The organism is Enterococcus sp. C74, from assembly GCF_040887125.1.
Classification (GTDB): Bacteria; Bacillota; Bacilli; order Lactobacillales; family Enterococcaceae; genus Enterococcus_B; species Enterococcus_B hirae.
Map to the genome: position 1 here is coordinate 1 of NZ_JBFOFA010000002.1, position 57671 is coordinate 57671.

48 protein-coding genes and 1 other RNA gene (1 of these 49 running past the window's edge) are annotated in these 57671 nt (G+C 36.8%); 39 read left to right on the forward strand and 10 right to left on the reverse strand.

Going from position 1 to position 57671, the window contains the following annotated elements; all coding sequences use genetic code 11:
- Window positions 1-155: 155 nt before the first annotated feature.
- The gene (locus AB3H93_RS02830) at window positions 156-800 is read left to right on the forward strand and encodes a hypothetical protein (protein WP_368020090.1); all 645 of its coding nucleotides are present in this window, start codon (window positions 156-158) and stop codon (window positions 798-800) included.
- A gap of 192 nt (window positions 801-992) precedes the next feature.
- On the opposite strand, the gene AB3H93_RS02835 is transcribed toward AB3H93_RS02830, so the two are convergent.
- Window positions 993-1544 carry a DUF6580 family putative transport protein gene (locus tag AB3H93_RS02835; protein WP_368020091.1) on the reverse strand — a complete coding sequence of 184 codons (552 nt, stop codon included), beginning with the start codon at window positions 1542-1544 and terminating at the stop codon, window positions 993-995.
- Window positions 1545-1687: 143 nt separating this feature from the next.
- Here AB3H93_RS02835 and AB3H93_RS02840 point away from each other — a divergent pair, with 143 nt between their 5' ends.
- The 9 genes from AB3H93_RS02840 (at window position 1688) to cbpB (ending at window position 18401) form a co-directional block, all read left to right on the forward strand.
- Window positions 1688-4186: a vitamin B12-dependent ribonucleotide reductase gene (locus AB3H93_RS02840; protein ID WP_096710394.1), complete on the forward strand. Its 2499-nt coding sequence runs from the start codon at window positions 1688-1690 to the stop codon at window positions 4184-4186.
- A gap of 22 nt (window positions 4187-4208) precedes the next feature.
- Window positions 4209-4772, forward strand: a complete 564-nt coding sequence (locus AB3H93_RS02845; protein WP_063627055.1) for a cob(I)yrinic acid a,c-diamide adenosyltransferase — start codon at window positions 4209-4211, stop codon at window positions 4770-4772.
- A 111-nt stretch (window positions 4773-4883) separates the two neighbouring features.
- Window positions 4884-5282, forward strand: coding sequence for a DUF4430 domain-containing protein (locus AB3H93_RS02850; protein WP_223603268.1), 399 nt, complete (start codon window positions 4884-4886; stop codon window positions 5280-5282).
- Between the two features lie 501 nt (window positions 5283-5783).
- Window positions 5784-8501: a hypothetical protein gene (locus AB3H93_RS02855; RefSeq protein WP_368020092.1), complete on the forward strand. Its 2718-nt coding sequence runs from the start codon at window positions 5784-5786 to the stop codon at window positions 8499-8501.
- Between the two features lie 561 nt (window positions 8502-9062).
- Window positions 9063-14840, forward strand: a complete 5778-nt coding sequence (locus AB3H93_RS02860; RefSeq protein WP_368020093.1) for a hypothetical protein — start codon at window positions 9063-9065, stop codon at window positions 14838-14840.
- 269 nt (window positions 14841-15109) lie between these two features.
- Window positions 15110-15931, forward strand: a complete 822-nt coding sequence (gene racE / locus AB3H93_RS02865; RefSeq protein WP_178306413.1) for a glutamate racemase — start codon at window positions 15110-15112, stop codon at window positions 15929-15931.
- 3 nt (window positions 15932-15934) lie between these two features.
- The gene (gene rph, locus AB3H93_RS02870; RefSeq protein WP_010737495.1) at window positions 15935-17284 is read left to right on the forward strand and encodes a ribonuclease PH; all 1350 of its coding nucleotides are present in this window, start codon (window positions 15935-15937) and stop codon (window positions 17282-17284) included.
- Complete coding sequence (locus AB3H93_RS02875) at window positions 17281-17793, forward strand: metallophosphoesterase (protein ID WP_368020094.1); 513 nt, start codon at window positions 17281-17283, stop codon at window positions 17791-17793. Before rph ends, AB3H93_RS02875 begins: the two co-directional genes overlap by 4 nt.
- A gap of 107 nt (window positions 17794-17900) precedes the next feature.
- On the forward strand, window positions 17901-18401 hold the full coding sequence (gene cbpB, locus AB3H93_RS02880; protein WP_010719279.1) for a cyclic-di-AMP-binding protein CbpB: 501 nt from the start codon (window positions 17901-17903) through the stop codon (window positions 18399-18401).
- A 90-nt stretch (window positions 18402-18491) separates the two neighbouring features.
- Here cbpB and AB3H93_RS02885 read toward each other — a convergent pair whose 3' ends face one another.
- Window positions 18492-19406, reverse strand: a complete 915-nt coding sequence (locus tag AB3H93_RS02885; protein ID WP_034697771.1) for a mechanosensitive ion channel family protein — start codon at window positions 19404-19406, stop codon at window positions 18492-18494.
- 168 nt (window positions 19407-19574) lie between these two features.
- On the opposite strand from AB3H93_RS02885, the gene AB3H93_RS02890 reads away from it, so the two are divergent.
- Entirely contained in the window at window positions 19575-20588 is a 1014-nt protein-coding gene (locus AB3H93_RS02890; protein ID WP_010719277.1) for a branched-chain amino acid aminotransferase, read from the forward strand.
- Window positions 20589-21040: 452 nt separating this feature from the next.
- Here the strand turns inward: AB3H93_RS02890 and fabI are convergent, their stop codons facing one another.
- Window positions 21041-21796 carry an enoyl-ACP reductase FabI gene (gene fabI / locus AB3H93_RS02895; RefSeq protein ID WP_368020095.1) on the reverse strand — a complete coding sequence of 252 codons (756 nt, stop codon included), beginning with the start codon at window positions 21794-21796 and terminating at the stop codon, window positions 21041-21043.
- A gap of 216 nt (window positions 21797-22012) precedes the next feature.
- On the opposite strand from fabI, the gene fabZ reads away from it, so the two are divergent.
- Window positions 22013-22453, forward strand: a complete 441-nt coding sequence (gene fabZ / locus AB3H93_RS02900) for a 3-hydroxyacyl-ACP dehydratase FabZ (protein ID WP_010719274.1) — start codon at window positions 22013-22015, stop codon at window positions 22451-22453.
- Between the two features lie 127 nt (window positions 22454-22580).
- Here fabZ and AB3H93_RS02905 read toward each other — a convergent pair whose 3' ends face one another.
- Window positions 22581-23339, reverse strand: coding sequence for a peptidylprolyl isomerase (locus AB3H93_RS02905; protein WP_368020096.1), 759 nt, complete (start codon window positions 23337-23339; stop codon window positions 22581-22583).
- Window positions 23340-23523: 184 nt separating this feature from the next.
- On the opposite strand from AB3H93_RS02905, the gene AB3H93_RS02910 reads away from it, so the two are divergent.
- The 3 genes from AB3H93_RS02910 to AB3H93_RS02920 all read left to right on the forward strand — a co-directional run bounded on the left by AB3H93_RS02910 (window position 23524) and on the right by AB3H93_RS02920 (window position 28252).
- A complete protein-coding gene (locus tag AB3H93_RS02910) occupies window positions 23524-24618 on the forward strand; it encodes a DUF871 domain-containing protein (RefSeq protein WP_010719272.1) in 1095 nt (364 codons plus the stop codon).
- Between the two features lie 342 nt (window positions 24619-24960).
- Window positions 24961-25896 (forward strand): alpha/beta hydrolase, encoded by a 936-nt coding sequence (locus AB3H93_RS02915; protein WP_368020097.1) that lies wholly within the window; start codon window positions 24961-24963, stop codon window positions 25894-25896.
- A gap of 355 nt (window positions 25897-26251) precedes the next feature.
- Window positions 26252-28252 (forward strand): hypothetical protein, encoded by a 2001-nt coding sequence (locus AB3H93_RS02920; protein ID WP_368020098.1) that lies wholly within the window; start codon window positions 26252-26254, stop codon window positions 28250-28252.
- Window positions 28253-28383: 131 nt separating this feature from the next.
- Here the strand turns inward: AB3H93_RS02920 and gap are convergent, their stop codons facing one another.
- Window positions 28384-29394 (reverse strand): type I glyceraldehyde-3-phosphate dehydrogenase, encoded by a 1011-nt coding sequence (gap, locus tag AB3H93_RS02925; protein WP_368020099.1) that lies wholly within the window; start codon window positions 29392-29394, stop codon window positions 28384-28386.
- A gap of 329 nt (window positions 29395-29723) precedes the next feature.
- Here gap and obgE point away from each other — a divergent pair, with 329 nt between their 5' ends.
- From obgE to AB3H93_RS02960, 7 genes are all read left to right on the forward strand, one after another.
- Window positions 29724-31037, forward strand: coding sequence for a GTPase ObgE (obgE, locus tag AB3H93_RS02930; RefSeq protein WP_010719267.1), 1314 nt, complete (start codon window positions 29724-29726; stop codon window positions 31035-31037).
- A gap of 267 nt (window positions 31038-31304) precedes the next feature.
- Window positions 31305-31856: a hypothetical protein gene (locus AB3H93_RS02935; protein WP_010737501.1), complete on the forward strand. Its 552-nt coding sequence runs from the start codon at window positions 31305-31307 to the stop codon at window positions 31854-31856.
- Window positions 31857-32020: 164 nt separating this feature from the next.
- Window positions 32021-32974 (forward strand): ribonuclease Z, encoded by a 954-nt coding sequence (rnz, locus tag AB3H93_RS02940; protein WP_010719265.1) that lies wholly within the window; start codon window positions 32021-32023, stop codon window positions 32972-32974.
- The gene (locus AB3H93_RS02945; protein WP_010737503.1) at window positions 32958-33746 is read left to right on the forward strand and encodes an SDR family oxidoreductase; all 789 of its coding nucleotides are present in this window, start codon (window positions 32958-32960) and stop codon (window positions 33744-33746) included. Before rnz ends, AB3H93_RS02945 begins: the two co-directional genes overlap by 17 nt.
- A 10-nt stretch (window positions 33747-33756) precedes the next feature.
- Complete coding sequence (locus AB3H93_RS02950; RefSeq protein ID WP_034697790.1) at window positions 33757-34194, forward strand: lipopolysaccharide assembly LapA domain-containing protein; 438 nt, start codon at window positions 33757-33759, stop codon at window positions 34192-34194.
- Window positions 34195-34401: 207 nt separating this feature from the next.
- Window positions 34402-36699, forward strand: a complete 2298-nt coding sequence (recJ, locus tag AB3H93_RS02955) for a single-stranded-DNA-specific exonuclease RecJ (protein WP_368020100.1) — start codon at window positions 34402-34404, stop codon at window positions 36697-36699.
- Window positions 36700-36712: 13 nt separating this feature from the next.
- Window positions 36713-37225 (forward strand): adenine phosphoribosyltransferase, encoded by a 513-nt coding sequence (locus AB3H93_RS02960; RefSeq protein ID WP_010719261.1) that lies wholly within the window; start codon window positions 36713-36715, stop codon window positions 37223-37225.
- 53 nt (window positions 37226-37278) lie between these two features.
- On the opposite strand, the gene AB3H93_RS02965 is transcribed toward AB3H93_RS02960, so the two are convergent.
- The 3 genes from AB3H93_RS02965 to lexA form a co-directional block, all read right to left on the reverse strand.
- A complete protein-coding gene (locus tag AB3H93_RS02965) occupies window positions 37279-37434 on the reverse strand; it encodes a hypothetical protein (protein WP_368020101.1) in 156 nt (51 codons plus the stop codon).
- A gap of 69 nt (window positions 37435-37503) precedes the next feature.
- On the reverse strand, window positions 37504-37722 hold the full coding sequence (locus AB3H93_RS02970) for a hypothetical protein (RefSeq protein ID WP_010719260.1): 219 nt from the start codon (window positions 37720-37722) through the stop codon (window positions 37504-37506).
- Window positions 37723-38229: 507 nt separating this feature from the next.
- A complete protein-coding gene (gene lexA / locus AB3H93_RS02975; protein ID WP_010719259.1) occupies window positions 38230-38853 on the reverse strand; it encodes a transcriptional repressor LexA in 624 nt (207 codons plus the stop codon).
- A gap of 148 nt (window positions 38854-39001) precedes the next feature.
- Between lexA and AB3H93_RS02980 the strand changes: the two genes are divergently transcribed.
- The 11 genes from AB3H93_RS02980 to nth all read left to right on the forward strand — a co-directional run bounded on the left by AB3H93_RS02980 (window position 39002) and on the right by nth (window position 49452).
- Window positions 39002-39256 (forward strand): DUF896 family protein, encoded by a 255-nt coding sequence (locus tag AB3H93_RS02980; RefSeq protein ID WP_010719258.1) that lies wholly within the window; start codon window positions 39002-39004, stop codon window positions 39254-39256.
- 98 nt (window positions 39257-39354) lie between these two features.
- Complete coding sequence (tkt, locus tag AB3H93_RS02985; protein WP_010737506.1) at window positions 39355-41349, forward strand: transketolase; 1995 nt, start codon at window positions 39355-39357, stop codon at window positions 41347-41349.
- Between the two features lie 274 nt (window positions 41350-41623).
- Complete coding sequence (locus tag AB3H93_RS02990) at window positions 41624-42484, forward strand: glucosaminidase domain-containing protein (RefSeq protein WP_034697803.1); 861 nt, start codon at window positions 41624-41626, stop codon at window positions 42482-42484.
- A gap of 136 nt (window positions 42485-42620) precedes the next feature.
- A complete protein-coding gene (gene cysK, locus AB3H93_RS02995; RefSeq protein WP_010719255.1) occupies window positions 42621-43547 on the forward strand; it encodes a cysteine synthase A in 927 nt (308 codons plus the stop codon).
- 164 nt (window positions 43548-43711) lie between these two features.
- Complete coding sequence (locus tag AB3H93_RS03000; RefSeq protein ID WP_010719254.1) at window positions 43712-44152, forward strand: Fur family transcriptional regulator; 441 nt, start codon at window positions 43712-43714, stop codon at window positions 44150-44152.
- A gap of 286 nt (window positions 44153-44438) precedes the next feature.
- Window positions 44439-45791: an NADH oxidase gene (locus AB3H93_RS03005; RefSeq protein WP_010737508.1), complete on the forward strand. Its 1353-nt coding sequence runs from the start codon at window positions 44439-44441 to the stop codon at window positions 45789-45791.
- 211 nt (window positions 45792-46002) lie between these two features.
- Entirely contained in the window at window positions 46003-46161 is a 159-nt protein-coding gene (locus tag AB3H93_RS03010) for a hypothetical protein (protein ID WP_010719252.1), read from the forward strand.
- Window positions 46162-46250: 89 nt separating this feature from the next.
- Window positions 46251-47258, forward strand: coding sequence for a hypothetical protein (locus tag AB3H93_RS03015; protein WP_368020102.1), 1008 nt, complete (start codon window positions 46251-46253; stop codon window positions 47256-47258).
- A gap of 314 nt (window positions 47259-47572) precedes the next feature.
- Window positions 47573-47860, forward strand: a complete 288-nt coding sequence (locus AB3H93_RS03020; RefSeq protein WP_014834686.1) for a DUF5960 family protein — start codon at window positions 47573-47575, stop codon at window positions 47858-47860.
- Window positions 47861-48086: 226 nt separating this feature from the next.
- Window positions 48087-48788: a DnaD domain protein gene (locus tag AB3H93_RS03025; protein ID WP_010737511.1), complete on the forward strand. Its 702-nt coding sequence runs from the start codon at window positions 48087-48089 to the stop codon at window positions 48786-48788.
- 1 nt (window position 48789) lies between these two features.
- Window positions 48790-49452, forward strand: coding sequence for an endonuclease III (gene nth / locus AB3H93_RS03030; RefSeq protein ID WP_010737512.1), 663 nt, complete (start codon window positions 48790-48792; stop codon window positions 49450-49452).
- A gap of 45 nt (window positions 49453-49497) precedes the next feature.
- Here the strand turns inward: nth and AB3H93_RS03035 are convergent, their stop codons facing one another.
- Together AB3H93_RS03035 and recU are read right to left on the reverse strand one after the other, a co-directional pair.
- Entirely contained in the window at window positions 49498-51879 is a 2382-nt protein-coding gene (locus AB3H93_RS03035; RefSeq protein WP_368020103.1) for a PBP1A family penicillin-binding protein, read from the reverse strand.
- Window positions 51869-52516: a Holliday junction resolvase RecU gene (recU, locus tag AB3H93_RS03040; protein WP_010719245.1), complete on the reverse strand. Its 648-nt coding sequence runs from the start codon at window positions 52514-52516 to the stop codon at window positions 51869-51871. The genes AB3H93_RS03035 and recU overlap by 11 nt, the downstream gene beginning before the upstream one ends.
- A 62-nt stretch (window positions 52517-52578) precedes the next feature.
- Between recU and AB3H93_RS03045 the strand changes: the two genes are divergently transcribed.
- From AB3H93_RS03045 to AB3H93_RS03070, 6 genes are all read left to right on the forward strand, one after another.
- The gene (locus AB3H93_RS03045; RefSeq protein ID WP_063627065.1) at window positions 52579-53118 is read left to right on the forward strand and encodes a DUF1273 domain-containing protein; all 540 of its coding nucleotides are present in this window, start codon (window positions 52579-52581) and stop codon (window positions 53116-53118) included.
- Window positions 53119-53208: 90 nt separating this feature from the next.
- On the forward strand, window positions 53209-53622 hold the full coding sequence (gene gpsB, locus AB3H93_RS03050) for a cell division regulator GpsB (protein ID WP_010719243.1): 414 nt from the start codon (window positions 53209-53211) through the stop codon (window positions 53620-53622).
- 18 nt (window positions 53623-53640) lie between these two features.
- Window positions 53641-54011: RNase P RNA component class B (gene rnpB / locus AB3H93_RS03055), an RNA gene on the forward strand.
- A gap of 238 nt (window positions 54012-54249) precedes the next feature.
- Complete coding sequence (locus AB3H93_RS03060) at window positions 54250-55464, forward strand: class I SAM-dependent RNA methyltransferase (protein WP_368020104.1); 1215 nt, start codon at window positions 54250-54252, stop codon at window positions 55462-55464.
- A gap of 30 nt (window positions 55465-55494) precedes the next feature.
- Window positions 55495-57018 (forward strand): carboxypeptidase M32, encoded by a 1524-nt coding sequence (locus AB3H93_RS03065; RefSeq protein WP_368020105.1) that lies wholly within the window; start codon window positions 55495-55497, stop codon window positions 57016-57018.
- On the forward strand, window positions 57019-57671 hold the 5' portion of the coding sequence (locus AB3H93_RS03070; RefSeq protein ID WP_368020106.1) for an HD domain-containing protein. The gene runs 31 nt beyond the window's last position; the window shows 653 of its 684 coding nt (coding positions 1-653); it begins with the start codon at window positions 57019-57021; its stop codon lies off the right edge, out of view. It begins immediately after the preceding gene.

Consider the following 57671-nt stretch of genomic DNA (forward strand, 5'->3'; position numbering starts at 1 on the left):
CTCTCAGAAACTAAAAGTAGTAACCTAGAATTTTAATCAATTAAATGGTATTAAATTACAAAAATTTCTTTTCTCGGAAATAAAAGTTTTTTATGTATTCTTTTTTTCTGATAAATTGATGAAGCAGTATATAAAATTTTAAAGGAGAAGATAATATGCCAAACAAGGAACAGGAAAAGACAAAAACTATTCAACAGGAACCAACTGAATTAAATCCGAGTACAACTAAAGAAAAAGAGAATAGTCCATTCATAAGTAAAAAGAGAGCAAAAGAATTGAAGAAGTTTGAGAGTAAAGTTAGGAAAAAAGAGGATAAAGCGGTTAAACAAGTGATAAAAACAGTTATGAAGGATGCAGACAGGATTCAAGATCATTCCCAAATATTTAAGTATCTCACATATGAATTTAAGAATAGTCCATTCATAAGTAAAGAGAGAGCAGAAGAAGAATTGAAGAAATTTAAGGGTAAAAATAGAAAAAAAGAGGATAAAGCGGTTGAGCGAGCGATAAAAACAGTTGTGAATAATAGAGACATTACTGGAAGTAGTGTATTGAGGTATCTTAAAAATGAGTTGACAAAAAGTCCATCCATAAGCCGACAGAGAGTAGAAGAAGAAATGGGGAAGTATGAGGGAGGAAATAATGTTAGAAATAGTTCTGAAGTTCCAGGGAACAAAGATAGAGGAGAAGATCTTAAAGAAAAATTAAATAGAGTATCTAAAGAAGAAAACTCATCCCCAGAAAGAGCAGCTGTATCTCAAGACCTACAGCATAAGCAGGATAACCCGTTACATAGATAATAATCAATAAACTCTAAAAATGATTACATAATAAATGAGTGTGGGATATTAATCAGAAAAAATTTGATTAATATCCCACTTTTTATGGCTAAATGAAAACTGGGACAGAAGAATCACTTCTGATTCTATCCCCCCAAAAAAAGTTAGACAAAAATAATCAGAGGGCTGATAAAATAAGAATTCTCACGTCATTTATTTTTTATATCTGTCATCAAGCGTCTTACTGTATAGCGGAAATAGTATCCGTTGAAATGCGGGAAAGAGAATCAAATAAAAAAAGAAATTACCTATACCATGGGCGAGATCAAAAGGAAGTCCTTGAAAATAGTAAGCCCAAAAAGAGGGAAGTTGATAGATGAAAGTTTCAATTCGTGAAACAATCAAACCGTAAATTAATCCACAAATAAAGCTCAAAATTGCTTGAATAGTCACATGCTTAGCGACTATAGGTAACTGATTCATCCAATGGAAAAACAAAACAATCCCGCTGAAGGCGAGCATTTGACTGATTGTCCAAGTCCCTAATCCTAAATATAGATTAGTGATGAATAAGCTCAATATGGAGACGATTAAAGCATCTGTTAAAGAACCAAATGCCGCAAGTAGTAAAAAAATTGCTGTCATAGGTTGAATATTTGGTAACCAAGCAAAAAAAATTCTGCCTACGACACAGGCAGCAATTAATAATGACAAATAAGCAAATTTGTGAATCGTAAAGTAAGGTTTTTGTTTAAATGTGTTCATCTTTTGAGGCTGCTCCTTCACTGATAATAGTTCTCATTATATCATAAATTTTTTTTATTACAAGATTGAAAAACACATGATGTAGTGTGATAATAATTAACAGACACTATATATAGTGTTTTTTATGATAAGGTGGCGATGGAATGGGAATTTATTCAAAAAAATATATAGAAAAACTTAATCAGGATATACGGAATTATCCAGAGGTCAAACCTATTGATCCACAAATGAAACTGACATTTGAAGGGATTTCACGCTTGGTCATGTTGGATCGATATACTTACAAAGATCCACATAATCAGACGTTAACCATAGGTGATCTAGTCGTCTTGACGGTACATGCGGATCCACAATACCCGGCTCGTGGAATTGGAACGATCATTCAGCACTCTGGAGACGATTTAACGATCGAAGTGGAAGAGGAATTTCGCTCCTCTTTGACTGATCCTGAAGAAATAGCTCGTGGATTCGTTAAAAGAAACAAAAGTGAAGTTGAAAAACCTTTAGAGCTGTATTATGAACAAATTGCTGCTCGAGTTGCTTTCGGAATTAGTCAAGTCGAGGGCGATAGAAAAGCTGAATTTTTTGAAGATTTTTACAAACAATTGACTGAACAAAATTTGATTCCTGCAGGAAGGGTGTTATATGGTGCTGGTACGCAATCAGAAGTCACATACTTTAATTGTTTTGTCATGCCATTTATTCAAGATTCTCGTTCTGGTTTAGCAAAACACCGAGAAGAAGTCATGGAAATCATGAGTCGTGGTGGTGGAGTAGGAACGAATGGCTCAACCTTGAGACCAAAATCAGCTGTCGTACATGGCGTAAATGGAAAATCTTCTGGTGCTGTTTCTTGGCTCAATGATTTAGCTAATCTCACTCATTTAGTCGAACAAGGAGGAAGTCGCAGAGGGGCGCAAATGATCATGCTCAATGATTGGCACCCAGATATTTTTGAATTTATTATTTCAAAAATCCAGAATCCATTGATCTTGCAACAGTTGATAACTACAAGTAAAAACCCGCTAATCAAACAGTTGGCAAGTGAGAAACTAGCTTTTTCTCCTTTAACTCAAGAAGAAAGGGAGCTATTTGAAGTCTTGCTTAAGGAAGAGGGGCTTTTGCAATTTGCAGAACAAACTTTCATCAAAGAGGCTAAGCAAAAATTAAAAATGGGTGGAAGTTATAGTGTCAAAGATCCTGACTTCTTAACAGGGGCGAATATTTCAATCTGTCTGACAAAGGAATTCATGGCAGCTGTCGCACAAGATAAGACCTATGATTTGCGTTTTCCTGCTATTGACGAGTATACAGAAATAGAAATGGCTGATTATGATCAACATTGGGCTGAAATCGGTGATGTTCGTGAGTGGGAAGCGACAGGACGTAAAGTGAAAGTTCATCAAACAATTCGAGCCAGAGAGCTTTGGGAATTGATCACTTACTGTGCTACTTATTCTGCGGAACCAGGGATCTTTTTTATTGATAACGCCAATGAGATGACTAATGCTGCTGCCTATGGACAAAAAGTCGTTGCAACAAATCCTTGTGGAGAACAGCCATTGACACCGTATGCGGTATGTAATCTTGCGGCTATCAATTTAGCGAATATGGTAGATGAGCACCAAGAAATCGATTTTCAAAAAGTTGCAGAAGTGGTTAGAACCAGTGTACGTTTCCAAGATAATGTTATTGATGCGACCCCTTATTTTTTTGACAAGAATGAGCAACAAGCAAAAGGGGAACGTCGTATTGGTTTAGGGGTGATGGGCTTAGCCGACTTATTGATCTATTGCGGCAAAACGTATGGCTCTAAAGAAGGAAATGCGTTAGTCGATCAATTGTTTGAAACGATTGCCGTTACAGCTTATCAAACGTCGATCGAATTGGCAAAAGAAAAAGGAAGTTTTCCTTATTTAGTTGGTAAGAACGAAGAAGAAACACGACAATTACGTGAGCGTTTTATCCATTCTGGGTATATGAAAAAGATGCCAGAACATATTAGGCAAGGTGTCTTAACTTATGGAATCCGTAATTCACACTTATTAACAGTTGCACCAACTGGCTCGACAGGTACGATGACTGGTGTTTCCACGGGTTTGGAACCTTATTTCTCTTTTTCCTACTTTAGAAGCGGTCGCTTAGGAAAATTCATTGAAGTACACGCTGAAATCGTTGACGAATATCTAGCGAAACATCCAGAGGCAGATGCCTCAGAGTTACCGGAATACTTTGTCTCAGCAATGGAACTTTCACCAGAAGCTCACGTGGATGTCCAATGTACGATCCAACGATGGGTTGATAGTTCCATTTCCAAAACAGTCAACGCACCTAAGGGATATCGTGTTAAAGAAGTAGCTGATATTTACGAACGACTTTATCAAGGTGGGGCAAAAGGCGGTACGGTATATGTTGACGGTAGCCGAGATTCACAAGTCCTGACTTTATCAGCGGAAGAAAATAGTTTTACCGATGAGCTAGTAACATCAGAGGTACACCCAGATGTTTTGCTAACAGAAGCTTCAAACGACTCAGCAACGAGTGAAGAGCGCTGTCCGATTTGTCATGAAGGTACAATTGAAGAAATCGGAGGTTGCAGTACTTGCACCCATTGTAAAGTACAACTAAAGTGTGGATTATAAGGTTAAAAAGGAGCATGGTACCATGAAAATCTATACTAAAAGTGGTGATGCTGGGATGACTAGTATTATCGGAGGGCAACGGCTAGCTAAGTCAGCTTCTCGTGTTAGAGCTTATGGAAGTGTGGATGAAATCAATTCTTGGGTAGGAACGATCGTTGCAGAATTAGATCCTGATAAATTTGCGCTTTTGATCGAACAATTAATCCAACTTCAACGATTACTATTTGATATCGGAACAGATTTTGCCACACCAACGGAAGTCAAAGAACGGATCGTGACTAAAAAAGATTTGGAGAAAATGGAAGAAATGATTGATTTTTATCAAGAAAAACTACCGGTGATCGACAAATTTATCTTGCCTGGTGGACATCCAGTAGCAGGGCATTTCCATCTTGCCCGAACAGTGACCCGAAGAGCGGAACGTGAAATCACTCAACTGATTTTGGAAGAAACAGAAACGAATCAAATGAGTTATAAACTGATTAATCGGTTATCGGATCTCTTTTTTGTCTTGGCACGTTATGTCAATGTGGTTTATCATATTAAAGAACCATTCTATGAGCGAGCTGGGAAAGTATTCCATTAATTATTTATCAGACCTTACTGTTTGGATTAAAATCTAACTGTCTAAGAATCATATCTATAATGTTTAAAGTGATAACTTAAGTAAATTCTTTTTACAAATTAATAAATAGGAGTGTTTTTTTTGAAGAAATTCATAGTATTATTAGCTGCTTTATCAAGTATGATCGTTATGACTGGTTGTCAATCACCTACCACGACAGAACAATCAAGCGCTCAATCACAAGCCACTACAAAAAAAGTGACCATCACTTTGCAAGAAGAGGGAAAAGAACTATCGGCAAAAAACGTTACTTACCAACCAAATCAGACCTTGTTGGAATTACTAAAAAAACAGTTTTCAGTGAAAGAAGACAATGGTTTTGTGACGGCAATTGATGGGCATGCACAAGACAAAGATAAAGGATTATATTGGACGTTCACAATCAACGGCAAAATGGCGGAAAAAGGAGCAAATGATATTAAATTATCACCTAACGATCAGATAGTGTTCAATTTAGCGACATTCAAGTAAGAGTGTAACAGTTCAAAAATTAACTTGAGCGTGCGGTCAAAGTATTCGTATGAACAAGCTGAAAAAACGAAAAGCAGTTATTCTGATTTTCGTTTTTTTTGATTAGTTTTAATATCTGTTAAAAAAAGGTTTTTGGTCAATAAGAACTGATAAGTTGCGCAAAATTAAATCTGGGTCAGAATGTACCTCATTCTATCTCAGCTTTTTGTTCTTTCACTTTGTCTCATAATTTGATCAAAAAGCTTCTAATTTTCATGTTGATATTGATTTAAATTTGCAGGCTACATGTTCTTCTGTTTTTATAAAGTAATACTATTTTTGCAAATCACCGCACGTGGATGCCAAATATTCCCAGAGATTAAAAAAGATAATCTAGATTTTGAATAAATGCAATAGTATTAAATCCCAAGAATTTCTTTGTTTAGAAATAAAAGTTTTTGATGTCCTTTTTTTTCTGATAAATTTATAAAGCGTATATAAAATCTCAAAGGAGAAAACAGCATGCCAAACAAGGAACAGAATATAAATAAAAACAATGAAGAGAAAGTTAGCATACAGTCCCAAGATCAGCGTGGTTTTTTTTATAGACTATTCAATAAGTATAAATTTACGAAAAAGAAACGTACTGATCTGGAAACATCAGCAGCATTGGATAAAGATCTTTCTAAAGATGATCAAGCTTCAACTGAAGAAATCCCCTCCTATGAAGAAATCTCCACCTATCTAAAATCTTTTCTAGAAGAGAAAAATCTGTTACAACAAAGAAATATAGAAATAAATAGTAATAATAGAACCTTTTTTATTAACTATCTTAATGAAAAACATAGACTTAATTCAAACATGCCTTTGTCGGAAGAAACGAAAGCTGCACTAATTGAAGACTTTGATAAATTCTATTATATTCCTTTAAAAACTAGTACGTGTCATAACTTTATTTTCGATCTGAATATAACTAGAAGGGAATTAACTAGGCTTAAAGATGATCAATTTCTAAAGGTGAATGAATTAATAGCGCAGCTAACAGATGATGCTACTATAGCTATTACAAATAAATACCAACTTTTAGAGAACCACACTGTCTCCGAAGAAAAGCTAGAGGCAATAGCAAATGAGGTCATGGATTTAAATCTTGATGAGGAAATGAAAAGGGCGGTTATAGCTAAACTTGAACTATTAAAAGAAGATCGAGCCACTCTTCGGAAAATATACAGAAAAAAACAAGACACATTGAAAACACAGGAAAGTAAGACAGATGCTAATTTAAAAGAGATTACAAAAGATGACGATGAAATATTATTTTATCAGCAAGTAGATGATGCAGCTATAGCTATCATAAATAAATATCAGCTATCTATCCCCGAAAATAAACTAAAGGCAATAGCAGATGAGATAATGGATTTAAATCTTAGTGGGGAACAAAAAGAGGAGGTTATTTTCCAACTTGGACTACAAACAGAAGATAGTGCCACTCTTTGGAAAATATACAAAATAAATTTGATGAAAGCAGAACAGTTATTTTATCAGCAAGCAAACAATGCTGCTATTCATGCTACTATAGCTATTATCAATAAATATCAGCTTTCAGAGAACCAATCTGTCCCTGAAGAGAAACTAAAGGCAATAGCAAAGGAAATTATGGATTTAAATCTTAGTGAAGAATACAAAAGAGAGGTTATTTTCGAGCTTAAAATATCAGAAGAAGATCGAGCCACTCTTCAAACAATATATAGAGAAAGACAAGACTTTTTAACAGCGCAAGAAAGTAAGACTGATGCTAAATTAGATGAGAACACAAAAGGTGAAGATAAAGTATCATTTTATCAGCAAATAGGTGATGCAGTTATAGGCATTATAAATAAATTTCAACTATTTGTCTCCGAAGAGGAGTTAAGGAAAATAGCAAAAGAGATTTTAAATTTAAAATTAAGCGAGGAACAGAAGAAAGAGGTTATTATCTATCTTGGAATACAAAGCGAATATAAAGATGTTCTTCTGGAAATATTTAAAGAATTACAGAGATGGCCAACACCACCCCAAAGTAAGTTAGAAGTTATAATAAGAGGGGCTAAAGCATTACAGTTATTTAATCAGCTAGTACATGATTCAGTTACTTATATTACAAATAAATATGAACTTTCAGAAGATCAAGCTACTCATCATAGGAAACTAAAGGCAATAGCAAAAGAGATTATAGATTTAAACCTTAGTGATGAACAAAAAAGAGAGGTTATTAAGGGTCTTGAAATACCAGAAGCTGATAGAGAAGCTTTTTGGAGAATATACAGAAAACTTGAGATATTGCCAAAAATAAAAGAAAGTAAGACAGACTCTAGAGTGAATGGACGGACACAAGATGGGTATAGTGACGATAGGGCACAATTGATTCATAAAAATAAGAAGCAAATTATCAGAAGAAATTTTGCCGAAGCAGCACCATTTTTTTTTAAGGGAATAAATGATGCTACTATAGCTATTACAAATAAATATCAACTTTCGAATGACCGACCTACCTTCCGAGATAAACTAGAGAAAATGGTAAATGAGATTATAGATTTAAATCTTAGTGAGCAACAAAAAAGGGTGGTTATTAGAGTACTTGAAATATCAAAAGAGGATAGAGTCGCTCTTAAGACAATGTACAGAGAAAGACAAGACTTGTTAAAAATACAAAAAAATAAGACAGACGATGAAGTGTTCTTTTATCATGGAGTAGATGATGCAACTCTAACTATTATAACCAACTATCAACTTTCAGAGGACCAACCTAATCCCCCAAAAAAACTAGATGCAATAGCAAATGAGATTTTGAATTTAAATCTTAATAAGCAACAGAAAAGAGAGGTCATTTTCGAACTTGAAATACCAGAAATAGATAGAGATAAACTTAATGAATTAATAAATAAAAAAACAACGTTGCTAAACCAGGTAGAAACTTTACAAGAATCAGCTAAAACGAACCCAAGCTCAACATTAAGTCAGGGACTAAATAATCTTGAATCAAAACCCACTACGCCACTACAGACGTCATTAAAATCAAAATTAAGATCTCTACTAAAGAAAAGTGAGGATAATCTAGGATCGGAACCACCGATATCGCTAAAACCAAATGCATCAAAAGGTAATCCTTTAAAAAGAGTAAACAGTCTAAGCTCGAAACCACAGACTCCACTAAACCCAACGATTCACTTATCTAAAGGTTTAGATGAATTTAGTCGATGAACCATAATTGCTCAAGCCGAATCATTTTCTGAAAAGGGATTGTTCGGCTCTTGCTGTTTTAGGGATGATTAATATTTTTCATCTCTTCGTCAATAAGTACTGATGAGTGATGCAAAATCAAATCTGGGCAAGAAAGCACCCCATTCTTTCTCAGATTTTTTTGTTTTCTCACATTTGTTCGTTAATTAATCAAAAAGTTTCTATTTTTCATGATGTCATTGAATTAAATCCGTAAATTACGTATTTCTATATTTTTATACAGGAATACTATTTTTTTCAAATCACTACACGTGGTTACGCAAATATATTCAGAAAAAAATTATGAAAGAAATAGTTATGTATAAGTGGACTCAAATAAAACTTTATTCATGCATAATCTTTTTGAAAACACTATTCTTGACTAATTATTTTCAGAAATTAAAAATAATATTCTAAAATTTGAACAAATACCATGGTATTAAATTCCAAGAATTTCTTTATTTGGGAATAAAAGTTTTTGATGTCCTTTTTTTTCTGATAAATTTATAAAGCAGTATATAAAAGTGCAAAGGAGAAAACAACATGGAAAAACTAAATAAAAAAAATGGAGAGAAAGTAAGCGTACAGTCCAAAAATCAGCGTGGTATTTTTTATAGACTAAAGGATAGGTTGAAACTAAATAAAAAAAACGGAAAAAAAGTAATTGTACAAGCCGAAGATCAGCCTTCACTTGCTTATGAACTAACTAATAAGTATAAACTTGAGAAAAATAAATCTGATGATATGAAAGCACTAGTAGCATTAGGAAAAGATCTTTCTAAACATGCCCCAGCTACAATCGAAGGAATCCTCTTCTATCTTCCATTGACTCCAGAAAAGAAAAACCTGTTTCAACCAAGAAATAGAATAGTACAGCCTGAAGATCAGCAAAGTCATGCTTATAGACTAACCAATAAGTACGAACTAAAAATGGAACGTACTAATCCGGAGAATTTCGCAAAATTAGGTAGAGAACTTTCTAGATATGATCCAGCTACAATCGAAGGAATCCTGTTACATCTTCCACTGATTCCAGAAGAGAAAGACCTGTTACAACCAAGAAATAGAATAGTACAGCCCGAAGATCAGCTTGAACTTGCTGATAGATTAATCGATAAGTATAAACTAAAAAATAAACATACTAATCTGAAAACAATGGCAGCATTAGGAAAAGATCTTTCTAGATATGATCCAGATTCAACCGAAGGAATCCTCTTACATCTTCCATTGATTCCAGAAGAGAAAAAACAGTTACAACCAAGAAATAGAATAGTACAGCCCGAAGATCAGCTTGAACTTGCTTATAGAATAACCAAAAAGTATAAACTAAAACATCAACATACTAATCTAAAAACATTCGTAGCATTAGGAAAAGATCTTTCTAGATATGATCCAGATTCAACCGAAGGAATCCTCTTACATCTTCCGCTGATCCCAGAAGAGAAAGACCTGTTACAACCAAGAAATAGAATAATAAAACCCGAAGATCGACTTGAACTTGCTGATAGGTTAACCGTTAAGTATAACCTAAAAATGGAACGTACTGATCCGGTGACATTCGCAAAATTAGATAGAGAACTTTCTAAATATGATTCAGATTCAACCGAAGGAATCCTCTTACATCTTCCGCTGATTCCAGAAGAGAAAAACCTGTTACAACCAAGAAATAGAATAGTAAAACCCGAAAATCAGCCTAATCTTGCTTATAGATTAACCAAAAAGTATAAACTAAAAAATCAACATACTAATGTGAAAACATTAGTAGCATTAGGTAAAGAACTTTCTAAATATGATCCAAATTCAACCGCAGGAATCCTTTTACTTCTTCCATTGAATCCAGAAGAGAAAAAACTGTTACAACCAAGAAATAGAATAGCACAGCCCAAAGATCAGCCTGCTCTTGCTTATGAACTAACTGAAGAGAAAAAGCAATCTACTAATATGGAAACACTAGTAGCATTAGATAAAGATCTTTCTAAAGATGATCCAACTTCAAGCGGAGGAAACATCTCCAATTTTCCATTGAATCCAGAAGAGAAAAACCTGTTACAACCAAGCAATAGAATAGCACAGCCCGAAGATCAGCCTGCTCTTGCTTATGAACTAACTGAAGAGAAAAAGCAATCTACTAATATGGAAACACTAGTAGCATTAGATAAAGATCTTTCTAAAGATGATCCAACTTCAAGCGAAGGAAACATCTCCAATCGTCCATTGAATCCAGAAGAGAAAAACCTGTTACAACAAAGAACTATTGAAATGGAAAGCATAGATAGAACCTTTTTTATTGACTATCATAATGAACAGCATAACCTTAATTCAAACACGCCTTTATCGGAAAAAACAAAAGCTGCACTAATTGAAGACCTTGATAAATTCTATTATCTTCCTTTGAAACCTAGTACGTGTTATAACTTTATTTCCGATCTACATATTATAAATAGAGATGATGTATATGAGCTTCTAAATGATCAAATTCCCAAGGTGAATGAATTAATAACGCAGGTAATAAATAATGCTACTCTAGCTATTACAAATAAATATCAACTTTTAGAGAACCAATCTGTCCCCAAAGAGAAACTAGAGACAATAGCAACTGAGATCCTGGATTTAAATCTTGGTGAAGAACAGGAAAGGGAGGTTATTGCTAAACTTGAAATCTCAAAAGAAGATCGAGCTACTCTTGAGGAAATATACAGAGAAAAACGAGACTTATTGCAAACACAAGAAAGTCAGAAAGACGCTGAAATAAAAGCTGCTACTATAGCTATTACAAATACATATGAACTTTCAGTTGAAAAAACTACTCCTCAAGAGAAATTAAAGGCAATAGCAAATGAGCTTATAAATCGAAATCTTAGTACATTACAGGAACATGAGATTATTTACCTACTTGAAATAGAAACAAAAGACAGAGACACCCTTCGGACAATATACAAAGAATTAAAAAAAATACAAGAAAGTCAGAAAGACGCTAACGTAAAAGCTGTTACTATAGCTTTTACAAACATATATAAACTTTCAGAGGATCAACCTAACTCCCAGAGTAATTTAAAGGCAATAGCAAAAACGATTGTGGATTTAGATCTTAGTGATGAACAGAAAAGAGAGGTTATTCTCGAACTTGAAATACCAAAAAAAGATAAAGACACTCTTCGGTCAATATACAAAGAATTAAAAATAATACAAGAAAGTCAGAAAGACGCTAACATAAAAGCTGTTACTCTAGCTATTACAAATATATATAAACTTTCAGAGGATCAACCTAACTCCCAGAATAATTTAAAGGCAATAGCAAAAACGATTGTGGATTTAGATCTTAGTGACGAACAGAAAAGAGAGGTTATTCTCGAACTTGAAATACCAAAAAAAGATAAAGACACTCTTCGAAAGATGTATTCGAACAAATTAGAGAAGAAATTGCAGAAATTGCATTGGGAAAGAGTTAGTATAGCTACAGCTATTTCAAGTAAATATCTACTTTCAATTGAAAAAACGACCCCTCAAGAGAAACTAAAGGCAATAGCAAATGAGCTTATGGATTTAAATCCTAGTGAAGTACAGGGAATTGGAAAGGATATTTTTCACCTACTTGAAATGAAAACAAGAGATAGAAAAACTCTTAGGACAATATATAACGAACTTAAAAAAACACAAGAAAGTCAGAAATACGCTAACATAAAAGCTGCTACTCTAACTATTACAAATATATATGAACTTTCAAAGGATCAATCTAACTCCCCAGAAAAACTAAATAAAATAGCAAAAACGATTGTGGCTTTAGATCTTAGTGATGAACAGAAAAGTGAGGTTATTCTCGAACTTAAAATACCAGAAAAAGATAAAACCACTCTCCGAGAAATGTACTCGAACGAATTAGAGAAGAACTTGAATGGGGAAAGAGTTAGTATTGCTACAGCTATTTCAAGTAAATATCAACTTTCAGTTGAAAAAACGACTCCTCAAGAGAAACTAAATACAATAGCAAAAAAGATTACGAAATTAGATCTTAGTGATGAACAGAAAAGAGAAGTTATTAGAATACTTGAAATACCAGAAAAAGATCAAGACACTCTTCGAGAAATGTACTTAAACAAATTTGAGGAGAAATTGAATTGGAAAATATTTACTGCAGCTACAGCTATTTCAAGTAAATATCAACTTTCAGTTGAAAAAACGACCCCTCAAGAGAAACTAAAGGCAATAGCAAATGAGCTTATAGATTTAAATCTTAGTAAAGCACAGGAAAAGGAAAAGGAAATTATTCATCTACTTGAAATAGAAACAGAAGATAGAGACACTCTTCGGACAATATACAAAGAACTAAAAAAAATACAAGTAATTAAGAAAGCTGCTACTCTAGCTATTACAACTAAATATGAACTTTCAGAGGATCAATCTAACTCCCCAGAAAAACTAAATAAAACAGCAAAAAAGATTGCGAATTTAGATCTTACTGATGAACAGAAAAGAGAGGTCATTCTCGAACTTAAAATACCAGAAAAAGATCAAGACACTCTTCTATCTATATACGAAGAACAAAAGAAAGCTGCTAATATAGCTATTATAAAAAAATACCAACCTAATGCCCAATATGATCTAAAGGAAATAGCAAAACATATTGCGAATGAAAGACGTAATAATGTCAAAAAAAAATCAACAGAATCAAAACAATTATTTCAGCAGAATGTACATGCTGTTGCTACTACAATTACAAATAAGCATCAGCTTTCAGAGAAACGACCTGCAAACCCGAATAAACTACATAGAATAGCAAATGAGGTTGTGAATTTAAACCTAAATATAGACCAGAAACTGGAGCTCATGCGTACGCTTGCCTTGACACAAGCAGACAAAGACAAGCTTCGGAATATATTCTCAAATAGTGTAATAAATGATAAGATCGTATCCCTATTGGCTGAAGAAATAAAAGTAGCTTACCAACTTTCAGAGAATAAAACTATCTCTCCAAAGGATTTACATAATATAGCAATTACCATTGAGAATAGTTCTCTTGATAAAAAGTATAAGGATACGGTTTCAAACGCTCTTGTCATGACAAGAGAAGATAAAGAGACACTTCGGGATATGATCAGAGAAAGAGCGAAACAACAAACAGAAAAAAAACAAGAAAATGAAGCAGACATTAAAATAAATGGGAAGACCGTAGCTGAAGTAGTGGATGACAACGCGCTTTTGTTATCTCGAGCAATGAACACTGCATTAGCACTTAAAGAGAACCAAAAGGTAGAACCCAAAATGCTATCTACGATGGCGGAATTTATTGGTAGCAGAAAACTTAATGAAATAAATAGACGCAATATACCTTATATGCTTACTCTTACTAAAGAAGATAAAGAAGAGCTTAGTGAAATAATAAATGAAAAAACAACGTTGCTTAATAAGGAACTCGGAATTTCACAAGTACCAGCTAAAATGAACCTAAGCTCAACATTAAGTCAAGGACTTAACAATTTAGATTCAAACCCAAAGGATCCACTACAGACATCACCAAAACCAAATTTAAGAACTCTACTAAATCAAAGTGAGAATACTCCTGGCTTGGAACCAAATACGTCGCCAAAACCAGGAACTTTACCAAAAGCACCAGCCCGGATTAATCTATTAAATGTTGTGGTACAGAATAAGATAGTCTCCCTATTGGCTGAAACAATAAAAGTAAATTATCAACTTTCAGAGAATAAAACTACCTCTCCAAAGGATTTACATGAAATAGCAATTACCATTGAGAATAGTTATCTTGATGAAAAGTATATGGATACACTTTCTGATAATCTTGTCATGAGAATAGAAGAAAAAGAAGCACTTCGGGATATAATCAGAGAAAGAGCGAAACAACAAACAGATAAAAAACAAGAAAATGAAGCAGACATTAAAATAAATGGGAAGACTATAGCTGAAGTAGTGGATGACAACGCGCTTTTGTTATCTCGAGCAATGAACACTGCATTAGCACTTAAAGAGAACCAAAAGGTAGAACCCAAAATGCTATCTACGATGGCGGAATTTATTGGTAGCAGAAAACTTAATGAAATAAATAGACGCAATATACCTTATATGCTTACTCTGACTAAAGAAGATAAAAAAGAGCTTAACGAAATAATCAATGGAAAAACAACTTTGCTAAGTAAGCTTCCCGAACTAGATAGAACAAACCCAAATCCAATAGATCAAGTTCCATTACCATTGAATCAAAGACTAAGTAATCGAGGATCGGAACAAAATACTCTACCAAAACCAAACAAAAATATAAAACAAATGAATTCTTTATCTCAAGGATCAGCTGAAGTTAGTCGATAAACCATAATTGCTCAGAGACTGGGACAAAACTTGTCTCAGTCTCTTCTAGTATCTCTAAAACGAATCGCAATCATTCATGATAAGTGTAGATAAAGAGCAAACTTCATCTGCTAAAAACAACTAACTTAAGATCATTAAGTCAAACTAGTGATTCTTTAGATCGACTGTGTGAGCTATTCAAGCTTTATGGATAGAAGTACAAAGGTAGTACTTGAAAAATCACCTTAAAAAGTCCACAATAAGGAAGATAGAATTTATTGAGAAAAAGGATGATACTATTGACTGATAATCGCCCGATTGGTTTTATTGATTCAGGTGTTGGTGGATTGACGGTGGTCAAAGAAGCATTGAAACAATTACCAAATGAAAATATCTTATATGTTGGAGATACTGCCCGTTGCCCCTATGGTCCTAGACCGGCAGAACAAGTGATCGAATTTACTTGGGAAATGACGAATCATTTGGTGGAACAAAACATCAAAATGTTAGTGATTGCCTGTAATACTGCTACTGCGGTTGCTTTAGAAGAAATCAAGGCGACACTTCCTATTCCAGTCATTGGTGTGATCTTACCTGGGACAAGAGCAGCTGTTAAACAAACAAGAAATAAACAAGTAGGGATTATCGGAACCCTCGGAACGATCAAAAGTCGTGCTTATGAAACAGCGCTGAAAACGAAGGTACCTGAACTTGCCGTGACTAGTTTGGCTTGTCCAAAATTCGTTTCGGTAGTGGAAAGTAATGAATATCATTCGTCAGTGGCAAAAAAAATCGTTGCCCAGACACTAGCGCCATTGGTTACTAAGAAAATCGATACATTAGTATTGGGTTGTACCCATTACCCTTTGTTACGTCCGATTATCCAAAACGTTATGGGAGAAAGTGTAACATTAATCGATTCAGGTGCAGAGACTGTCGGGGAAGTTTCGATGTTGCTGGACTATTTTGAAATCAGCAATTCAGTCAATGAGGGGCGGACGTTATGCCAATTCTATACGACTGGTTCAGCTAAGCTTTTTAAAGAGATTGCACAAGATTGGTTGATGCTCGATCAGTTGAATGTTGAGCATATTGAATTAGGAGGAAAATAACAGATGCGTCACGATGGAAGACAACCTCAGCAGTTAAGAAAAATAAAGATTGAAACAAATGTTTTTAAACATCCAGAAGGTTCTGTTATGATTCACTTTGGTGATACGATCGTCAATTGTTCTGCTACGATTGAAGAAAACGTTCCGCCATTTTTAAGAGAAACAGGAACTGGTTGGGTAACAGCAGAATATAGCATGTTGCCACGTGCGACTCATACTAGAAATCGAAGAGAAAGCAGCAAAGGAAAACTTTCAGGACGCACAATGGAAATCCAACGGTTGATTGGTCGTTCGTTAAGAGCGGTCGTTGATCTGAAAAAGTTAGGCGAACGTAGTATTATCATTGATTGTGATGTTTTGCAAGCAGATGGTGGGACAAGAACGGCTAGCATCACAGGAGCTTTTATTGCGTTAAAATTAGCAGTCGAAAAGTTACTTCAAACAAAAGTTTTACGTGAAGATCCAGTTATTGAACATTTAGCTGCTATCAGTGTTGGGATTTTACCCGATCAGACATGTGTGGCAGATTTAGATTATGAAGAAGATGCTGCAGCGCTAGTCGATATGAATCTAGTCATGACTGAATCTGGCAAATTTGTCGAGATTCAAGGAACTGGGGAAGAAGCAACCTTTGATGGAGAACAATTAAACGATCTGCTCTTTTATGGGAAAACGGCGATTGAGCAATTGATTCTTGAACAAAAAAATGTCTTGTTCGAGCAACGAGCAGAAAGAGAGGACGATTTGAAGACGATCGTTATTGCTACCAAAAATGCTGGGAAAGCAGAAGAATTTAAAGCGATGTTTGGCAAAGCTGGTTATGAAGTCAAAACATTGTTTGACTATCCTGAATTACCTGATGTAGAAGAAACTGGTTCAACGTTTGAGGAAAATGCTCGTCTGAAGGCGGAAACGATTGCTTATTTGTTGAATCAACCTGTATTAGCTGATGACTCTGGTTTGAAAGTAGATGCTTTAGGTGGCATGCCAGGAATCTACTCTGCACGATTTGCCGGTGAACACAAAAGTGATGCAGGAAACAATGCGAAATTACTTTATGAGATGACGGAGATTCCTGATGAGAAAAGAACGGCGCAATTTCATTGCACCTTGGTTTTTGCTGCACCGGATAAAGAAAGTCTAGTGGTGGAAGCGCAATGGCCAGGAAAAGTAGGAAGAATCCCAAGAGGAGACAACGGCTTTGGGTATGATCCACTATTTATTCCTGACGGTTCAACTGAAACTGCAGCCGAAATGTCAAGTGAAGAAAAAAACCAAGTCAGCCACCGGGCACAAGCAATGAAGAAATTGAGCCAAGTATGGCAAAGCTGGTTGGAAGGTGAAAACAAATGAAATGTTTAGTTGTCAGTGATAACCATGGTGATCGGGAAATCTTAGCTGATCTAGTTGCTCGTTATCAAACGAAAGTAGATTTCTTCTTTCACTGTGGCGATTCAGAATTATCGCCAGAAGATCAATTGTGGACGCACTTCCATGTAGTCAAAGGAAATTGTGATTTCGGACCGGGATTTGTTGAAAAAGAGTGGGTTGATACTGGGAAAGATAAAATATTTATCACTCATGGACATTTGGCAAATGTTCGTTTTGGTCTTACTCAATTAGCGCTTGAAGCGCAAGCCAACCAAGCAACGATGGTCTTTTTTGGTCATACGCATCAAATTGGTTGTGAGGTAGTAGAAGGGGTCTTGTATTTGAATCCTGGAAGCATTTCGCAACCACGAGGACCGATCCAAATCCCTTCTTATGCCTTGATTGAACACAGTGGAAAACAAGTCAATGTTCAATATTATAATCGAGCGCATCAACCTGTTGAGGAACTGGCTTTCACTTTTTCCTTGTAAGCAAAAAATCTCTAATTTTTACTAAAATCTCGATTTTTTATATGAATTTTGCATCCGTTTTCGGTAAAATAATTATGTTGAAATGAAATTGAAATGGAGGCCCTCCAATGATTGGACCGATTGTAAGAGAGTTATTGCTACAAAATCGAGAGACTTTTTTGATCTCAGCTGAAAATGTAGCGAATGTCATGTATCAACATCCATTATCACATGGTTTGCTTGTTTTATCGAAAGTAGGTTATACGAAGATCCCTGTACTAGGAAAAGATGACCGTTTTGTGGGATTAGTTAGCTTATCTGATGTCGTCAATAAAATGATCGATCTACAAACGATCAGTATGGACCCACTAGAAGGATTAACCGTTGCAGATGTAATGGAAACGAATGTTGCAACGATCGATGAAAATTGGGAACTAGAAGAAGTTCTCCATTTATTAGTTGATTCACCTTTTCTACCGGTTGTTACAGAAGACAAAGTTTTTAAAGGGATCATTACTCGAAAAGAACTACTAAAGGCAGTCAACTATATGGTGCATGAATTGGAACGACGAAACATTGTTTCGCCTAAAGTCGAAGAATTAAAAGAAAAGTTAGACATCGTTAGTTAACGATTAAAGCAAAAAAGATTGAGACTGATTACACTTATTTCTCCATTAAGGTCATTTAATGGAAAGCGTAAGGAATCGTCTCAATCTTTTTTATTTCAAGCTGATCGGGCTGTTAGGAATGGTAAATCCTGCTGTTGTCAATTCTTTTACATAAGAACTCAAAAATTCTTCTTTCAAAACAAATTGTTTTCCATTCAAGGCATAACAAATGGTTCGAATCGCAAAATTACTGTTCCCTAAATCGACTAATCCAAAAATTGTTGGTTCAGTTTGTAAGTCGTCTTGGTATTTTTCAGCTAATCGTTGATTTACACGATCGATGATTTCGTAGATAGAATCATAGCCTTCTTCCGGCACGATGCGAATATCAAGTAGAACTTGCATATTCGCTCTGGATAGGTTGCTGATAGTCGTGATGTTTCGATTGGGAATAAAGTGGACCGTACCGTCTACGGCTTTTAGCTGTAACGTCCGAATACCGACAGAAGCCACTGTTCCTTCAATTGACAGATTCGCTAATTTTACATAATCTCCGACATCCATTTGTTGTTCCATAATAATGAAAAAGCCAGTAATCACATCACTCATAAAGCCTTGTGCGCCCAATCCAATTGCTACCCCAGCGATTCCCGCTCCTGCCAACAATGAACCAATCGGAACACCAATGACGGATAAAATCGCATAAATAAAGAAAAAACCCATCGTGTATTGGAAAATCGTATTTAACAGACTGTGTAACGTTTTTAAACGACTTTCATTCAAAACCGATTTCTTAGAATATTGTTTAAAAGATTTATCAATTAAATATTTTCCGACACGGTTGAGTATGGCAAATAAAAGAATTAAAAAAACTAAATAAAGTCCTTTTTGGATAAAGGTTGCAAAAATTGCATCCCAATCGATCGTATTCCAGAAACGTTGGAAAGCATTCACTTGGTGGACTGCTTGGTCAGTTAATGTTTCACCTGTGGAAGTGGTTGCTGTTGTCGCTAGTTGTAAAAACATAAGATCCCCTTTTCTAAAATATATACTCACTACTGTATTGTAACAAGAACGAGGGAAAAAGAAAATCAGCAAAACTGTTTCAAATTTCAGAAATTTTCCAAAAAATAAAATGACAAACCTCAAGGATAGTGCTAAAATATTCACAAAACAAAGATAGGTGGAATGAATATGCAATTGGATTGGAATAATTTAGGTTTCTCATATATCAAAACTCCTTGGCGTTACGTTGCAAAGTGGAAAGATGGTCAATGGGAAAAAGGAGAATTGACGGAAGACAACTATTTAACAATCCATGAAGGTTCTCCAGCGCTTCATTATGGACAACAATGCTTTGAAGGATTAAAAGCTTACCGAAGAAAAGATGGCAAGATCAATCTTTTTCGACCAGATCAAAACAGCCGTCGTTTGAATCAAAGTGCTAGACGGTTATTGATGCCGATGGTACCAGAAAAAATGTTCATTGAAGCTGTGAAAGACGTAGTCAAAGCGAACGAAGCATTTGTACCACCTTATGGAACAGGCGCAACATTATACTTACGTCCTTTTCTGATTGGTGTCGGTGAAAACATTGGTGTGCACCCAGCGCCAGAGTACTTATTTGTCGTTTTCTGTACCCCAGTTGGTGCTTACTTTAAAGGTGGTTTGAAACCAACGAACTTTATCGTATCAGAGTACGACCGGGCAGCACCTAATGGAACAGGGGCAGCAAAAGTAGGAGGGAACTATGCAGCTAGTCTGTTGCCAGGTACACAAGCGAAGGAATTAGATTATTCAGACTGCGTGTATTTAGATCCTGCTACTCACACGAAAATTGAAGAAGTCGGTGCAGCGAATTTCTTTGGTATTACTAAAGATGGGCAATTTATCACACCGCAATCGCCATCGATTTTACCAAGTATCACGAAATATTCACTCTTACAATTGGCTGAAGAGCGTTTAGGCTTAACTGCTGTCGAAGGGGATATCTTTATTGATCAATTAGACCAATTTGCCGAAGCAGGAGCGTGTGGCACAGCAGCGGTCATCTCACCGATCGGAGGGATCTATTATCAAAATAACTTACATGTTTTCCATAGCGAAACAGAAGTTGGTCCTGTAACTAAACGATTGTATGATGAATTGACAGGGATCCAGTTTGGCGATGTAGAAGCGCCTGAGGGTTGGATCGAAGTAGTCGAATAAACAACAGTATAATCTAATAAAAAAGAGATGCTACGATTTCTAGGACAGATAAAGACGATCTGTCCTAGTTTTTTTATAAATTTAGTTCTACAAGCTTTCTTGCCATATACTACTTTAGAAGAGTTTATCCATCACCAAATAGAAGATACAATTTCACTCATATTAAAATATAAACTATTTATATTTTAACAATCAAATGGCTTGTAATCTGCCACAATAATCTAGATAGGCATATTTCATGCGTATCATCGTCTGGGTCTCATATTTTCTTTAGGGATCAATCAAAATAAGACGACCCAATATTGATAAGCCTATCAATAGTAGGTCGTCGTTTAAAGTTTATTTGAAACCGGTGAGTTCGTTAGTGTTAAACGAATTTTTCCGTTATCTTACTTAAATAAAAAGCGATTCGTGTTGTTTTAAATGGGATGACTAAAGTAAATAGGGTTCTCTTAAGATAAGTGGACGCCTTTATCTACATAAACGATGTCGCCAATCATTCCGCTTGATAATGGGCTAATTAAAAAGGCACAGGCATTCCCGACTTCTTCGATCGTCACACCTTGTTGATCTGGTGTACGTGATTCAGATAATTGGATCAATTTTTGGTAATCTTTCACGCCAGTAACCGCTAATGTTTTGATCGCTCCAGCTGAAATACCGTTGACACGAATGCCTTTAGGAGATAGTTCTGCAGCTAAGTAACGGATGGCTGCTTCTAAAGATGCTTTTGCGATTCCCATCATGTTGTAGTTAGGAATAGCGCGTTCTGATCCTAAATAAGACATGCTTACAATTCCGCTGTTATGTGCTAGATACTTTTGTGCATATTTTGTTACAGCGATTAATGAATAGCTACTGATATCTTGCGCTAATTGATAGCCGTCACGTGAGATATCGGATACGTTTCCTGATAATTCTTCTTTGTTTGCGTATGCGATCGCGTGTACTAGGCCGTGGATTTCTCCAGCATATTCGCCGATTGCATCCATTGCTTTTTCAATACTTTCATCACTTGATACATCACATTCCACCGTAAAGGCATCTTCGCCGACTAATTTAAGCAATGATTTTTTCATGCGTTCATTTTGATAAGTATAGATGATCTCAGCACCTTGTTTCATCATTGCTTCGGCACAACCCCAAGCAATACTACGCTTATTTGCGACGCCCATAATGATGATTTTCTTTCCTTCTAAAAAAGACATATTGACACTCCTTTGATCTTAAAAAGATTTAATAGGTTGTATAATAAACAATAATTGCAAAATAATAACCTCTTGATTTTCTATTATTAGTCAAAATGCTTTGATTGTCAAACTATTTTTTTTAATAATAAAAAAAGATTGCTAAAAATTTAAGAATATGATACTTTGATAATCAAAGTAATAATCAAGGCAATTAGCCAAAAGAAGGAGTATATTATGTCTTACGTATTATCAGCTACTGAAGTAATGGACTTGATTCCCAATCGTTATCCAATATGCTATATCGATTATGTCGATACCTTAGAACCAGGAAAGAAAATCGTCGCAACGAAAAATGTAACGATCAATGAAGATTTCTTCCAAGGACACTTTCCTGATAATCCAGTAATGCCTGGCGCATTGATTCTAGAAACCTTAGCGCAAGCTGGATCGATTCTGATTTTAAAATCAGAAGAATTTTTAGGCAAAAGAGCGTATATCGGTGGGATTAACAAAGCGAAATTTCGCCAGAAAGTGGTTCCTGGTGACGTGATGAAATGTCATTTTGAAATCACAAAAATGAAGGGTGCAGTAGGGACCGCTTTATCTGCGGCTTATGTCGAGGATAAAAAAGTTTGTGAGTGTGAGTTTACTTTTATTGTGAACAAAGATGCTTAATTGGGTAAAGCGGCTTTTATTATAAAAGCAGAATTTACAAGGACCCAGTTATCAGTAAAAGCCGAAGAACAGCAAAGGGCAATGGAGTACCTTTCGTTATTCTTCGGCTTTTACTTAATGATTCGTCTTATGATTCTTTCGCTTCCTGTAAGATATTGATTTTTTCAATTTTAACCGCTTCTTTTGGTTTATCTGAGGCATCTGTTTCAACCTCTGCGATTTTATCTACAACGTCCATTCCTTCGATGACTTGTCCAAAGACCGTATATTCACCATCTAAATTAGGATAGCCACCATTTTTATACGCATTGATGATTGCTTGAGGGTAATCATCTTTTAATAGTCCGTCATGCATATCATCTGAGTTTTGGACGATAAAGAATTGGCTCCCATTACTGTTAGGATCTTGGGCACGTGCCATGGATAAAGCTCCGCGGATGTTGTAAAGCTGGTTAGATATTTCAGTTTCAAATCCTTTGCCCCAAATACTTTCACCGCCAGTACCATCCCCTTTAGGATCGCCTCCTTGGATCATGAAATCTTTGATCACTCGGTGGAAAGTCAAGCCATCGTAATAGCCATCTTTAGCATGTGTCATAAAATTCTCAACTGCTTTAGGGGCCAATTCAGGGAATAATTTCATTTTGATTGTCCCTTTTGATGTGACCATCTCAACCAGATCTTCATTGGCAGCGACCTCATTGTTCAATTGAGGAAGAGGGAGTGCGTTTAAATCGACACTTTCTTTTGTACTGCTTTCCGTTGTTTTTTCTGTTGAACTTGTTGTTTCAGAAGTGTTTGTTTTTGGTTCACTTTGATTACACCCTGCTGCAAATAGTAGGGTTGCAACCAATCCCATACTTAAAAGAAGTTTTTTTGTTTTCATTTTTGGTTCCTTTCAAAGATAATCAGTTTGTTATCTATAATGATAACAAATAATGATCAATTTACCTATTCTTTTTCTCATAATTTCTTCGTTTATGATCACTTTTCTCAAAGGTGTAGACCATTTAAAGCGCTTTTGTTATAATGTAAGTGGATACAAAAAAGATTTTGGGAGGATTCAACTGATGGGAAAATTAGGTATTTCGATTTATCCGGAACGTTCAACGTTCAAAAAGGACAAAGCATATTTGGATTTAGCACATAAATATGGATTCAAACGTGTATTTACTAGCTTATTACAAATAGAAGATGACAAAGAGAAGGTTTTAGCTGATTTTTCTAAAGTTGTGGAATATGCGAACCAATTAGGAATGGAAGTTATGGTAGATATCAATCCAGCATTATTTGAACAATTAGGGATATCCTACGATGATCTTTCCTTTTTCCATAAGATGGGAGCGTACGGCATCCGTTTAGATATCGGGTTTACGGGAGCTGAAGAAGCAAAAATGACACGTAATCCATACGGTATTAAGATTGAGATCAATATGAGTTCTGGAACTAGTTATGTTGACAACATCATGAGTTATTCTCCGAATACTAATAATTTGTTAGGGTCTCATAATTTTTACCCTCATCGCTATTCTGGTTTGAGTTATGATCATTTTGTATATTGCTCAGAAAAATTTAGGAATTATAATTTGAATACAATGGCATTCGTCAATTCTCAAACCGCTGATTTCGGACCATGGCCAACGCAAGACGGTTTGTGTTCGCTTGAAGATCATCGAAACTTAGAGATTTCTACACAAGTCAAGCACTTGATGCTTACGGGTTTGATCGATGATATTTCTATCGGAAATGCTTATGCGAGCGAGGAAGAACTAAAAGCGATGGCAGAAGCATTTAATGCAGATTATCCAACGTTGAAAGTAGATGTTGAAGAAGATATCACCGAAGATGAACGGATTTGTTTGTTTGATAATCTCCACAGCTATCGTGGTGATCGTTCAGAATATATCCTTCGATCAACAATGACACGAATCTACTATAAAGATAAACCATTCCCACCACATAATACCCGGGACATGTCTCGCGGGGATGTCTTGATTGATAATGTGGGGTATGACCAATACAAAGGTGAAACTCAAATTGCGCTAAAAGAGATGAAAAATGACGGTCGTGTGAATGTAGTCGGACGTATTTCAGAAGATGAATTGTTCTTATTAGACTTCTTAAAACCGTGGTCAAGTTTTAAAATGATCGAAAATAAAAAATAATGGTTCCTAACTTTTAAATTTTTTGTTTAAAAGCTAAGAACCATCGGGGAAACTTCAAAGCCGGTTAATTCAACTGGTTTTGAAGTTTTTTTTTGTAAAAATGATTGAAAAATTGATTAGTCTAAATAATTTGTCAAGATGTTATGTCTCTCCGATAACAAGAATGATCTTGATAGATTAGTTGTGTGAAGATGGTTTTTTTACAACCATTTATAATGAAATTTGAAGGGAAATGGGTGATGTGGAGCTTTATATTTACTCTTTGAAGGATTGCATCGAATAACTTCTTTGTTTATACTTAATCAAGAATTAGTATTAATAATGGATTAAGGAAGGAAAGCGATGAAACTTTTGACAAAAATAGTAATCGGAATTGCTATTGTCGTGATAGTGGTTCTATTATTTGCAGGCAACTATTTTTATAATTATGCAGTTGTCCCATCAGAAAAAGATTTTTTAGAAAACGATACGCCGGGAACTTCTCAAACAACAAAAGAAAACGAGGCGACAAAGTGGTTCAATCAGAAAGAGAATCGCACTTACTGGCATCTAACATCAACAGATCATTTGAAATTGTCTGCGATCTATCTGCCAGCAGAAAAGAAAAGTGATAAAACAGTTATTGTTGCCCATGGTTATATGGGGAATGCAGAAACAATGGCAAATTATGCAAAAATGTTTCATGATTTAGGCTACAATGTGTTAGTTCCAGATGCTCGAGGCCACGGGCGTAGTGAAGGGGATTATATCGGATTCGGTTGGCCAGAGCGAAAAGATTACGTCCAATGGATCGATAAAATCTTAGCAGAAACAGGGCAGTCGCAACAAATCGTGCTTTATGGAGTAAGTATGGGTGCTGCAACTGTGATGATGACGAGCGGTGAGAAGCTACCAAATAACGTGAAAGCGATCATCGAAGACTGTGGGTATTCGTCAGTTGATGAAGAACTTGCATATCAACTAAAAGATATGTTCAACTTACCTTCTTTTCCATTGATCCAAGTGACTAGCTTGATTACAAAAATTCGAGCAGGGTATTTTTTTGGGGAAGCAAGTGCCGTTGATCAATTAACTAAAAATACGAAACCAATGTTATTTATCCATGGTGATGCGGATACATTCGTTCCCTATAATATGTTAGCAAAAGTATATGCTGCAACTAAGGGACCAAAAGAAAAATACGTGGTCAAGGGAGCCGAACACGCAAAAGCATATCAGGCAGACCCAGAAAAGTATCAGCAAACCGTCAAAGACTTTTTAGCAAAATATGTCCAATGAGTTGTTTGCTAATAGCTAATACAAAAATAATTTTAGGATTCTAATAGAGAGAACTCATTCTTTTTATTTACCGGCAGTCATCCGTTCACAATAGAAATATGGGTGACTGCTTACATATATAGTTGAGAATTTTACATAAATCAGACAAAAAAACGAACGAAAATCAAGAATAGGCAAAGAGGAACCTTTCTGTCATTATCGAAAAATACATTGTGAAGAATGAAAATAGAGAAAATGAATTTAGGAGCCTTTTTGACATAAAAACGGATATAAAATCGTTTCATGAAAAAAAGCGAATCAACCGCACAAAACGATTTTTATTATAAAAAATGATCTCAAGAAAGGGAGCGAAAAAATGCCACTGGCAAATAAACTAGAACTAGAACAAGCTTTGCGCGCACGATTATTAGTCAATTCAATATCCTCTAAAGATACTAAACATTCAATTGTGAACCGCACAAAACGTTTGTTCAAAAAAAAACCTTCGATTGAAGTAAATAAGCAAGACAAATTTGGGAATTTCAAAATGTATGAACAATTTTTTGATCTTCCAGTTGGAGATATTCGGCATATTCCTGATTTGAATGAGACGAAAGCGATGTTTAAAGAGTATTTGAAAAATTGGAGTCATATGATCAATGTGAGTGACGATCCTAACATAACAAGTTTAGCTGAAGAAAAGGGTCAGTTTACAATGTACGATTCATTCGAACGGAGTAGCGATGCTATCCAAGATACACAAAAAATAGAACAGGAACTTTTACACTTAAGTGGAGATGAAGCTCGTTTTCTCGTATTACCACTCCTAAGTGGGAGACCGTTACATAAAGAGGAAAAAGAGTTGATTAAGGACACCACTGAAAATGAGCCTATATATACTAGTTTAACAGGAGCAATTATCCAAAATCAAAACAATAAATATCTCGTTACATTGGTAGCTTCGAATGACCAAGAGCTCACGATTCGCAAATACGCAGTCGATCAAGACAAAACCAAAGAGTTAGCCAATCTATTGGGCACGCCTTTACACTCTAGCCATGTGAATGAGACTACACTAGTGGATAAATTTGAGAATCTTAGGAATAAACAAGAAATAAAAGAAACGGCAAAGAATATATCACATTCAAAAAAATTTCATTTCTTACTTCCGCAACTATATTACACTGTTGACTACATTTTTTATGGGAATGCTATTGATCAAATTCATGAGGATGTTCAAAAGAACGGTCAAATACAAGATCAGAAGGGGAAGGCAATTGATGAACAAACGAAGCCCCCAATGGATTACTTCAATCTTACACCAGCAACTCAACAAAATAATCATAAACGTTTGATGAATGAGTTTCATTACGCAGCACTTAAGAGGATGAACCAATTACAATATTCGGAAGATCTTCTTCATTCGATGGTTATTGTACATAATAAAACTGAACAAGTGGAAAATATGGATAAGAATTGGAAAACAAAAATTGAAGATACAATACTCACAACTTCTCAACAAAGAAAATCGCCGTATAGACAAGATTCAGTAGAAGTAGAAGACAGAGGGATTTACCTAGCTGAGCTGCGGGAACCAAAAGAAATATTTGAGAAAGCAGAAGAACAATTAAAACAGTCAAGAGGGATTGTTCTGCCAAATGAAGTGGCAGCAATTAGCCGTTCACTTCAATATAGTAAGTATTATCAGTTAGAAAAAAATTCGATTGTACAAGAACTCTCTCGATTAATGCCAGGCGATCCAACTTCTTTTCTAGTTACTTCTCATGATATTCAGATCAAGTTGAAGGACAAGGGTCCTCATGAAAAACAGAATCTTGGTTGTGTGATACGGAAAAATACTTTCGGGAACTTTATCGTTTCAGTGGTTGATCCCACAGGTTACTATCAAAAAAGAACGCAAGTAAATGGTCTGTTACCTTGTGTACATGAATTTGAAATTTCTAAATCTAACCTATCAGAACTAGCACAAGTACTCAATAAGCGCAACGATAAGAACAAAAGTGACTTTATTCTTCAAAGGGATTTATCCTTAATTAGCAATGGAGGAAAAGTTACAGATTATATCATTGATCAAAGTGCTTATTTAAAATCAAAACAGGGATTTCATCATTTTTCTGCCGCAGTAGATTTTGCTATTTTTTCAAGTACAATGCAGTTAGGGCGTTATGTTTATATTAATGATCTTGAGAAATTGAGTGGAAAAAATACAGAGTTAGCGAATAATTTAGGAGAAGAAAGAGCATTGAAAATAGCTTATCCAGAACACTTTGCTCAAAAGAAAGTGAAAAAAACACGAGCTGGTAATTCGCAAATAAGGGACGTTTATAAAAATTCTATCTTTGATCAAGAGAGATGATAAGGTTTACCATCACTCGTTCTTTTTGAACCAGTTTAGAAGAACTAGACAAAGAGACCGTTTGAACCACTCAACGAGTCGTTCAAACGGTCTCTATTTTCTATCGTTGAAAACATGTGATTTTTTGGTGATTAAAGATTAGCAAATTTTTCCAACAAACGGATCATTTGGCAAGTGAAACCATATTCATTGTCATACCAAGCAACGGTTTTTACGAGTTGGTAATCGCCAGCCGTTGTGACTTCTGTTTGAGTTGGATCGAAAATCGAACCTTGTGTGGTACCGATTACGTCACCAGAGACGATTTGACGATCATCATAACCAAATGATGGATTGTCTTCGGTATATTTCTTGATCGCTTCGTTCACTTGTTCAGCGGTCACTTTTGTTTTTAAAATGGAAACTAGTTCTGTTAATGAACCATCCACTACAGGTACTCGTTGTGCGTGACCTTGCAATTTCCCTTGAAGCTCTGGAATAACTAAGCCAATTGCTTTTGCCGCACCTGTTGAGTGAGGGATCGTGTTGTCAGCTGCTGATCGAGCTGCCCGTAAATTTCCACCTTTTACTGGTCCGTCTAATAACATTTGTGTAGAAGTATAAGCATGAACGGTAGTCATAGTCCCCACTTCGATACCAAATTCATTATTTAAGAAATAAGCCATCGGTGCTAAACAGTTTGTCGTACAAGAGCCTGCCGAAATGATTTTATCATTAGCATCTAACGTATCATCATTTACATTGTATACGATTGTTTTCATTGCACCAGCAGGAGCAGAGATCACTACACGTTTTACCCCAGCGTTCAAATGGGCTTGTGCTTTTTCTTCCGAAGTATAAAAACCAGTACATTCCAGTACGATATCAACCCCGTTTTCTTTAACCCAAGGGATTTTACTTGCATCTGGTTCAGCATAGACACGCGTTTCTTCACCATCTACTACGATTGAGTCTTCTGTTGCAGTAACTGTACCGGGATAGGTTCCATGAGTTGAATCAAATTGTAGCAACTGTGCCAACATTGTTGGGCTAGTTAAGTCATTGATTGCTACGACTTCAATATCATCAGATACTTCTTTGATTCGGCGGAAAGCTAAACGTCCAATACGTCCAAATCCGTTAATACCTACTTTTACTGTCATAATCAAAAGTTCCTCCTTTAGTGATATTGAGGGTGCAAACTTCGCATCCTTGATTAATACACTGTCATTTTCCTCCTGTTCACAAAATTTGTCAAAAAAAGATACTTACAAAAGTAAAGTGATAAAATGGTCTGAGAGGTGAAAAGCACTAGGAGATCTTTGAAACAATTTCCTTAAGTAGAGTAGAAAAAATGAACAAAACCTGGAAAGTTTAATTGAAACGATAGACAAAATAGCTTTTGACCGATAAAATAAATAAGACTTTTGTTTATTGTGGAAATTCAGGCAGTCAAATGAATAATAGATAATTAAAATAGGAGGACTTAAAGATGTCCATGTTTTTAGATCAAGTAACCATCGATGTGAAGGCCGGTAAAGGCGGCGACGGAATGGTCGCTTTTCGCAGAGAAAAATATGTACCTGATGGAGGACCTGCTGGTGGTGACGGCGGTCGTGGCGGTGACGTCATTTTGATCGTTGATGAAGGTTTACGTACATTAATGGATTTTCGTTTCAATCGCCATTTTAAAGCACAGCCAGGAGAAAACGGAATGAGTAAAGGGATGCACGGTCGGGGTTCAGAAGATACTTATGTAAAAGTCCCTCAAGGAACGACTGTCCGTGATGCTGAAACAGGCGCTTTGTTAGGCGATTTGATTGAAAATGGTCAAACCTTAGTCGTTGCTAAAGGCGGTCGAGGGGGACGAGGAAACATCCGCTTTGCTTCTCCACGAAACCCAGCACCAGAAATTGCAGAAAACGGCGAACCAGGTCAGGAACGCAGAATCGAATTAGAACTAAAAGTCTTGGCTGATGTTGGGCTGGTTGGCTTTCCATCTGTAGGTAAATCAACGCTGCTTTCAGTTATTTCTTCTGCTCGTCCTAAAATCGGCGCGTACCATTTCACGACATTAGTACCAAATCTTGGTATGGTAACAACTAGCGATGGACGCAGTTTTGCAGCAGCGGACCTTCCTGGATTGATTGAAGGAGCTTCTCAAGGTGTTGGCTTAGGAACGCAGTTTTTACGTCATATCGAACGTACTCGTGTTATTTTACATGTGATTGATATGAGTGGGATGGAAGGCAGAGATCCTTACGAAGACTATTTGGCGATCAACCATGAATTGTCTACTTATAATCTTCGTTTATTGGAACGACCTCAAATAATTGTAGCCAATAAAATGGACATGCCAAACGCAGAAGAAAATTTGAAAAAATTCAAAGAGCAGCTTAATAAAGAAAAAACAGATGAATTTGCAGACGATATGCCGATTTTTCCAGTTTCAGGGGTAACAAGAAAAGGCATTGATCCATTGCTGAATGCGACAGCGGATCTTCTAGAAGTAACACCAGAGTTTCCGTTATATGATGAAGAAATCGAAGAAGAAACAGTTCAATATGGATTCAATCCAGAAGGGCCAGAATTTAAAATCGATCGCGATCCTGATGCTACTTGGATCTTATCAGGAGAAAAAATTGAGAAACTATTCCAAATGACGAATTTCGATCACGATGAAACTGTTATGCGTTTTGCTCGTCAGTTGAGAGGAATGGGCGTTGACGAAGCTTTACGTGCCCGTGGAGCAAAAGATGGCGATCTAGTGAGAATTGGTGAATTTGAATTTGAGTTTGTCGAATAAGATTACGTATGCTCATGAAAAGAGCCCATGTTAACACTCAATATCAACAAAGCGTCAAACCAGAAAAATGGTTTGGCGCTTTTTTGGTTTAAGCAATGGTAGGATTTGTCTTTTGGTAAAAATTTTTAAGCTATCACCAATAGTATCCAGAAAGATTTTTTAATAGGAAAAATTTATATTTCTTATGTGTTATTTATTAAAGGGTTTTTCCTTTTGTTTTTTTAAAATAAAAGTTAGAATAAAGAAAATGAATAGAGGAGTGTTTTTATGAGCAAACGAGTGATTATTTTGAATTTCCCTGTAGAGAGTCAAGCTTACCAAGCATTTTCTGAAATCAAACGATTACACGCTTCTCGTGCCATCAAGGGTGAACAAATGGCAGTGATTAGTCATGATCCTAATGGAACGCATCAATTCAAAATAGAGGATTTTTTGGATTTTACTGGAAACAATAAATCTTCAAAAGGTGGTTTAATCGGAATGTTAGTCGGTGTCTTGGGAGGCCCACTAGGGATTCTTTTAGGCTGGTTTGCTGGCGGGATGATCGGTGCTACGCAGGATGCCAAGGAAATCCAAGATGCTCAGACAGTTTTTGATTTTGTGGGCAATAAAATTGGCGAAGGAGCAACCGGTTTGATTTTGATTGCTGAAGAAGAAGATAATCGTCCTTTGAACCAATTAGTCATGATGGATTTAGGTGGCGAAATTACTCGCTTAGATTATGAAGAGGTCGAAGAAGACGTCCACGCTGCCAAAGAAGTCGAAAAACAAACACAAGAAACGGCACGGAAATCGTGGAAAGACAAACATCCTCAATAAAGAGACGAACAGAATAAAGAAAGAGAAACGCGTGAAAAAGGCGTTTTTCTTTTTTTAGTACCAATAAAAATGCAATTATTTAGGAAGCAATACGGACTTTCGGTTGATTATCCGACACATTTCCCATAAAATTAATAGTGAGTTTAAAGAAAGTCAGGTAGATTATGGAATTACAATTTTTAGGAACTGGTGCAGGGGTACCTGCCAAACATCGAAACGTTACCAGTATTGCATTAAAACTTTTGGATGAAAGAAATGAAGTCTGGTTATTTGACTGTGGTGAAGGAACGCAAATGCAAATCTTACGTACCAACATTCGTCCAAGAAAGATTGAAAAGATATTTATTACTCACTTACATGGTGACCATATCTTTGGGTTGCCAGGCTTGTTAAGCAGTCGTTCATTCCAAGGGGGAGATACGCCCTTGGAGATCTACGGACCAAAAGGAATCGAGACATTTGTCAAAACTTCGTTAGCTGTTTCGCAAACACGTTTAGGCTATCCGTTGAAATTCATCGAGTTAGTTGAAGATCAGCCGATTTTTCAAGATCAGCATTTTTCTGTCTATACTAAAAAATTAGATCATGGAATTGCCAGCTATGGCTTTCGGGTTGTGGAACATGACCATAAAGGAGAGCTTCAAGTTGAAAAATTACAAGAACTGAATATTCCGGCTGGACCAATATATGGAAAGTTGAAAAAAGGAGAATCTGTTCAATTACCTGATGGAAGGGTTGTGGACGGGAAACAGTTTGTGGGGCCAGACAAAAAAGGGCGGATCGTTACGATTTTAGGTGATACGAGGAAGACAGCAAATTCAATCGTATTGGCCCAAGACTGTGATGTTTTGGTTCATGAAAGTACGTTTAACAAAAATGAAGCCAAGTTGGCAAAGAACTACTTCCATTCGACGACTTATCAAGCGGCTGAAGTAGCTAAAGAAGCAGCAGCGAAAAGTTTGTTATTAACCCATATCAGTGCGCGCTATTTAGGAAAAGCTGCGCAAGAGCTAGAAGAAGAGGCACGTGAGGTCTTTGCAAATACAAGGATTATGAAAGATTTTGATACTGTCGATATTCCATTTCGTGAGGAGGAAAAGAATGAATTTAGAAAATAAAGTTGTCTTAGTTACCGGTAGTTCTGGTGGATTGGGCGCTCAAATCTGTTATGAAGCTGCAAAAAAAGGTGCTATCGTCATTGCTTGTGCTCGACGCAGCCAATTGATTGATGAGGTTAAAGCAGAATGTCAGAGATTAAGCGGAAAGGAAGCCTATGCTTTTCCAGTAGATGTGAGTGATCCTGACAGCGTCGATCGGCTCTATGAACAAGTGATGCAAACAGTCGGACGTGTAGATGTGTTAGTCAATAATGCCGGCTTTGGCATTTTTGAAGATTTTTTAACTTTCGATTTAGGAAAAGCTTACGATATGTTTGAAGTAAATGTACTAGGTATGATGGTCTTAACCCAAAAATTTGCGATTGATATGGCTGAAAGAAGGCAAGGACATATCATCAATATCGCTTCAATGGCTGGGAAAATGGCGACGGCGAAATCAACGATCTATTCAGCAACAAAATTTGCTGTCTTAGGCTTTTCTAATGCCTTACGATTAGAATTAAGACCACTTGGAGTGGCAGTCACTACGGTGAATCCAGGACCGGTTGCTACTGAATTTTTTGATAAAGCTGATCCTACCGGCAGTTATTTAGAAAAAGTTAGTCAACTTGTTTTAGAACCGGAGAAACTAGCAAAAACAATTGTACGAACAATGGAACATCCAAAGCGTGAAGTGAATCGTCCTGTCCTTCTTGAAATAGCGGCTAAATTTTACACTCTCTTTCCGACTATTGGCGACTACCTCGCAAGTGGGATTTTTAATAAAAAGTAGGTGAAAGAGTATGAAAAAACAAAGTAGTGTGATTATTGGATTTTTGCTTGTCTTGATTATTGTCGTATTTGCTGTATTAAACAACAGAAATGTTCCTGTTAACTTTGGGATTGCTTCATTTTCTGCACCATTGATTTTAGTTATCATTGGTTCGGCGATTATTGGTGCATTGATTGTTTTTGTTACTGCATCAACCACTTTATGGCAACAGAAAAAACAAATCAAACAATTAAAGCAGGAACTATCAGATTATCAAGAAAATCTTGATAAAAAAATTGCTGAAGCAAAGGAAGAACAACAACGAACATTCCGAAATGAACGAGCAGAATTAGAAGCTGCTTATCAGGCAGAATTACAAGCAACGAAAAAACAACTACAACAAGCGCAGTCGACAACATCTGATACGCAGAAAATTTCAGCAAAGCAAAGCTATAATTATTTTGACTAAAGTTTCATGAACGAGATCAAAATAAAAGATGGCAGGAACCATTGTCATATTTGGCTGAGAAGTTAAAAGCTGAGTTTCGGGTTTGTCAAATGGTCTTCAAAAAGTGCGTAACGACTTTTTGAAGACCATTTTAATGTGTTTGTGGCTATCTTTCTTCTTTTTTTTAAACTTTTCGTTTGCTATAATAACTAGGTTAGGGGTGAGCAAGTGAGACAAGCAAATTATGATTGGCAATTAAGTGAATCAGAACCGACTGAAATGTTTCTTCAAAGTATAAAGCAAGAAAATCTATCGCCTTTTATTGGCAAATTACTTTGGCAACGAGGCTATCGTGATGTAGAGAAAGTAAAAGAATTTTTGAATCCCAAACATCAAGAATTGCATGATCCTTACTTAATGCATGACATGGATAAAGCCATCAGTCGAATCCAAGAAGCGGTGATCAATGGTGAAAAAATAGTCGTTTATGGTGACTACGATGCAGATGGGATTACAAGTACGACAGTGATGAAAGAAACATTGGAGCTACTCGGCGCCAATGTCGAAACATTTTTACCCAATCGTTTTATCCATGGCTATGGACCAAACAAAGCCGTTTATCAAGAAAAAATTGATGCAGGGGCGCAATTGATCATTACAGTGGACAATGGTGTGGCTGGTCACGATGCCGTAGCTTATGCGCAACAAGCAGGTGTTGATGTAATCATCACAGATCACCATGAAATGCCCAGTGAATTACCTGAAGCCTACGCTATCGTGCATCCACGACATCCACAAGGGAATTATCCGTTTCCTGATCTAGCAGGTGTCGGAGTAGCTTTTAAAGTGGCAACAGCATTATTAGAAGAACCTCCTGCTGAATTTTTAGATCTAGTTGCGATTGGAACGATTGCAGACTTGGTATCAATGACAGGGGAAAATCGCACACTTGTTGCTTTAGGGTTAGATACGATTAAAGAAACCGAACGGATCGGTTTACAAGCTTTATTTAATGAAAGTGGCGTCTCTATGAAAGAAGCAGATGAAACGACCATCGGCTTTTCAATTGCCCCTCGGCTCAACGCGATTGGCCGAATGGGTGATCCTAATCCAGCTGTCGAGATGCTAGCTACCTTTGATGAGGAAGCGGCACTCACGTATGCCAAAAAACTCAACACGATCAATGAAGAAAGAAAAGCAGTCGTTGAAAAAATTACCCAAGAAGCATTGGAAATGATTGATGAAACGAATCAGATCCACCTTCTTGCCCATCCTAGGTGGCATGAGGGAGTGTTGGGGATCGTAGCTGGTAAGCTGATGAATGCCACTGGTAAACCGACGATCGTCTTAACGATCAAAGAAGATGGTACAGCGAAAGGATCTGGCCGAAGTGTCGAAGCCCTGAATCTATATGAAATGTTAGATGCGATGCGTGACTTATTTACTTTCTTTGGAGGACACCATGCTGCTGTAGGGTTAACGATGCCTAGTGATAATCTTCAAGAATTACAAAAACGAATGAATCAGTATGTTTCCGAACAAAAAATTGATTTGACAAAAGGCGCAGCTTTACCGATCGACGAAGTCCTTACACCCAAAGATGTAACCATTGAATTGCTTAATGAATTAAAGTTACTTGCACCATATGGTACAGACAATGCGGTACCTCACTTTCTGTTTCGCCAAATCTTGGCTGAAAATGTGAAAAGAATTGGTACGAGTCAGCAACATTTGAAGTTAACATTGATGGAAGAAGCTAGTCCGTTAGATGCGGTAGCATTTGGTTTTGGCGACCAAGAAGCTGAGTTGTTAAATAATCCAGTGGATATCGTTGGGAAATTAGCTATCAATGAATGGAACGGTCGGAAAAAACCGCAATTGCTGGTATCAGACTTTGTTGTTGATGGATTTCAAATTTTTGATTGGCGTTCAAAGAGATACCGTCAGTTAACGAAGGTTGGTCCACAAACATTGTATCTTGCGTTTGATCGCTCTTCTTTAAAAGAAATCTCTGGACTGGCTACAGACGATGTCCACGTGTTCGAAAGTGTGGAACATATCAAGCAGTTGATCCACGATAATTCATATCATTCCTTGCTGGTAGTTGATTGTCCAAATGATTTAGAAATATTAAAAGAAATCCTTGCCTTTGGTTCTTTCGATCGAATGTACTTATTAGGGATTTCTTATGAAGAAGCTTATTTGAATGGAGTTGGGTCAAGAGAACAATATGCCAAATTGTTCAAACTGATCCATACACAAGAAAAAATTGATATTCGCTATAAATTAGGCTCAATTGCTCAATATCTAAAAATACCACAAAAATTATTAATTTTTATGATTCAGGTGTTTTTTGAATTGAAATTTGTTACAATAGAAGATGGCGTTTTGCAAAAGATCGCTAATCCCAAAAGTCATCCGTTGACTGATAGCGTGCGTTATCAGCAACGAATAAAAAAAATCAAAGTAGAGGAATTCTTATTGTTAAGTGATATTCCCTCTATTAAAAAAAGGTTAACAACCTAGGAGGAGACAAATGGTGGATTTAAAAAAATATATTGCAAGTATTCCTGATTATCCAGCAAAAGGAATTATTTTTCGTGATATCTCGCCCCTTATGGCTGATGGAGATGCCTACAGAGAAGCAACGAAACAGATCGTAGATTATGCGAAAGAAAAAAGAATCGATATGGTTGTAGGACCAGAAGCGCGAGGATTCATCGTTGGCTGTCCTGTAGCTTACGAATTAGGAGTTGGATTTGCGCCTGTACGTAAAAAAGGGAAGTTGCCTCGTGAAACGATCGAAGTAACTTACGGACTGGAATACGGTACAGATACATTGACACTCCATAAAGATGCGATCCAACCTGGACAAAGAGTTTTGATTTGTGATGACCTATTAGCTACAGGGGGAACGATCAAAGCAACCATCGAATTAGTAGAAAAATTGGGCGGTGTCGTTGTTGGCTGTGCTTTCTTGATCGAACTAATGGACTTAGATGGTCGTGAAAAAATCGAAGGATATGATATGATCACCTTGATGGAATATTAAACGATTTTTTGCTTAATAAACATTAAAAATAAATGTAAAAAGAAAGTGGGGCATTAATCAGATTTTTTCTGACTAATTGTCCCACTCTCTTTTTTGTGAAGCAATCCCAAGTACGCTTGCTCACTATTTTTAGTTTGTGCAGGTGTATTTGTAAAAGTAGTCAATTGTTTTTTGATGGGGGGGGAACAATCGACTACTTTTTTGTGCATGAGCCGTTTTCTGACTCTTACATATGTGTTTTTTTTATTTCGTTATTCAGGATTCTTTATGGATCAAGATCAAGAGTGTCTCGATCGATAATAGGAGTCTGGATAAAAAGTGTCATCATGAATCCGACGCCGTTCAGACTGACGGTATTTCTTTTCATCCCACAACATAAACCATAAAGCAAACAACGGAACAAAGATCAACAATGCTGTACGCATACCAAAATTACCAATAATAATGCCTAAAAATAATACCATTAATACTAAGCCAAGACGTCTCATTGATTTCATGATTTCTCACCTCATTATTTTATGCGAACAAAAGTTCGTATAATTAGTATACGAACTTTTGTTCGTTTTGTAAAGAGGGAAGAACAAAAAAGATCGAAATCTATGTGTGTAATACTCAGAATTTTTTTAAACCAGCACAGGTCATTTGCTTATTCACCGTATTCAAAGCAGTTAGCGGTATTTGATCTAAATCATGCCACAGATCATGATAGGTAAATGACGATTGTAGTGGTACCAAATGAAAAAAATCGAAATGGAAATACGACAAAGATCGATAAAAAAGTAGGAGATCGGTGCATTTTATTTAAGGAGTGAGGAAAGCACAAGAGAAAAAACTCAGGCCGTTTATGGACACTTAATCATCGTTTATCCATCTTAATGCCCATTAAAGAACCCGAGACACGTTGCCCCGGGTTTTTCAGTCTTTATTGATAGATATAGCAGTTACTGCAAATAAATGAGTATGCGAGTAAGACCTTCACTTAAGTCTAGTCAAAAGAATCGTCTTTAATAGATATGACTGCGGTAGAGCCCAACGACTCGACCTAAAATAGAGACTTGATCTAAAATGATCGGTTCAAGAAGATCGTTTTCCGGTTGTAAACGAAAATGATTTTTTTCTTTATAGAATCGTTTACAAGTCGCTTCATCTTCGGCAGTCATTGCAATCACGATATCCCCGTTTTGGGCAGTTTCTTGTTTACGGACAATTACATTATCTCCGTCTAAAATTCCTGCATTGATCATACTTTCTCCGCGGATCGTCAACATGAACAAGCTTCCATCTTCAGAAGAAAGGTTAGGAGGGATCGGAAAGAAATCGGACGCATCTTCAACTGCTAAAATCGGTTCACCTGCAGTGACCACACCAAGCACTGGAATCGTGGAAGGTTTTACCCCTATTTTGGCTAATCCTTGTTTTGTTAATTCGATTGCACGTGGTTTCGTAGGGTCACGTTGAATAAATCCTTTTTTTTCCAATCGTGCAAGATGACCGTGAACTGTGGAGGTAGAAGAAAGCTGAACCGCTTCTCCGATCTCCCGAACAGTTGGTGGGTAGCCTTTTTGGGAAACTTGCTCGTGGATATATCGTAAGACTTCGATTTGTCTGGTTTCGGTTTGTCGGGCCACAGAGTACACCTTCTTTCAATTAATAATTAAATAGTACCACATAAAACTACTTCTTTCAAACAAATGTTCGCATTTAAAATATTTTATACTAGTTGTTTTTTTCGTGATTTTTATATAATATGAAGTAGAGTAAAAAGGAGGACTTGCTATGTTATCACCGGAAAAAATTACCCGCATCAACGAACTGGCCCAAAAAAAGAAAACAGAAGGCTTAACAGCTGACGAAGAAAAAGAACAATTGGCGTTAAGAGAAGAGTATCTGTCTGCTTTTCGTTCTGGGATGCGACACCATATCGAAGGGATGAAAATCGTTGATCCAGAAGGTAACGATGTCACTCCAGAAAAATTGAAAGAAATCCAACGTGAAAAAGGCTTACATCGTCGAGGAAATAAGTTTCAGTAATAATTACTAAAAAACATTGCTTTTTCTAGACGTATCTAATAAAATTAGTAAGTAAGAAATAAAGGTAAAAAAAACCTAAATTAATAGGAGGGGTTATTTTGTTCGACAAAATCGACCAACTTGGCGTTAACACGATCCGTACATTAAGTATTGAAGCAGTTCAAAAGGCAAATTCTGGACACCCAGGGTTACCAATGGGGGCAGCCCCAATGGCATATGCACTCTGGACGAAACATTTGAAAGTGAACCCAACGACTTCAAAAAATTGGGTTGACCGTGACCGTTTTGTCTTATCCGCAGGACATGGTTCGGCAATGTTATACAGCTTACTACATTTATCAGGTTATCAAGTCACAATCGATGACTTAAAACAATTCCGTCAATGGGATTCAAAAACACCTGGACATCCAGAGGTCAATCATACTGACGGAGTAGAAGCAACAACTGGACCGTTAGGACAAGGAATCGCTATGGCTGTAGGTATGGCAATGGCAGAAGCTCACTTGGCAGCAACATATAACAGAGAAAACTTCAAAGTGGTAGATCACTATACTTATTCTCTTTGTGGCGACGGCGACTTGATGGAAGGTGTTTCGCAAGAAGCAAGTTCAATGGCTGCTCACATGAAATTAGGTAAATTGATCGTATTGTATGATTCAAATGATATTTCATTAGATGGTCCTACTTCAAAAGCTTTCACTGAAAATGTAGGAGCTCGTTATGAAGCTTATGGCTGGCAACATATTTTGGTTAAAGATGGGAATGATTTAGAAGCCATCAATCAAGCGATCGAAGAAGCAAAAGCTGAAACTGAAAAACCAACATTGATCGAAGTCAAAACAGTGATCGGCTACGGAGCTCCTAAAGAAGGAACTTCTGCTGTCCATGGGGCACCAATTGGCGATGATGGAATTAAAATGGCTAAAGGAGTGTATGGTTGGGAGTATCCTGATTTCACAGTTCCAGAAGAAGTAGCTGAAAGATTCCACCAAACGATGGTTGAAGAAGGGCAAAAAGCTGAAAATGAATGGAAAGAAATGTTTGAAAACTATAAACATGCTTATCCAGAATTAGCTCAACAATTTGAAGATGCGTTTGCTGGAAAACTTCCAGCTGACTGGGATGCTGAATTACCTTCTTATGAAGTAGGCGAAAGTCAAGCTAGCCGGGTTTCAAGCAAAGAAGTGATTCAAGAGTTATCAAAAGCAATCCCAAGTTTCTGGGGCGGATCAGCGGACTTATCAGGTTCGAATAATACGATGGTCACTGCGGACAAAGACTTTACTCCAGAACATTATGAAGGTCGTAATATTTGGTTTGGCGTTCGTGAGTTTGCGATGGCAGCTGCGATGAACGGTATCCAGCTTCATGGCGGAACTCGTATCTATGGTGGCACATTCTTTGTTTTCGTTGATTACTTACGTCCAGCAGTCCGTTTAGCAGCTATTCAAAATACACCGGTCATCTACGTGTTGACACATGATTCAGTGGCGGTTGGTGAAGATGGACCAACACATGAGCCAATCGAACAATTAGCGTCTGTAAGATGTATGCCAGGTGTTCACGTGATTCGTCCAGCCGATGGGAATGAAACACGCGCTGCTTGGAAAGTAGCAATGGAATCGACTGATACACCAACGATCTTGGTTTTAAGTCGTCAAAATCTTCCAGTTCTGCCATCAACGAAAGAAGTGGCAGACGAAATGGTGAAAAAAGGAGCTTATGTACTATCACCAGCTCAAGGAGAAACACCAGAAGGTATCTTGATCGCGACTGGTTCTGAAGTGGATCTAGCAGTCAAAGCACAAAAAGAATTGGCAGCAGCTGGAAAAGATGTTTCAGTCGTTTCAATGCCAAGTTTCGATTTATTTGAAAAACAATCTGCAGAATACAAAGAAAGCGTCTTACCAAAAGCCGTAACAAAACGAGTTGCTATTGAAGCAGCAGCTTCATTTGGTTGGGAACGCTATGTTGGGACAGAAGGAACAACTATCACGATCGATCATTTTGGTGCTTCTGCTCCAGGAAATAAAATTCTTGAAGAATTTGGTTTCACTGTGGAAAATGTTGTAGCAACTTTCAACCAATTATAAAATGAGTTAAAGAAGTTTTACGACAAACGTTTAAGAACATCTGAAAAAAGGAGACTATTTTCAGATGTTCTTTTTTTGTAGTAGAAAATTAGAATAATGATTCGTGTTTAATATTACTTAATGTTTCTTTAACATTACGTTCGTGTTACAAAAAGAAAAATAGTAAAGATTGATTTGAGTTTCCCATAAATTAAAAGTATAATTTAATTAATTAAGATTGTTTAAAGATGGAAACTTTATCAAGAGTTTTTTATTTTTTTGAGGAGGAATTCGAATGCAAGAGCTGAAAACCCGCAGTGCCCGACACCAAAAGAATAAAAGAACCATGGTGATCAATAAAAAAGCGATTGCTCCTTTGATGGGGACAACTCTTTTAGTGGGGCCAATGATGGTTACAGCAGCACCGCAAAATGTACGAGCAGATGAGCAGGTCACACAAACGACTGCAGATCCACAAGCTTTCATCAATCAAATCGGTTGGGCAGCTTCTGAAGTGGCTGCAAACAATGATTTATATGCATCGGTCATGATTGCCCAAGCTTTATTAGAAAGTGCTTATGGCACATCTAGCCTGGCAAGTGCGCCAAACTATAATTTATTCGGAGTTAAAGGAAGTTATAGTGGTCAAGTCGTTTATATGGCTACAAAGGAATATCTTAATGGACAATGGGTCACGATGAATGAACCTTTCCGTAAATATTCTTCTTATTGGGAATCTCTGCAAGATCATGCCAACGTTTTGCGTTCAACTAGTTTTTCAACTGGAGACTATCATTATGCTGGTGTCTGGAAAAGTAATACCACGAGTTTTTACGATGCAACAGCATATCTAACTGGTCGTTATGCAACAGATCCGGGTTACGGAGCAAAATTGAACTCATTGATTAATACGTATAATTTAACCCGATTTGATACGCCTTCTTCTGGTACCACAACGACGACAAGTACTACCACAACGACTACTACGTCAACTACCTCTTCAACAAGTGGTAGCCAGACCTATAAAGTGGTTTCAGGTGATACTTTGTGGGATATCGCACAGAAATTTGGTTTGTCAGTTGACGACTTAATGGCTAAAAATGGGATGACGATGTCTAACTATTCCTTATTAGTCGGACAAGAAATAAACGTTTAGTTAAATTAAGAGATAAAAACGGGAAAGGCTCTTCGCAGCTTTCCTGTTTTTTTACGTTGAAAAGGCGAATTATTCGCCAGAAGTTTCTTAGTTGTATTATCATTGAATAGAAGAAAATATTAAGGAGGAACTTAAAATGACACAAATTTATCATTCGATTACAGAATTGATTGGTCAGACACCGATCGTTAAGCTTAATCATTTGGTTCCAGAAGATTCAGCGGAAGTTTATGTGAAATTGGAATTTTTTAATCCTGGTGGTAGCGTAAAAGACCGGATTGCATTAAGTATGATTGAAAAAGCAGAACGGGATGGCCTTCTTAAGCCAGGAGACACAATCATCGAACCGACTTCAGGAAATACAGGGATCGGATTAGCCATGGTTGGGGTAGCTAAAGGGTATAAAGTGATCATCGTGATGCCAGAAACGATGAGTATCGAACGACGCTTATTGATGAAAGGTTATGGTGCTGAATTACTGCTCACGCCAGGTAAGGATGGAATTAGTGGCTCAATCAAAGAAGCGAAACGTTTAGCAGCGGAAAATGACTACTTCTTGCCACTTCAGTTTGAAAATCCAGCAAATCCTTCTATCCATGAGAAAACAACTGGACATGAGATTCAAGAGGCGTTTGGTGTGAATGGGTTAGATGCTTTTGTAGCAGGGATTGGCACTGGAGGAACGATTTCTGGTGCTGGTAAAGAGTTGAAGCGAGTCTATCCAGCAATTGAAATCATTGGAGTTGAACCAGCCGAATCAGCGATTTTAGAAGGGAAAGAAGCAGGACCACATAAAATTCAAGGAATTGGGACAGGGTTTGTGCCAGATACTTTGGATACGAGCGTCTATGATCGGGTAGTTTCTGTAACAGGGGATCAAGCGTTAGCCACTGCTAGAGAAGTTGGAAAAAAAGAAGGAATCTTAGTAGGCATTTCATCAGGCGCAGCGATTGCTGCTGCTTTGGCAGAAGCGAAAGTGTTAGGTAAAGGGAAAAAAGTCTTAGCGGTTGTCCCAGATAACGGAGAACGCTATTTGTCAACAGCGCTTTATCAAGAAATGTAAAGAATTCTTACCACAACATTTAGACGTAATTAAGGAGATTTTTTCCTTAATTGCGTCTTTTTTCGCAATATTATGATTAATTTGAAATTTCTTTTCATGAAAAGTAGATTTTAAAAAGTAAAAATAGTATGATAGGACGAGAATAACAACGCGGGGTGTTAAAAATGGAGAATAAACTATTAGTTGAAGAAACAATCGAAAAATTGAAAAAGGAAAATATACGGATCACACCTCAGAGGTATGCAGTTTTAGAGTATCTGATTGAACATCATTCACATCCAACTGCTGACGAAATTTATCGTGCTCTGGAAGATCGTTTTCCGAATATGAGTGTGGCAACAGTTTATAACAATTTAAGATTGTTTACTTCAATTGGCTTTGTACAAGAGATGAAATTTGGGGATTCATCTAGTCGATTCGATTTTAGTTCAAAACGTCACTATCATGTGATATGCGAAAATTGTGGAAAGATCGTCGATTTTCATTATCCTGATTTAGCGGACATCGAAATGGCAGCTGGTCGATTGACGAACTTTGAGATCAATGAGCATCGTTTGGAATTATATGGTCGCTGTCCTGAGTGTCAAAAAGAACAAGCGATTTAGTTTGCTGAAAGTATTGATAAAAATATGAAAAAATAAAAAATTAGTCAGTTTGATAAACAAATCACTGACTTTTTTTTATTTTTTTCTCTTTCTTTCACAAAGGTTATAGTGTATGTTTTTGTTTTCACAAGTAAAGCGTGGAGTAATCAGCAATTGCGCAGGAGAATGAACAGAAAACAACAAGGTTGAATTTGTGAATTCACAAGCATTAAACTGTTGTATCCGTTTTATTTTTGCTATATTTAAACTTGTCGAAGGACAAATCGTTAATCGGAGGGATTCACATATGAAAGTTGTAGTAATTGGCTGCACGCATGCGGGTACAGCAGCTGTTAAAAGTATCTTAAAAAATCACCCAGAAGCGGATGTTACTGTGTACGAGCGAAATGATAATATTTCCTTTTTATCATGTGGGATCGCATTATACGTGGGTGGTGTAGTAAAAGACCCAGCCGGTTTATTCTATTCTAATCCTGAAGAACTACATTCTTTAGGTGCAACTGTAAAAATGGAACATGATGTAACTGACGTGGATACTGAAAAGAAAACTGTGACAGCCAAAGATCTAAAAACTGGTGAAGTTGAAACAGTTTCTTATGATAAATTGGTAATGACTACTGGCTCTTGGCCAATCATTCCGCCAATCAAAGGAATTGAATCAAAAAATATTTTGTTATGTAAAAACTATAACCAAGCAAATGAAATTATTGCACAAGCAGAAGATGCCAAACGGGTGGTCATCGTAGGTGGCGGTTATATCGGTATCGAATTAGTCGAAGCTTTTGTTGAATCTGGTAAACAAGTTACATTGATTGATGGTTTAGATCGTATTTTAAATAAATATCTTGATAAACCATTCACAGATGTATTAGAAAAAGAACTTGTCGACCGTGGGGTTACACTAGCATTAGGTGAAAATGTATCTGAATTTATTGCGGATGAAGAGGGAAAAGTGAAACAAGTAGCAACTGCTAAAGAAACTTTTGACGCGGACATGGTCATCTTATGTGTTGGTTTTAGACCAAATACGACATTAGTTGATGGAAAAGTTGATACGTTACCTAATGGAGCCATCAAAGTTAATGAATACATGCAAACAAGTGATCCAGATATCTTTGCTGCAGGGGATTCTGCTGTAGTAAGTTATAACCCAAGTGGTACCCAAAATTATATTCCTTTGGCAACTAACGCAGTTCGTCAAGGATTGTTAGTAGGAAATAACTTGACTGAACATAAAATGGCGTATCGTGGAACGCAAGGAACGTCTGGACTTTACCTATTTGGTTGGACGATTGGTTCAACAGGGGTGACAAAAGAGAGCGCACCTATGAATAATTTAGAAGTCCAAGCAACGGTCTTTGAAGACAATTATCGTCCAGAATTCATGCCGACAAATGAAAAAGTGATGATGGAATTGGTTTATGAAAAAGGGACAAACCGCATTGTCGGTGCCCAATTCATGTCGAAATATGATATCACTCAATCAGCAAATACGATGTCACTGGCTGTTCAAAATAAAATGACCGTTGAAGATCTAGCGCTATCTGATTTCTTCTTCCAACCTCATTTTGACCGTCCATGGAACTACTTGAACCTATTGGCACAAGCTGCATTGGGCGAGATCGAAACTGCTCAATAAGCAATCAGCGAATGGTTGAACATTGTTTATTCGCTTTATAGCTATCAACGAGTCTAAGACGACTTTTCGTCTTGGACTCTTTTTTTAACGTAAAGGTATCAACTGGTATTATCGAAACAAAAGAATCTTTTTTTCTAAAGATAAGAAAAAAAGATTCTTTTGTTTCTTTTTTATATGATAAAATTCAACTATTCTAATCAGGAGTGATGTTATGAACTTGTTTGAACGATCTTATATGTTGTTGGCACTAGCTTATGGGTTGGCTGATGCAGGAGATTTTAAAGCAGTCGGTGAAGAAGGAAAAAAAATTATCAATTGTTATTCTCAACTTTTATTAAAATGCTTGAAAATGATGAACAGGAAGCATTGATTGACCGAGAGAAAAAACCAGCAATCATTGATTCCTTGAAAAGAACGATTAAATTTTATGAAATGAAAAATCCCAAAGAGTTACAGCAAATGATGGAAAACATGAAAAAAGATGATCCAACAGATTTTATAATTTTTCCAGCATATATCACTAAAAAAATTCAGGATCATGTATTTGGATTAATCCTTTATAGAAAAGAAGGACATTATTTAGTAGCGATGATTGATAAATTGGAAGATACGAACAGTGATCGTCCATCAGGTGTATTCACAACGATTCTTCCAGAAAAATTAAGTACTTTAAGTAAAATCATTTTCCAGACAAAATTTGAACATCACAAAGATAGTCGTTGCAATACAGCAAAAGTTATTCAGCAATTAGGCGAAGAAAAAATAGACCCTACATACCTCAACCTTAGTATGAGGGGATATAATGGAATGGCAAATTGTACGGTTAAAGAACTTTTTGGGACTTTTAGAGTCGTTCTCTACAACAGTCAGAAATCTATTTTTCAAGAGACAATAGCTACTGGGTTAAAAAAACTACCAGTAGAATTAAAAAGTAGAACAATTAAGCCAAAGGTAGGAAATACCAGAGATAATCGTAAGATGTTACTTGAAGCTTTTATAAAAGAAGCGAGATTTAATAAAAAACAAGTCAGTGCGTTGACTCATCTATATAACGTTTATTTAGAGCTTAAAGAACAACGAGAAAAAAGAATTGCTGAAAACCCCTATTATTTTTTGGAATACTCTCAGGGAGAATTTACAGCAAGTTTTACCAATAGTATAATCAACGACTCAAGTTCGCCGCTTACTTTCAAAAAAAGTCAATCGTTTGATAATTTTAAGGTGTTCACCTCGTCAAAAAGGCAATTACCAAACTTGGGGGAGATTTTAAAAGGAATACTTGATGAAGAAAATATCCGTAAGAATCTTCATCATTTAACAAGAAATGCTAGTATAAATGCTAGTGTGAAAAATGAATTACATACAAGAAAACAACTGACATCAGATGATAAAAATCTGAGCGTCAGCAATAACAAAAAAAACGATTGTATTGATTATTACAGTAAAATGGATGTCAAATCCAAGTGAAAGTATATAGATAGTCAAGTCTATCAATTGAATGAAATAATTTGAAAAATTACTTTTTTCTATATTTAAAAAATAGCGTCTTTTTAATATGCCTAGGTTTGTAAGGGGATAAGTGAGGAAGTAGTTTGAAAAAATTTAGGTCTAAATAAGCACATAGATAACAAAGTAGACAAAATTTAATATTATTTTGAGATAAAGTATTCTTTTAATTCTTAGACATAAAAGCTATAAGTTGTCTTTCAATTCGTTTTCTGACAAAATAAATATAGGATGATGAAAATCATGTCAAACGATAACGAAGGAGCAATCAAATAATGGAAAAAGAATACTTTGTACAACAAGCAGCATTTCTGGACGATTATAAAAAAGAAGCAAAAGATGAAACGATCAATGTCGATCAATTAGCAGATCAAGTAATCAACCAATTGAATGAAACACAAGAGGATTATTATCTAATGAGTGGGGAAGTAGCGAAAGATGGCAATTCCCATCGTTTCCCATTCAGTCGTCGCGTTTATTCAGATGAAAACGATGGAACAATCAATACGGAATATACTTATGAAGGAGAACCTTACGTCTTGCAAACGGAAGAAGATAAATAAGCAGTTCTCTAATCATTTAAAAAAAGCCAGGTTTTTCAATCGACTGATGATTGGCAAACCTGGCTTTTTTTGCGACGGCAGATGCTCTTTGATAGAGCGAATATTATATTTATTCCGAAAAGTGAAAAAGTGAAACAAAAAATAAAAAACATATAGAAGTAAAGGAAAGCTACCTTGCCTCGAACAAGCTTTTTCCGTATACTGGATTTGAAGTGAGGGAAAAATCATGTTGAACTTAGAAAATTACTTAAAAGCAGGACAAACAACGATATCGAACTTGTTGTTAAAAAATTATCATCGTATCGGATTACAAGCAGAAGAGTTTTTATTTATTTTGCAATTACAAAGGGCGCAACTCGAAGGAGACTTTTTCCCAGATTTACACTCGATTGCGTTGGATATGGGTGTCAAACAAGAGCGTATCTATCAAATTTTAAATCACTTGATCAGTAATGGGTTTATTAAAATTGAAACAGCAACAATTGATGGTAAGCAAGCTGATCGTTACAATCTATATCCTATATATGAAATTTTAGGGAATTTTTTGGAAAGTCAAAATCAAAAACAAGCTGATTTAAGTCAAGAAAAAATGGTGCAGTCTGTTTATCAGTTATTTGAACAGGAATTTGGTCGCCCATTGTCAGCCATCGAATTTCAACGGATCGGTCAATGGTTAGAAGAAGATCATTATCAACCGGAAATTCTGAAACTTGCTTTACGTGAGGCTGTTTTGAATCAAGCGTATAGTTTTAACTATGTGGATCGAATCTTGTTGTCTTGGGAACGTAAAAATTTAAAGACGAAGCAACAAGTAGAAGAAGATCAAAAAAGACGAAAACAACAAATGTTACAAAAAGAAGTGGAAACCACTAACGCACAACCAGAAGCCTTGCCAAAAGTTACGTTGAAAAATTGGCTGGAGGAATAATATGTTAAGTAAACAAAAAACAATGGAAGCCTTGACAAAAATGTACGACATGTTCCCAGAAGCACATGGTGAATTAAAACATCGAAACCCTTATGAACTGTTGATTGCTGTCATACTCAGTGCTCAAGCAACCGATGTCTCAGTTAATAAAGCGACCCCAGCTCTTTTTGAAGCTTTTCCAACTCCTGAAAAGCTGGCTGCGGCTCCGATTGATGACATTATCCCTAAGATCAAAACGATTGGTCTTTACCGCAATAAAGCAAAAAATATCAAAGCATGTGCCCAACAATTGATGGATCGCTTTTCAGGTCAAGTTCCTCAAACTAGAGAAGAATTGATTTCTCTTCCAGGAGTTGGACGAAAGACAGCGAATGTCGTTTTAGGTGATGCTTTTGGTATACCAGCAATTGCTGTGGATACTCATGTCGAGAGAGTAACAAAACGTTTAAGGATTTGTAAGTTGAATGCCTCGGTGTTGGAAGTAGAAGAAACGCTGATGCGCAAAGTACCAAAAGAATTATGGGTCAAGACTCACCACACTTTAATATTTTTTGGTCGTTATCATTGCACGGCAAGAAGTCCACGGTGTGAAGTTTGCCCCTTGTTAGACATGTGTCAAGATGGAAAAAACAGAATGAAAGAAAAAACATTGAACGTAAAATAAAAGATAAAAAAAGGAAGTTGAGGTTTTTCTCAACTTCCTTTTTTGTTATGTGCCAGAAGACGTTGAACGACTAGAGGACTGTCCGGACTGTGCATTGTTCTCCGGAGGTGTTTGCGCTGGTGGTGTCGTGGATGACTCAGGAGTTGCCGAAGATGAAGAGCTTTGACTACTGCTGCTATTTTCTGGCGTTTCAGCAGAACTACTTGAATCATTTTTTTCACTTGAACTATCTACCGATGTCGAAGATTCGGCAGATGACTCAGTTGTTGAAGTTTCTGTCGATTCCGACGAAGAAGATACCGGTGTCGAACTTTCAGGTACCAGTGTCACTGATGAAGATGGCACCGTTGTTGAAGGAATCGTCGTACTTGGTGTTTTCTTGAGTTGATCGGTAAAGTATAATTCACCGCCAGATCTTACCAGTCCGCTAGGCATTTGCCAATCGCTATTTGTGACGCTGGATGATACATATTTCATTAATTCTCGATAAACATCAGAAGCAACATGAGACGAAGCGGATGTGACAGGTGTCATTTTGTTGTTATAACCGGTCCATACTGAAATGGCGTAGTTTGGTGTATAACCAGCAAATAAAATATCAGGATACACACCGCTAGAAGTTCCTAATTTTGCGTACTCATCATCCGTATAGTTGGAAGTCCCGGTTTTCCCAGCTTGGTATAATCCAGGAATCAACGCATTCGTCCCAGTTCCTTTTGTTAATGTATCTTTTAAAATATCTGTGACCATATAGGCTGTTTCTGGTGACATAGCTGTATTACCATCGGGATCGAACGTTTCTTCTGTCCCGTCTTGGAAGACGATCTTATTGACATATTGTGGTTTATAATACGTTCCTCCATTAGCGAAAGCAGCATAGGCAGCCGCCATTTTCAAGGAAGAAGCGCCATATTTTGTGCCGTCTTGTTTTTCTGTGTTACTTGAAATCGCATTTGATTGATGGATCGTACTATATTCAATTCCAAGATCTTTTAAAAAGGTGCTAACTTTATCTGCGCCGACTTCATTGAACAATTTGACAGCTGGAACGTTTCTGGAAAGATACAAGGCTTGTCTTAAGGTGATCGTCCCCATAAAACGGTTATCCCAGTTGCCTACTGGTGTTGAGGTTCCTTCATAGTTATAAGGAGCATCACTGATCGTTTTTCCTGTAGAGTATTTTAGATATTCAAAAGCTGGGCCATAATCTGTGACTGGTTTCATCGTCGAACCGAAGTCACGAGAAGTATTAACAGCTAAGTTCATACCTAGTGTGACATCTTCTGCAATATGGCGACCGCCAATTTGCGCTTTTACTTGACCAGTATTGACATCGATCAACGTAGAAGCAACTTGCATTTCATCATCTGGATAGTTGACATAGTCATCAGTGTTGACAATATCATAAAGATGTTTTTGTGCGTCTAGATCTAAGTTAGTATAGATATCCAATCCATCAGTAAATACATTTTTATCCGTTTTTTCTTGAACTTCATTGATGACTTCTTTGACATAATTATCAACGATTTTTGAATTATCATCTTCTTTTTTCATCTCTTGAAGACCATCATCGATTGGTGTATTCACTGCAGCATCATATTCTGATTGAGAGATTTTCTTATTTTGTAACATGGTATATAAAACAGTATCTCGCCGTTTTTTGGCTTGTTCTGGATATTGGTATGGGTCATAGGCAGAAGGCGCTTGTGGCATTCCAGCTAACAAAGCAGTATGTGGTAATGAAAGTTCTGGTAATCTTTTACCAAAATAATTTTCTGCTGCCGTTTCCATTCCGTATAATCCGTTGGACATATAGACTTTGTTCACATAGTAAGTCAATATTTCTTGTTTTGATTTTTGTTGTTCTAATTTTACAGCTAACCAAGCTTCTTGTGCTTTTCGTTTCAAGGTTTGATCTGAAGCGTTGGTAGAGAAGTAGGAGAGCTTAATCAATTGTTGGGTCAATGTACTACCACCTTGAAGTCCGCCAGAAGTAAAGTTAGAAAGTGCAGAGCCGACGATCCGAACTGGGTCGATCCCGATATGTTTATAGAAACGTCGATCTTCAACAGAAACGATGGCGTTTTCTAACGTTTTCGGCAATTCGTTTGCGGTAATCTTTTCTCTTTTTTCTGCTCCTAAATCTTCAAATAATTCGCCATTTTGTGTGTAAAGTTTAGAAGAAACAGTCGCATCTAATGCAGTGTCCGTTAATTTTGGAGCATCTTTTGCATAAAACCAAAATAATCCGACACCGGCTAGGAAAGCGATACAAATCAAAGAAAATAAAATCAAGATGATACGGATGAAAAGCCCACGCTTCTTATGCCCGGAACCTTTGCCAGAAGTTTTATTTCTTGTTTGACTCGTCTTTTTAGAAGAAGAGGGACTGTTTCGTCTGGAAGTTCTTGTTTGCTCATTTGCCATTCTTGCGATCTCCTTCGATAGTTAATGTTGATAAGTATTGATCTACCGCTTTTAGATAAGGGATACGTGGCGAAAAACCTGTTTGGATCTCGATCCCTATTTTTTCGATCAATGAAAGCGGAAGCGACTTTTTCCCCTGATCATTTTGCGCATGCCAATAATCGATCAGATAAGTACTATCTAAATAAAAGCAACGCTTCAACGTAGAAAACCATAATAGGACAAAGCAAATTCCTTGTTGCTTTAGACAAGCTTCCATATGGTCAATTTGATGCGCATGGAAATTTTTGAAGGGAAAAGATGTCTTATTCTTTGTTTCTTTCGCTTCAAAATCCAAATAGAAACCTCGATATACACCGTTATAATCTGTTGTGGAGGCCTGTGAGAAATAAGCTTCCTTAATAACAGCGGCGCTACGTCGAGGATAATCTACTTTAACAATTTGAATGGGGGTTGGTTTTTTATGGATAACAGCTACTTGGTGCGCTAAGTAATACTGGTTACTTTCGTTAATTGCTTCTTCAAAACGCATCCCTCGATTGCCAAATTCAATGGCTGATTCTCTTTTTTCTTGAACTTTTTCCTTTAAAGAGGCATTCTTATGATAGGGTTGGCCGTTTGGATAGCGTAAAACCATTTTAATCACACTCCTAGCCAACATTATAGCAAAAAAGAATCAAGAAAGAAAAGGAAACTCAAATGGACCGATTAAAAGTGATGTATATTTCCGGTTATCGAAGTTTTGAACTTGGGGTTTTTAAGGAAAATGACCCTAAAATAACGGTTATTAAAAAAGTCTTAAAAAAAGAGATACAGCAATTAGTCGAAGAAGGACTTGAATGGGTTCTTACTAGTGGAAACTTGGGTATAGAAACATGGGTCACGGAAGTAGTTGCTGAATTAAAGCAGGAATACCCTGAGTTAAAGTTGGGGATCATCTATCCATTCAAAGAGTTTGGAAATAATTGGAATGAGAATAATCAAGAAAAGTTAAGAATGGCAGAACAGTTAGCAGACTACGTTGAAGCAGTTAGCCATCAAGCCTATCAGTCGCCTAGCCAATTAAGAAACCACACGCGTTTTTTACTTGACCATACCGATGGCTGTCTACTGATTTATGATCCTGAGTTTCCAGGGAAAACCCAGTATTTTCTGAAAGAGGCGCAAACCTATCAACAGGATCATTCTTATGAAATTCGGCTAGTCAGTATGGATGATTTACAAAATTTCAGTGAATAATTCAGATAGTGTTTGATTTATCAAGTTATTTCCGATACAATGATATAGGTAGAAACCGTTATTATGTAAATGAAAACTAGAGGTGTAAATATGGCGGAATTGGTTTATAGTCCTAAAGACATTTTACAACAAGAATTCAAAACAAAGATGCGTGGCTATGATCCCATCGAAGTGGATGAATTCTTAGACAATATCATCAAAGATTATGAAACTTACAGCAAAAAACTCCTTGCTTTACAAGAAGAAAATGATAAATTAAGTGCCAAAGTAGCACAATTATCAAAAACACAAGGAGCAGCACAAACGCGTGTTCAACAAGTTGAAACACCGAAAAGTGCAGCAGTCACAAATTTCGATATCTTGAAACGTTTGTCAAATCTTGAACGTGAAGTATTTGGAAAAAAATTGGATCAACAATCATCAACAGTGAATGTTTCCCAACCTAACCCAAACAACTACACAAATGCAAGTGACGATGATAACGAAAAGACACGTCAATTCTAAGATTGATGATACATTGCGGTTTTTGGGTAATCGCGGTCTGACATGATCAGGCTGAGGAAAGTCCATGCTCGCACAGGCTGTGATGCCTGTAGTGTTCGTGCTTAGCGAAACAATAAGCTAAGGTACTCTATTAGAGTAACGGCAGGAAAACAAGCTAAGGTTTTTAACTATGCTTAAGTATCCTTGAAAGTGCCACAGTGACGAAGCGGATAGGGAAACTTATTCGGTGGAACGCGGTAAACCCCTCGAGCGAGCAACCCAAACAATGGTAGGGGCGCTTTTTGTTGGGAATTAAGAACGAGACAAAAAGGCAGGTTAACTGCAGATAGATGGTTACCACATTGCTTTTTCTCCCTGGAAAAGTAGTGTACAGAACATGGCTTACAGAAAACCGCAATATAACAGGGAATACCTTCCAACCATGTTGTGAAGGTTTTTTTTAACATTAGAGTGTCACCACTGATTTATACCATTCAATAAATGACTTGTTTGTTCAGGAACACAAAAATGAACGAGTGAAGAATGGCAATTTAGAGACAAGTATGAAAAAAATACTGATTCATTTTTCGGTTTGATTTTACAAAAAGCTGGACGACCACGTTCAGCTTTTCTTATAAGGAGATAAGTATGGATACGACTAGAGAATTTAATCTTGTGGCAACGGCTGCAAGTGGGTTAGAAGCCCTTGTTGGAAAAGAACTACGTGACTTAGGCATTGATTGTCAAGTTGAAAATGGACGGGCACGTTTCAAAGGAACGATGGAAACGATCGCTACAGCAAATTTATGGTTACGAACAGCTGACAGGGTAAAGATCGTTGTTGGGGAATTTGATGCGTTTACCTTTGATGAACTATTTGAGAAAGTTAAAGCATTACCTTGGGAAGACTTTCTACCTTTAGATGCTGAATTTCCGGTTGCAGGAAAATCAATCAAGTCTAAGCTTTATAGCACACCTGATTGTCAGGCGATCACTAAAAAAGCGATCGTTGAACGATTGCGTAAGTATTATCACCGTCCGGCATCTGTTCCATTAACGGAGACAGGCGCACATTTTCAATTAGAAGTCGCTTTACTAAAAGATCATGTCATGATCACACTAGACACAACTGGTCCTAGTTTGTTCAAACGGGGATATCGTTTGGAAAAAGGTGGCGCACCGTTGAAAGAAAACATGGCAGCCGCTTTAGTGATGTTGACAAATTGGCGAAAAGATCGTCCGTTTTATGATCCAGTGTGTGGTTCTGGTACGATCTGTATCGAAGCTGCCTTGATTGGACACAACATTGCACCAGGATTTAATCGTGAATTTGCTTGTGAATCATGGGATTGGTTTAGTAAAGATGTCATGGAAAATGTTCGAGCATTGGCAGAAGAGCAAGCAGACTATGATATTGAACTCGATATCACAGGTTCTGATATCAATGGGCGGATGATCGAAATTGCTAAAGCGAATGCGGAAGAAATTGGCTTAGGCTCTTCAATCACGTTTAAACAACAAGCAGTCAAAGATTTCAAAACGGATAAAGAATACGGCGTAATCGTCGCGAATCCGCCTTATGGAGAGCGTTTAGGTGAAGAAGAAACGGTTCGTCGCTTGTATGAAGAAATGGGCGATGTTTTCCGTCCATTAAAGACATGGAGTAAGTACATTTTGACAAGTGATCTTACTTTTGAAGAATATTATGGGCAAAAAGCTACTAAAAAACGTAAACTGTATAACGGAGCTTTACGGACCGATCTCTTCCAATACTGGGGAACGCGGCCACCAAGAAAAGACAAACGGACCGATCTCTTCCAATACTGGGGAACGCGGCCACCAAGAAAAGACAAAATGATTTAAAATTATATGGGATGGATGGAGGAATAAATGATGAATGAAAAAGAATTTATGAAAGAACTAAAAGAAATCAATCTCTTGCAACAAACCTTGGGCATTTTAGATTGGGATATCCAAACGGGTATGCCAGAAAAAGCGAGTGAGGATCGTAGTGAAGTCAATAGTTATCTTTATAGTCTTTATTTCTCAAAGAAAATTGGACCTAAGATCAAAGAAGCCATCCAATATTTTTCTGAACATCCCAATGAATTATCTGAAACGGGAAAAATCGTGTTTGAGAAGGTCAAAGAAGACTATGAACTTGAATATTTAGTTCCTGAAGAATTGATGACTGCATTGACAGCAGCAACTTCTACCGCACAGGTGCAATGGCAGCAATCTCGTGAAACGAAAAATTTTGCGGATTTTCAAGAAGCATTGACTAAAAATATTGAGTTAACAAAACAGTTGATCCCCTATTGGAAAAAAGACGAAGCAACTGATTATGATGTGTTACTAAACCAATATGAACCAGGGATGTCTGTTGAAATCTTAGATCGTGTTTTCCAACAAGTAAAAGAAGGGATCATGGAAATTAGAAAAAACTTAGCAGAAAAAGGGCATGAACCAGATACCTCTTTTCTTTCTCGAAAAATGACTAAAGCCCAACAAAAAAGGTTTGTCACAGGCGTGATTGAACAGTTAGGTTATGATTTCTCAAGAGGACGTTTAGATGACACAATCCACCCTTTTATGATCGGGATCAATCATAATGATGCACGTATTACGACTCGTTGGAATGAACATGACTTTAAAATGGCAGTCTTTGGCGTGATCCATGAAGCTGGTCATGGAATGTATGAGCAAGATATTGACGAAAAATTTGCTTATACTCCGATTTACCAAGGTACTTCGATGGGAATCCACGAATCTCAATCACTGTTCAATGAGATCATCATTGGTAGCAATCGAAGTTTCTGGGAAAAACAATATCCATTTTTCCAACAATGTGCAGAAGGAACATTCGATGATATTTCATTTACTGACTTTTATCGCTCGCTGAAACAAACCCAAGCAAGCTTGATCCGAATTGAAGCAGATAGTTTAACGTATCCATTGCATATCATTATTCGTTATGAAATTGAGAAAATGATTTTCAATGAGGGCGTGGACGTGGCTCAATTACCAACTATTTGGAATCAAAAGTATGAGGAATATCTAGGAATACGACCTGCGAATGATTTAGAAGGAATCTTGCAAGATGTCCACTGGTCAGGAGCTAGTTTTGGTTACTTCCCATCTTATGCTTTAGGATATATGTATGCTGCGCAACTGCTTCACGCATTAGAAAAAGAGCTTTCGATCGATGAAGTGTTAGCATCCGATGATTATCGACCAATCAAAGAATGGATGAAAGAAAAGATCCATCAATATGGTGCATCTAGAAAACCAACGCAATTGATTCAGGATGCAACCGGTGAGGAGCTAAATCCGCAGTATTTGATCGATTACATGAAAAAAATCTATTTTTCGGTCTATCAAGTAGCTGAATTCAGTAGCGAGAAAGAAGGAAAATAAATGGAGAAACTGCAGGAAATTGCTGATTACAGTTTCAAGCAATTAGCAATGGATCAAACTGGACACGGGATTGATCATACGGTACGAGTCGTTAAATTAGCAGAGAAAATTTTAGCAACTGAACCGCAAGCTGATCCATTGATTACTCTTGCTTCTGCTTATTTGCATGATACGATCGATGATAAAGTAGTAGCCGATGAAACGAAAGCAAAAGCAGAGTTACATCAATTTTTGCAACGTTTAGAGCTATCAGATGCAACCATTGAATCAATCTTTTTGATTATTGATAACCTGTCTTTTTCAAAAGGGTTGTCAGGTGAAGAAATGGCATTACCTATTGAAGGAAAAATTGTTCAAGATGCAGATCGTCTTGAAGCCTTAGGAGCAATTGGTATTTTGCGTACGGCTTATTTTGGTGGTGGACATGGCCATCCCATTTTTGATGAAAGTCGGCACCCAATCAGTTATCAAAATAAAAAAGATTATCGCAAAGGGTCTACTGTGATCAATCATTTTTACGAAAAATTGTTCTTATTACCAGATAGGATGAACACCCCATATGGTATAAAGGAAGCAAAACGACGAGAAGCCTTTATGCGGGAATTTATTGATGAATTCTTCAATGAATGGTCAGTAGGAGACCCTGATTTTAC

Excerpts from the sequence above, each read along its gene's own strand:
- AB3H93_RS02830 (WP_368020090.1), top strand. The coding sequence starts at position 156 with ATGCCAAACAAGGAACAGGAAAAGACAAAAACTATTCAACAGGAACCA.
- AB3H93_RS02835 (WP_368020091.1), bottom strand. The coding sequence starts at position 1,544 with ATGAACACATTTAAACAAAAACCTTACTTTACGATTCACAAATTTGCT.
- AB3H93_RS02840 (WP_096710394.1), top strand. The coding sequence starts at position 1,688 with ATGGGAATTTATTCAAAAAAATATATAGAAAAACTTAATCAGGATATA.
- AB3H93_RS02845 (WP_063627055.1), top strand. The coding sequence starts at position 4,209 with ATGAAAATCTATACTAAAAGTGGTGATGCTGGGATGACTAGTATTATC.
- AB3H93_RS02855 (WP_368020092.1), top strand. The coding sequence starts at position 5,784 with ATGCCAAACAAGGAACAGAATATAAATAAAAACAATGAAGAGAAAGTT.
- AB3H93_RS02860 (WP_368020093.1), top strand. The coding sequence starts at position 9,063 with ATGGAAAAACTAAATAAAAAAAATGGAGAGAAAGTAAGCGTACAGTCC.
- racE (WP_178306413.1), top strand. The coding sequence starts at position 15,110 with ATGATACTATTGACTGATAATCGCCCGATTGGTTTTATTGATTCAGGT.
- rph (WP_010737495.1), top strand. The coding sequence starts at position 15,935 with ATGCGTCACGATGGAAGACAACCTCAGCAGTTAAGAAAAATAAAGATT.
- AB3H93_RS02875 (WP_368020094.1), top strand. The coding sequence starts at position 17,281 with ATGAAATGTTTAGTTGTCAGTGATAACCATGGTGATCGGGAAATCTTA.
- cbpB (WP_010719279.1), top strand. The coding sequence starts at position 17,901 with ATGATTGGACCGATTGTAAGAGAGTTATTGCTACAAAATCGAGAGACT.
- AB3H93_RS02885 (WP_034697771.1), bottom strand. The coding sequence starts at position 19,406 with ATGTTTTTACAACTAGCGACAACAGCAACCACTTCCACAGGTGAAACA.
- AB3H93_RS02890 (WP_010719277.1), top strand. The coding sequence starts at position 19,575 with ATGCAATTGGATTGGAATAATTTAGGTTTCTCATATATCAAAACTCCT.
- fabI (WP_368020095.1), bottom strand. The coding sequence starts at position 21,796 with ATGTCTTTTTTAGAAGGAAAGAAAATCATCATTATGGGCGTCGCAAAT.
- fabZ (WP_010719274.1), top strand. The coding sequence starts at position 22,013 with ATGTCTTACGTATTATCAGCTACTGAAGTAATGGACTTGATTCCCAAT.
- AB3H93_RS02905 (WP_368020096.1), bottom strand. The coding sequence starts at position 23,339 with ATGAAAACAAAAAAACTTCTTTTAAGTATGGGATTGGTTGCAACCCTA.
- AB3H93_RS02910 (WP_010719272.1), top strand. The coding sequence starts at position 23,524 with ATGGGAAAATTAGGTATTTCGATTTATCCGGAACGTTCAACGTTCAAA.
- AB3H93_RS02915 (WP_368020097.1), top strand. The coding sequence starts at position 24,961 with ATGAAACTTTTGACAAAAATAGTAATCGGAATTGCTATTGTCGTGATA.
- AB3H93_RS02920 (WP_368020098.1), top strand. The coding sequence starts at position 26,252 with ATGCCACTGGCAAATAAACTAGAACTAGAACAAGCTTTGCGCGCACGA.
- gap (WP_368020099.1), bottom strand. The coding sequence starts at position 29,394 with ATGACAGTAAAAGTAGGTATTAACGGATTTGGACGTATTGGACGTTTA.
- obgE (WP_010719267.1), top strand. The coding sequence starts at position 29,724 with ATGTCCATGTTTTTAGATCAAGTAACCATCGATGTGAAGGCCGGTAAA.
- AB3H93_RS02935 (WP_010737501.1), top strand. The coding sequence starts at position 31,305 with ATGAGCAAACGAGTGATTATTTTGAATTTCCCTGTAGAGAGTCAAGCT.
- rnz (WP_010719265.1), top strand. The coding sequence starts at position 32,021 with ATGGAATTACAATTTTTAGGAACTGGTGCAGGGGTACCTGCCAAACAT.
- AB3H93_RS02945 (WP_010737503.1), top strand. The coding sequence starts at position 32,958 with ATGAATTTAGAAAATAAAGTTGTCTTAGTTACCGGTAGTTCTGGTGGA.
- AB3H93_RS02950 (WP_034697790.1), top strand. The coding sequence starts at position 33,757 with ATGAAAAAACAAAGTAGTGTGATTATTGGATTTTTGCTTGTCTTGATT.
- AB3H93_RS02965 (WP_368020101.1), bottom strand. The coding sequence starts at position 37,434 with ATGCACAAAAAAGTAGTCGATTGTTCCCCCCCCATCAAAAAACAATTG.
- AB3H93_RS02970 (WP_010719260.1), bottom strand. The coding sequence starts at position 37,722 with ATGAAATCAATGAGACGTCTTGGCTTAGTATTAATGGTATTATTTTTA.
- AB3H93_RS02980 (WP_010719258.1), top strand. The coding sequence starts at position 39,002 with ATGTTATCACCGGAAAAAATTACCCGCATCAACGAACTGGCCCAAAAA.
- AB3H93_RS02990 (WP_034697803.1), top strand. The coding sequence starts at position 41,624 with ATGCAAGAGCTGAAAACCCGCAGTGCCCGACACCAAAAGAATAAAAGA.
- cysK (WP_010719255.1), top strand. The coding sequence starts at position 42,621 with ATGACACAAATTTATCATTCGATTACAGAATTGATTGGTCAGACACCG.
- AB3H93_RS03000 (WP_010719254.1), top strand. The coding sequence starts at position 43,712 with ATGGAGAATAAACTATTAGTTGAAGAAACAATCGAAAAATTGAAAAAG.
- AB3H93_RS03005 (WP_010737508.1), top strand. The coding sequence starts at position 44,439 with ATGAAAGTTGTAGTAATTGGCTGCACGCATGCGGGTACAGCAGCTGTT.
- AB3H93_RS03010 (WP_010719252.1), top strand. The coding sequence starts at position 46,003 with ATGAACTTGTTTGAACGATCTTATATGTTGTTGGCACTAGCTTATGGG.
- AB3H93_RS03015 (WP_368020102.1), top strand. The coding sequence starts at position 46,251 with ATGATGGAAAACATGAAAAAAGATGATCCAACAGATTTTATAATTTTT.
- AB3H93_RS03020 (WP_014834686.1), top strand. The coding sequence starts at position 47,573 with ATGGAAAAAGAATACTTTGTACAACAAGCAGCATTTCTGGACGATTAT.
- AB3H93_RS03025 (WP_010737511.1), top strand. The coding sequence starts at position 48,087 with ATGTTGAACTTAGAAAATTACTTAAAAGCAGGACAAACAACGATATCG.
- nth (WP_010737512.1), top strand. The coding sequence starts at position 48,790 with ATGTTAAGTAAACAAAAAACAATGGAAGCCTTGACAAAAATGTACGAC.
- AB3H93_RS03035 (WP_368020103.1), bottom strand. The coding sequence starts at position 51,879 with ATGGCAAATGAGCAAACAAGAACTTCCAGACGAAACAGTCCCTCTTCT.
- recU (WP_010719245.1), bottom strand. The coding sequence starts at position 52,516 with ATGGTTTTACGCTATCCAAACGGCCAACCCTATCATAAGAATGCCTCT.
- AB3H93_RS03045 (WP_063627065.1), top strand. The coding sequence starts at position 52,579 with ATGGACCGATTAAAAGTGATGTATATTTCCGGTTATCGAAGTTTTGAA.
- gpsB (WP_010719243.1), top strand. The coding sequence starts at position 53,209 with ATGGCGGAATTGGTTTATAGTCCTAAAGACATTTTACAACAAGAATTC.
- AB3H93_RS03060 (WP_368020104.1), top strand. The coding sequence starts at position 54,250 with ATGGATACGACTAGAGAATTTAATCTTGTGGCAACGGCTGCAAGTGGG.
- AB3H93_RS03065 (WP_368020105.1), top strand. The coding sequence starts at position 55,495 with ATGAATGAAAAAGAATTTATGAAAGAACTAAAAGAAATCAATCTCTTG.